This is a genomic window from Paenibacillus illinoisensis NBRC 15959, assembly GCF_004000925.1.
Lineage (GTDB): Bacteria > Bacillota > Bacilli > Paenibacillales > Paenibacillaceae > Paenibacillus > Paenibacillus illinoisensis.
In genome coordinates this window covers 1-57,671 of the sequence record NZ_BIME01000016.1, presented here as the reverse complement: position 1 = coordinate 57,671, position 57,671 = coordinate 1, and the positions used below count along the sequence as shown (strand labels likewise).

Below are 57,671 nucleotides of genomic sequence, written 5' to 3'. Positions count from 1 at the left end.
TCACATCATATTGGTCACTAGGAAGATACTGAGCTTAAGTAAATAGAGCTTTTTTATATGCCTCATACAAAGCTTTTCATCACGTTCTAATGCGGCGGTGGGAAGCTTTTTTTGTATTTAAAAGAAAAAAACATCAAAAAAAGCTCCCCATCTCGTGCAGAACGCACGTGGCGGGGAGCTTTTCTATGTTAATGCATCAGCTTAATTGTTAATGTAATTAAGCTTTTTTCATCATTTGACGCAATACAGTTTGCAGGATACCACCGTTGTGGTAGTAGTCTACGTCAACCATGCTGTCCAGACGAGCGATAACAGGGAAGTCGAACTTGGTTCCGTCTTCGCGGGTTACCGTAACGGTCAACTCTTGTCCAGGCTTCACATCATTGCTGAGGCCTGTAACGTCATACGTTTCACGTCCGTTCAGACCGAGGCTGGACCAGCCATGACCTTCCTGGAATTGCAGTGGCATTACGCCCATGCCCACCAGGTTACTGCGGTGGATACGCTCGAAGCTTTCTGCGATAACGGCTTTAACGCCGAGCAGGAATGTACCTTTAGCCGCCCAGTCACGGGAGCTGCCTGTACCATACTCTTTACCTGCAATAACGATCAGGTTCTGACCTTCATCCTGATACTTCATGGAAGCATCGTAGATGGACATCTCTTCATCGGTTGGCAGATACTTCGTAATACCACCTTCCGTACCCGGAGCCACCTGGTTACGAATACGAATGTTGGCAAACGTACCGCGCATCATGACCTCATGGTTACCACGGCGTGATCCGTAGGAGTTGAAGTCTTTGCGCTCAACGCCATGCTCTTTCAGGTACAATCCGGCTGGACTGGTTGTAGCAATGTTACCTGCTGGAGAGATATGGTCCGTTGTTACGGAGTCACCAAGCAAGGCCATAACACGTGCAGAACGGATGTCTGCAATATCAGTCAGCTTGTCGCCAAGGTTTTGGAAGAATGGCGGGTTCTGAATGTAGGTGGAGTTTGGATCCCACTCATACAGTTCGCCTTCCGGTACAGGAATGTTATTCCAGCGCTCATTGGCTGTAAATACATTTTCGTATTTGTTGCGGAACATCTGAGCATTCAGTGAGCTTGCAATGGCATCCTTGATTTCCTCGGAGCTAGGCCAGAGGTCTTTCAGGAAGACTGGCTCGTTATTCGTATCGTAACCGATTGGATCGGTAGCAAAATCAATATTGACCGTACCCGCGAGAGCGTAAGCTACCACGAGTGGAGGAGAAGCCAGATAGTTGGCTTTTACCTGAGCATGTACACGGCCTTCGAAGTTACGGTTACCGGACAATACAGCCGCTACAGTCATATCGTTTTCGGCAATCGCTTCGCTTACTTCGTCTGGCAGTGGACCGGAGTTACCGATACAAGTTGCACAGCCATAACCCGCAACGTTAAATCCGAGCTGGTCGAGGTATACGTTCAGGCCTGATTTTTCGAGATACTCGGTAACAACGAGGGAACCTGGAGTCAAGCTGCTTTTCACGTAGCCTGGTTTGGTCAGACCGCGCTCAACCGCTTTTTTCGCAAGTAGACCCGCTCCGAGCATAACGCTTGGGTTGGATGTGTTGGTGCAGCTTGTGATGGCCGCAATAACAACCGCGCCTGCTTTCAGTTCACTAGTGGAACCGTCTGGGTGCTTCACAGGCACTGTTTCTTCAATCTTCTCATCGCTCAGTCCGTATCCGCCTTTATCGACCGGAGTACGAATGATGCTGTTGAAGCTTTCTTTCATTTGCGTCAGTTCAATGCGATCCTGTGGACGCTTAGGACCTGCGAGACTTGGTACCACGGAAGCGAGATCCAGCTCAATTACATCTGTGAATTCTGGATCAACCGTGCTGGAAGTCCGGAACATGCCTTGTGCTTTGTAATAAGCTTCAACCAAATCCACTTGCTCGTCGGAACGTCCTGTACTGCGCATGTAGTTCAGTGTCTCGCTATCGACAGGGAAGAAACCAATTGTAGCGCCGTATTCCGGTGCCATGTTGGCAACGGTCGCACGGTCAGCAAGGCTGATATTGGCCAGGCCTGGACCGTAGAACTCGACGAATTTGCCGACTACGCCTTTTTTACGAAGCATTTGAGTGACAGTGAGTGCCAGATCCGTAGCTGTTGCGCCTTCGCTCAGGCTGCCTGTCAATTTGAAACCGATAACGTCAGGGGTTACAAAGTACAGTGGCTGGCCAAGCATTCCTGCTTCGGCCTCAATTCCGCCAACACCCCAACCAACAACGCCGAGTCCGTTGATCATGGTGGTGTGAGAGTCCGTACCTACGAGGGAATCCGGGAACACAACGGTTTCGCCGTCAACCGTTTTGGTTGCAGCGACGGAAGCCAGGTACTCCAGGTTAACTTGGTGAACGATCCCTGTGGATGGCGGTACAGCACGGAAGTTGTTGAATGCCGTTTGTGCCCACCGCAGGAAGCGGTAACGCTCTTCGTTACGCTCGAACTCGACCTTGATGTTGTAGTCGAGAGCGTCGTTGGTTCCGAATGCATCAACCATAACGGAGTGGTCGATAACGAGGTCAACCGGCACGAGCGGGTTGATCTGTTTTGGATCGCCGCCTGCCTTTTTCACCGTATCACGCATCGCAGCAAGATCCACGACAACCGGTACGCCAGTGAAGTCCTGCAGGACGATACGTGCAGGGATAAACGGAATTTCCTTGTTATTGTCACGGCCTTCTGCCCAGCCGGTAAGTTGTTTCACATGTTCTTCGGTAATCGCGCGTCCGTCGAACTGACGAACTGCTGCTTCGAGCAGCACTTTAATGGAGAAGGGAAGCTTGGAAAGGTCGCCGTAGCCGCCTTCCTGAAGAGCATCGAGACTGTAGTAGCGGTAAGACTTGCCTCCGACCTCAAGACTGCGGGCTGCGGAGAAATGGTTCTTGGCTGACATACATGTACCTCCTTAAAATGTGTCGGTGAGATGAAGATAAAGTTCATTTAAGTGGAAGAACAGGCCTTCATCGTTCCGTGTCCTTGTTCGTAGTTTCATCAGATGAAACGTAATTTCATAATTGCAACTTTAGTATTAAGTATACCGTTTTCACCTCCGTACGTAAAGGGCTTTTTGCCTGTCCAAACAAGCTTTACGAACAATGAAGGCGTTTTCGTGAATATTGCCTTGTTACGATACTTCCTGCTGTCCAAGTCTCCAATTTTCGGCACTCGATCCTTGAGCGGAACACATACAACCGGTATACGTCTCATATGAATTAAAGTAGTATGCACAGTTGAATTTTCCAGAGAGAACTCAAGTGCCAAAGGGGGACACAGGCTTGGAAAGGGAATGGAAGAGTGCCTTATACACCTATGTGAACCAGTACAACCGATGCGAAATCGACTATCGTCCACAGACGAGCGAGCGGATTGTCACGGATCCGGCATTTGTGCTGGAGCGGGGAGAGCGTATGGCCAGACTGGACGATTGGTATCGTAAACGGCGTGCAGTGCCTCTTCGCAGCGAGACCAGTGCCAAGCTTGTGCGAACGGTTACGGAAGGTCCGGAAGAGTCGGTGGTGGATGTTCAACTCTATAGCAGGCTTTTCTACGAGAAGAGTGGAATCACCCACCGGGAGGATCGGATTGAGCGGGAACGGTTGACCTTTATTAGGCAGGGTGGAACCTGGATGATTGGACGGGTCGAAAGAGAAGTTCCGGAACGGCGTCCGGCAGGGGAAGGGAGACCCTTTCAGCAAGCAGATTTTGTACAGGCGATTAATCGGCCGCTGCTGAACAGGGAAGTGCTTGGCCAGGGAAGAAGTTCCAGGCAGCAATTATACCGGCGGGACCTGGCTGTTGCTTATGCAGATCGGTGGTGGAATGCGGGAAACCCCGCATTTGAGGAATTCGAGGTAGACTGCACCAATTACGTCTCCCAATGTCTCTTTGCAGGGGGAGCACCCATCCACTATACTGGTAGAAGAGAAGCGGGCTGGTGGTACAAAGGCTATGTGAACAGCACTGAAATGTGGAGCTACAGCTGGGCCGTATCCAACAGTCTGGAGCGTTATCTGGGAAGCAGCAGCTGGGGGCTGACAGCAACCGAAGTGGATCGTCCGGAACAGCTGATGCTTGGTGATGTCATTCTCTACGATTGGGACGGAGACGGCAGGTTTCAGCATAGTACTGTTGTGACGGCCTTTGATGCGGGAGGCATGCCGCTTGTCAATGCACATACGGTCAGCAGTCGCCACCGCTATTGGGATTACCGGGATTCTTACGCTTGGACAGAGCGGACGGTGTACCGGCTTTTTCATATTGCAGATGAGTTCTAATGAGGAAAGATATACAGGGATTTGGTGACTTGGACATTCAGTTCCGTGTAAAATAAGCCCTAAGACAAGAATAAAATTGATGCTGATTATACAGGTATGACGGCATCATGCACAGATAATCGGAGGTTACGCATGAGCATGGATAAATTAACAGTTGGCGTCGTTTACGGCGGAAAATCAGGGGAACACGAAGTATCGCTGCAAACGGCGTTTGCTGTAACGAACGCTTTTGATTATGAAAAATATGAACTGGTTCCCTTCTATATCTCCAAGCAGGGGACATGGAAAAAGGGATCTGTGATGCACGCGCCATTCGCGCAGATTGAGGATCTGAAGCTGGAACAGGCAGCAGGTGGAACCCAGGAAGCGCTGAACGCATTGTTTGCACGTCTGTATGGCGGAGAAGATGCACTGGACGTTATGTTCCCTCTGCTGCACGGCACGTTTGGTGAGGATGGTACGATCCAGGGGATGTTCGAGATGGCGGATATGCCTTATGTGGGTGCAGGTGTACTGGCTTCAGCAGGCGGTATGGACAAAGTGGTCATGAAAAAGCTGTTTGCGCAGGCTGGAATCGACCAATGTGCCTTTACTTATTTTAATGCGACCCAGTGGAAGCAGACCGAACACGACATGATTCTGCAAGTGGAGGAACAGCTGGGCTACCCGTGCTTCATCAAACCGGCGAACCTCGGCTCCAGCGTAGGAATCTCAAAAGCACGCAACCGGGATGAACTGAAGACGGCCATCGAATTTGCGCTGCGATACGACACGAAGGTTGTTATTGAGGAGTTTGTTGAGGCACGCGAAGTGGAAGTGAGTGTACTTGGCAATGATGAGCCGATGGCCTCGGTGCCAGGAGAAATCGTATCCTCTGGAGAATATTATGACTATGCAGCCAAGTATATTGATGGCCAATCACAGATGCTGATTCCCGCTCCACTGGATTCTGAAGCCGCTGATCGTATCCGTGAGGCAGCCCTGCAGGCATTCCGTGCGATTGAAGGCAATGGTATTTCCCGGGCAGATTTCTTTATTCGTAAATCCGATGGTGCATTGCTTATTAATGAAGTAAACACAATGCCTGGCTTTACTCCGTACAGCATGTATCCCTTGTTGTGGCGTGAGACGGGCGTATCGTATGCGGAACTGCTGGATCGCATGATTGAGCTGGCATTGGAGCGTTACAACCGCAAGCAAGCGCTGAACTATGAGAACGGCGTGCAGGCTTAAATTTCTAATGTTGAAATTCTAGTCACACTTTAACGTAGGAGATTATTCAAGGAGGGGTATGGATGGGATTTCAGACTGAATTCAATTCCGTATGCAAATTCAAGAGCGAGCAGGAGCTGTTTGAACTGCTGGAATACGGCCGCGGCAAAATGGTGAAACAGGGCTTCCGGGTCTTTCCGACCGGACAGAAGGTTATTGCCTATACGCCTGATAACGTGGCTGTAGCCATCGTCAAGATCGTTGCTTCCATTGCAGAGATCAACTTCCAAGGACAGGAAGTAACGGAAGTGGAGATGCAGCTCATTCGCAAGCTGAACGAGGAAGAATCCCGTGTCCAGACTGCACTTGCGGACGAAATGTTCTTTGGTGAGCAGGCACAGGGATAAACCTTACTTCATTATATGGGACCAATGAACGGAATTGTAAGGCGAGCGATTACGGACTTTCTTTTAGGGTAAAACTTGGTTATATACAGTGACCGGAAAACCTGACGGCTGCAGATGCTGGGCAGGAATTCCGCCCTAATAGAGAGGAAGAACACCATGCTTGTACGTTTTGGTTATGTGGCGATGTCTGTGCTGGTGGAGAATGCATCTCCTTCCCGCACGATGACCATGGCCAGCTTCAAGAAAATTGATGACAGGGAGGCAGCCATTCGCAAGCTGGAACGGATTGCGGCCGAGAATTTGCATAATACATTACGGTTGCTTAGACATAACAAGGGCAGCCATATTCATGTATATCGTTTCTCTTCCAAATTAATTCCGCTGGCGACACATGAGGATCTGATGGATTGGGATCCATTCCCGGCCCTCCAGTCCGATTTTGCTGCCATTGGTGATTTTGTGAAGGAGAACGGAATGCGCGTATCCTTCCATCCGGACCATTTTACCGTTCTAAGTACGCCGCGGGAGGAAGTGCTCCGGAACTCCATGCGTGACCTTCGTCATCATGTGCGGATGCTGGATGCCATGGGACTGAATGCCACTGCCAAGAATAATATACATATTGGTGGTGCATACGGGGACAAGCCTAGTGCAGCGCTGCGCTTTGAAGAGAATTTTCTGAAGCTTGATCGGGATATCCAGGAACGGTTGACCCTCGAAAATGATGACAAAACATTCAACGTTCCCGAAACGCTGGCCGTATGTCAGCATTTGGGACTGCCGATGGTGCTGGATATTCATCATCAGTGGGTCAATAATGAAGGCGAACAGCCATGGGATTTGTGGCCTGACATATGGAAGACGTGGCAGTCGCCGCTGGCACAGGCGGATTCCCCTGCAGACCGGCCATTACCGCCGAAAATTCACGTATCAAGTCCGAAGAGCGAGAAGGATATCCGTGGGCATGCCGATGGCGTTGAAGTAGAGCCTCTGTTATCCTTTTTGCGTCATATAGCTGCAGATACGCCGGAACTTGATGTCATGATCGAGGCGAAGCGCAAGGATGAAGCGTTGGTGCAGCTCATGCAGAAGCTGGCCTTCTACCACGAAGAAGGCGTGGAATGGGTCGACGAATCTACAGTCATTATCCATCCCTAGAGTCAAAAGGGGCCTGGGCAGCAAGAAACTTTACAACCAGTGAGGCGTATACTTTTAACAAGTATTTTAACTTTTCGTAGATTGATATAGAAAGTAGAGTGAACGCTTTGAATGAGAAGGAAAAAACACCTTATGTCGTGACGAGCAAAAGCTATACTGCTGTTGCCATTAATGCAGCTTCCAAAGCGGGTGAATGGATCAAGAGCCGTCTCGGAACCATAGGCGAGCCTGGAACCAAATATTCGCCGCAGGATCTTGTGACCGAAGTGGACAAAGGAGCGGAGCAGATGATCCGACGCCTGATTCTTACCCACTTTCCCGACCATGCCATTCTCGGTGAAGAGGGTGTTGAACCGGGACCGGAAGCTTCGGCCAAAGCACTGAAAGAGGCTCAGGAAGAAGAATTCCTCTGGATCGTGGATCCAGTGGACGGAACAACGAATTTTGTCCATGGATTTCCGTTTTATTCAGTGTCTATCGCCTTGGCTCATCATGGTGAGGTCATTGTAGGGGTCATTTACGATCCTTCCAGAGATGAACTGTTTGTAGCTGAAAAAGGAAAAGGTGCATACGTCCATGGCAACCGAATGGCTGTATCCAATGAACAGGGCTTGGGCCAGAGCCTGGTCGCAGTGGGCTTCCCGGCAGATACTACCTATGCCCTGCCAGTCAACATGGCAGCTGTACAGGCTCTTGCACCGCAAGTACGAAGCCTGCGTGCAGGTGGATCAGCAGCGCTGCATTTGGCATACGTTGCTGCAGGTCGCCTCAGTGCATACACCGAAGTCGGACTGAAACCGTGGGATATCGCAGCAGGTGCCCTGCTCGTTGAAGAATCCGGGGGCAAGGTCACCGATACAATGGGTACACCTTATCAGTTATCTGTCAGTCATGTGGTTGCCACGAACGGCAAGATTCATGATGCACTGACAGATGTACTCAAGGAAGCCAAAGCAACCGGCCTGGAGTGAACTTAATTGAAGGAGCGATGAACGATGGATGAATCCAAGGAACTGGAACGACGTTTGAGTGAAATGCTGACTGAAGGGGAGATGGAAGAGTCCGGCGACGCGGACAAGCGTGAACGCCAGCTGATTCCTCCCAAATATGAGGTGCGCATTCAGACGGAAACGGACCCGATTGTACAGGAAACGTTGATGTACCGGAATATGGCTCGTGAGGTGGACGATCGCTATGATCGCTATCTGGAACGTTCTGCCGAGAAAAATAACTCCGCAGATACGGAAAAGAAAGACCACTAAACCACCGTTGTAACGAGCGATCACAAAGCTAGGATCATAGGTTAACAGACTTCCCGCAGAGGGGAGTCTGTTGTTTTGTGAGCAGGCTGATGTTCATACGACATCTCTACTTTTTAATGCTAGAATAGAAATAGGGTGAACTTCTGCCACCAGAGAAGAATCTGTGTAATAAAGTTCAAGTTATTATCTTATAGATGTGAGAAAAAGGAGTGTTACCACGAATGAAGCGTACACGTACATGGAATAACACGTCGGCTGCATTGACAGCATGCATGCTGGCTGGAATGATGCTGTTTGCATCAACGGCATTACCGGCACATGCAGCGGACACAAGCACCAGCACATTACCTGCCGGTACAACAACGGCAGCCGCCAATGTGAAGAAGGATGCTGCAGCTGTAACGAAGGAGTTCAGAATCGTTACTTTGGGAGATTCGATTACGGTAGGATATGAGCCGAATGCAAAGGGCCTGCCTTATGGTTATGTAGAGCGCTTGCAGGAGCAAGGGCTGCTCCAGGGTCGTATTCAGGTGGATAACTATGGTATAGCCGGCTTGAAGAGCATTGGATTGAAGAACTTTATCTCTGCAATAAATGAAGGCAAAACATTGACCTCTGAAGCCATTCAGCCGAGTTTGCCAGATCCAAGAGCGGGGCAGATGGGAGCCAACATAGCTGCAATCCGCGAAAGCGTAGCAGGAGCCAATCTCATCGCGATTACCATTGGAGGCAATGATGTATCCGAACTGCTGGGTACAGCCAATACCCTTAGTGACTCGGAATTGGAAGCTAAGGTGAAGGCGCTGCTGGCAGCGTATACCGCGAATGTCAGCGAGGTAATCAATACAATTCATGTCATTAATCCCGACGCTAAAATTGTCATTGCCGACCAGTACCAGCCTATGCCTGAAGTAGCGGGTAAAGCATTATATGCCAAGCTCATGGAAGCATCCAAAGGTTTTACGGCAACCATTGACGGCATTGCATCCCAATTCACCGCACAGGGGATGGATGTAAAAGTGGCACATGTAGCCAAGGAGTTTGTTGGCGGTGAGGGAACCATGACACATATGATCAAGGATCGTGATTTTCACCCGAATCAGTTTGGATACGAAGCGATCGCCAAGGTCTTTGCAGAAACGATCTGGGGCGATTATACAAAACTGACCGCGCCTGCAGCAGGTGAACCGATGAACATCATCGTTAGCGGCAAAACGTTGAACACGCCGTATAAACCCATCATTCGCAATGGGAAAAATTTTGTGGCAATTCAGGATATCGTGAACGCTGTAGGGGCTACCACGGTTTGGGACAATAAAACCTCCACGGCAACCATTACATACGGAGACCGTAAGGTAGCTGTGAAGATTGGTGCAAGTGCGGTTCAGGTGAATGGCGCATCTGTTGCCGTAGATACACCTGCGTTCCTGAACAAGGTGGGCAAGGAGTCCAAAACGTATGTGCCACTGGCCATGGTAGCTGAAGGTCTTGGCTTTGATGTGCAATATGTTGCGAAGTTGAAGACGGTATTTGTTAATCCGTAAACCAATGTGAAGTTATTTTATTCGAGAAGCCGGTTTGATCTGACGATCAATCCGGCTTCTTTTCTCAGTGCCTTTGAATAGGACGCTATATGTTGCATAAATATGACTTGTCATCTGCCCATGGATGTGTAAATATGAAAATAACTTACAGTAGAACGAGACTCTCACACCTGCCTGCACCCTTCGCGGGGCCAAAGGAGCGCTTTGGATGAGAAAAATTAAAAACGCTTTCACATCGCTGCCGATCCATCACAAAACCATTCTTCTCATCGGATTTTTGATGCTGATCAGTTTCACGTTTTATGTTTCTGTCCTAGGATACGTATTCAGAATCTATGATCGCCAAATCTATGAGAAGTCGTCCCAGGTACTGAATATGTCTTCCGTGGGCATCGAGAATCAGCTGCGCGAAATCGCCAATCTTTCCTTCAAGGTCATGTCGGACGAGGCGCTCCAGCAGTATCTTCTGCAGTTGGATAAGGCAGAATCCGGATACGAGAAAAACGGGCTGCTCAAAAAGATAACCAACCGACTTGTCGCATATGCGGGATCAGAGAAATACATCTATTCCATGATATTTATCGATAATGATCATAACGTTATGGCTGCGGGAAACCGTGAGGGAATATCGGAGTCCATGCAGACGGAACTGATTGCACTCGGACAGCAATATTCAGGATCCAATGCATGGTATACAAGCGGAGACCAGCAAGCGAGGCTCATATCCGTGCGGCAGGTCAAGTCCTTCACTGGTGGAGCCTTTACATTGGAGAAGCTGGGAACACTGATTATCCGTGTACGGCTGGATCGTATTGTTCAGGACCAGATGCAGCATCCCGCAGAGGACTCACAGCTGCTGATTACCGATGGGCGTGAAGTCATCTATCCCACCCAATCGTCAGTGACCGATTCCGAGTTGGAATCCGAATTGAAGCGTACCCAGCCTTACGGGATTGCGATGTTTGAACAGGGAAGGAACTTCGTCGCCCGTGCGCATTCATCCTATACGGATTGGGTGTACCTTTATATGACACCGTTTGACCAGATGTTTAAGCAGATACAGTTTGTGAAACAATTGGTTACTGTCATTTTCTTTATGATTTTGCTGGTGGCACTTGTATTTGGAGCTAAGCTGTCTCGAAGCATTACACAGCCGATCGCCCAGTTGATCAAGAAGATGCGCAACATTGAAAAGGGTGATCTGGATAAGCTGGAGGAGGCTGCTCTGGGCAATGTTCCGGTATCTTCCCAAAATGAAGTTGGGCTGCTCCATCGTACATTCAAAATGATGCTACAGCGCATCAGGGAACTGATTGACGAGAATTATGCGAAGCAGCTGGTCATTCGGGAGACAGAGTTGAAAGCGCTTCAAGCACAAATCAATCCGCATTTTCTCTATAACACGCTGGAGTCCATTAACTGGCTGGCCAAAGTGCAGAAGCAGCGGCAAATTTCCGAAATGGTCGAGGCCCTCGGCTTCCTGCTGCGCAGTTCAGTGAATATGTCCGAGAAGTGGATCACGCTGGAAAGGGAGCTGGATATCGTCCGCAGTTATGTGACCATTCAGCGCACACGATTTGAGGAAAGGCTTGATTTTGATATGGATATTGCTCCTGAGGTGGGGAGTGCACGTCTTCCGAAGCTAACGTTACAGCCTTTGGTGGAGAATGCCATTCACTATGCGCTTGAACCAAGTATACACCCGTGCAAAATTCGGATTCGAGCTAGAGCAGAAGATGACAAGATTATCATCGAAGTAGAGGATGACGGACCGGGCATGACCCCGGAGTTTTTGGAGCAATTGCAGGAAGGGCGCATTCAGACAAGAGGGCAAGGCATAGGTTTATCCAACATCCAGGAACGGATCAGACTGACCTTCGGTGAGGAGGGCAGTATGGTCATGAGCAGCAATCCCGGTGCCGGGACCGTAGTATCGATCAGAATACCTTGGATCAGAGAGGACGATGACGATGTACAAAGTGATGCTCGTAGATGACGAACGTGTGATTTTGGAGGGGATCTCCCAAGTGGTGGATTGGGCGGCAGCCGGTACTGAATTGGTGGACACCGCCAGGAATGGGATTGAGGCATTGGACAAAATCGGGCATTCCAGACCTGATATTATTATCACCGATATATCCATGCCGGGTTTGGATGGACTAGGACTTATAGAAAAGGCTTCTGAAGCCTACCCTGGGCTTCGGTTTATCATGCTGTCGGGGTACAAAGAGTTTGAATATGCCCGCCGGGCCATGCAATATGGCGTGAAGCATTACTTGCTGAAGCCCTGCAATGAAAATCAGATTCATGATGCCCTGTCGGAACTGCTTCAAGAGCATCAGGATGCACAGGTAAAAGAGCATGTGGCTGGGGAGATGAAGCAGCGGCTGCAGAGGGTACTTCCCCATGTAAAAGAACAATTTTTGCTCGAATTCATGACCAATCGGACATATGGTCCGGTCGATCTGGAGTATTATCAGGAGCTGTTCAATCTGAAACTTGAAGCAAGTCAAGTTCGCTTGTTATTGTTCCATATCTCGGACGAACATGACTACAGTCATTTGTTTGCCATCAAGAACATTGCCAGCGATCTGCTGCCGTATGTCTTATTAAGCACAACCATTGAAGGCAAGCTGCTGATTCTGCTTGAAGATTCGGCTGATTACGCTGACTTAAGGGAGAGAATTGAGGAAGTGAGAGCGGCTTTTACCAGGCTCTATAAGTTACAAGTGACGGCTGCACTTAGCGAAGCGGACCACATGGTCCAGTCACGGCGTCTGTATCGTGAGGCGCTGCAATGTCTGAACCATCGCTTTTTCATCGGAGAAGGTAAGTTGATCACGAAGAACGATGTAGCTATTGCCGGAGAATGTGAAGGCGTTCATGCCGAGCAGGATGCCGAACAATTGTGCCAACTGATTAAGTCGGGTAATAGCGAGGAAGCCAGTGCCGAAGTTGATCGCCTGTTTGAGCGCTTAGCCGGGCAGCAGCTTGATATTGAGGTCACCCGATCTTATGTTGTTCAGCTCTATTCGGCCATGATTCATGTCTGTCCGCCTGAAGAGGCCACGGAGTTTACGCAGCGGATGGCAGAGCTTCCTCACATGGATACTTTGTCCGGACTGAAGTCTTTTATCGCCAACAGCACAGCCAATCTGACATCAGGCTACTATAAAAATCATATAAGCCGTCAGTCTTCGGCTGTGGAGAAGATGATGGATATTGTAGATAAACACTACGGTGAGGCTGATCTTTCCCTGAATGGTGTCGCTCATCAGATGCTGTATATGAATCCGGATTACCTGGGGAAAATTTTCAAAAAAGTAACAGGAGAAAACTTCTCCAACTATGTGAATCGCCTGCGCATTGAGCGTGCATGTGAGCACATTCGCCGAGGCGGGGATGTAAAGGTATTCGAGCTTGCGGAACTGTTCGGCTTCGGAGGCAATTCACAATATTTCAGTCAGGTGTTCAAAAAGTGGACCGGCATGACACCAACCGAATACAGAAGATCCGGCATATAACAATGAATTGAAGCTCCTTGGACGTTGTATGAGGGGGACAAACAACACCGTGAAGGGTGAATGTTGTCCTCCTCTGTTTTTTGAACCAACAAGACGGTTTTGTGTATTCAACTATGGTCGTACATTTGCGAAAATGACAATATCAAGTTTGTGAAAGCGTTATCAGAAAGGCAAGGATAACCCGTTCACATAACCATATCCACACAAAAAGGGGAGATTGGCATGGTGAAAAAGGCAATATTCCTGATGATGGCTATGCTGCTGGTATTTACGGCGGCGTGCAGCTCAGATGGAGGATCGGGAGGAACATCCGCGGATGGCTCGGTGACGCTGCGTATCGCGTGGTGGGGCTCGGATACACGTCACGAATACACGCAGAAGGTCATTGACTTGTACAAAGAGAAAAACCCGAACGTCAAAATTGACGTCGAGTATGCCTCGTTTGATGACTACTGGAAAAAGCTCGCTCCACAAGCTGCAGCGAACCAGCTGCCAGACATTGTTCAGATGGATATTTCCTACATCAGCCAATATGCACAAAATGGTCAGCTGGAAGATCTGGCTCCTTACCTTGGCAATCAGATCAAGGTGGATGATGTTTCCGAAAACGTCATCAGTACTGGCGTAATCAACGGCAAGCAGTACGGTGTACCTGCCGGGGTTAACGTACTGGGCTTTCATTATGACCCGGCACTGCTCAAAAAAGCAGGAGTGGATACATTCCCGGAAAATCTGACTTGGGAGTCTTACGAAGCGCTGGGTAAACAAGCCGCAGAAAAAGGATTGTACTTGGATGGCGGGGTAGCTCCGGATATTTTCTTCCACTACTTCCTGCGGACCAAAGGCCTGTCACTTTACAATGCTGAAGGTACGGGACTTGGATATGACGATGATAAATTGTTTGTCGAGTTCTTCGGTTTGATGCGTCGCATGATCGAACAAGGAGCGGCACCTTCGCCGGATATCGCTAACCAGACGAAGGGGATTATTGAGGAATCCGATCTGGTCAAAGGCAAAGGAATCGGAATCTGGCAGTGGTCCAACCAGTTCGTAGCTGTACAGCAAGTTGCTAACCGTCCACTGGAATTTGCTCCTATGCCTGGACCTGATATGGAGAAGGGTCTCTACATGCAGCCAAGTATGTACTGGGCAGTCACTTCGAACTCGAAAGTGAAGGAAGAAGCCGCCAAATTCATTGATTTCTGGGTGAATGACGTGGAAGCCAACAAGCTGATCAAGGGTGAGCGCGGTGTGCCGATCTCCGGCGCAATCAAGGATGCCATTGCACCTGAACTGAGTGAGCCAACGAAACAGGTATTTGACTTTGTAGCAGCCATGGAGCCAAAAGCATCACCAATGAGCCCGCCACCACCAGTGGGTTCACCTGAAGTCATTGCGTCTCTGGCAGATGCTGTTGAGGAATTGAATTTTGGCAGAATTACACCGGAACAGGCTGCGGAGACATTCCGTAAAAACGCCGAAGCGGTTCTGGCCAACAATAAATAACAGTTGAATGATTGCTTGCTCATCCCACCCGGGATGACGGGACTGGGGCTGCTCGCTAACCGCGAGGGCCTTTCCCCGTCCAATTGTGCATCCCCGTTTGTCGGAAGCAGGCAGATCAATAAAGGAGGTTGATTCCGTTGAGGCAGTATTCGTCGTTACGCAGAAACCTGACCGGGTATGCATTTATTAGTCCTTTTATTATCGGCTTTCTGGGCTTTACGCTGATCCCGATGTTTGTGTCCTTATACATGTCGTTCACGAGTTATAACCTGTTCACTTCTCCCCGATGGATTGGGATGGACAACTACACCAAAATGTTTTTTGAAGACCCCAAGTATTGGAACTCGGTTAAGGTAACATTCCTGTATGTATTCATTGGTGTTCCACTGAGACTGGTTTTTGCACTTTTCGTTGCCATGATCCTGAACACCGGTTCCCGTATGGTTGGAACGTACCGTACCTTGTATTATCTCCCATCCATTATTGGTGGTAGTGTGGCGGTGTCGATCATGTGGCGTAACCTTTTCAGTAATGAAGGGGTTATCAACAGTGCACTAACCGCAATCGGAATCGGGCCAATCAGCTGGTTCGGTGATCCCGATGCGTCCCTGGTCATGCTGATCTCGCTGTCCGTTTGGCAGTTCGGTTCCTCCATGTTGATCTTTCTGGCAGGCCTCAAAAATATCTCCCCCGAGATGTATGAGGCAGCAGGGGTGGATGGCGCCAACCCGATACGCAAGTTCTTTAGCATCACCTTGCCGCTGCTTAGTCCAATCATCCTGTTCAACCTGATCATGCAAACCATCGGTGCCTTCATGACCTTTGTGCCTGCATACATCATCTCCAAAGGAGAGGGTGGTCCAATGGACGGTACAATGCTCTACTCGCTGTATCTGTTCCGTCAGGCCTTCATGTTTAACAATATGGGTTATGCTTCGGCAATGGCCTGGATCATGCTTATCATGATCGGTATCCTCACTGTAGCCGTGTTCCTGACATCCAAGTTCTGGGTGTTCTATGAATCTGAAGGAGGGAAGTAACGATGGTTTGGAAAAATGTAAAGTGGCCGATTTATCACCTGTTCGTTGCGGCTTTAGCCCTCCTGATGCTGTATCCGGTACTTTGGATGTTATTCAGTTCATTCAAGGAGAGCCGTACCATCTTCGTTACTGCGGAGTCCCTTTTCCCTACCGAATGGATCTGGAGCAACTATGTCGATGGCTGGAAAGGCGCGGGCGGAAGACCGTTTATGGACTACATCACCAATTCACTTGTTATCGTGGTCATTTCCACCATCGGTGCAGTATTATCCTCGTCGCTTATCGCCTTCGGTTTTGCCAGATTGAACTTCAGGGGCCGCAGCTTCTGGTTCTCCCTGATGATGTTGACTCTGATGCTGCCACATGACGTGGTGTTGGTTCCGCAATACATTATCTTTACGAAGCTGGGCTGGTTGAATACGATTCTACCGATTGTGGTACCTACATTCTTCGGAATGCCGTTCTTCATTTTCCTGATGGTACAGTTCATTCGTACGATTCCAAAAGAGCTGGATGAAGCAGCAACCATTGATGGATGTAACAAATTCAGATTGTACATTCAGATTATCATGCCGCTGATTAAGTCCTCGCTCGCGACTGCCGCAATCTTCTCCTTCTACTGGAGATGGGAGGATCTTCTGGGGCCGGTACTGTATCTGAACTCACCGGATAAATATACGGTATCAATGGCGCTCAAAATGTTCCTGGATAGCGAGTCTGCCTCCAACTGGGGAGCCATGTTCGCCATGTCCATCGTCAGTCTCATTCCGGTTGTAGCTGTATTCTTCATTTTCCAGAAACAAATTGTACAGGGCATGAGCACAAGCGGACTGAAAGGATAATAACTTCTTTCACTGGATTAACACTTCATCCAAAATGCTGAACAGGGAGGTTGTTCCTATTGGATAAGGCTCTGGGTAGTCAAGCCGTTGCCACGGAGGCAGCGGTCCACAAGAAAGAGATTATTACGCATTGGAAATTCGACTTCGGCCCGGGTGAGGGGGTTGAAGGGTACCGGAAAGTGTCAGCCGGCAGCATCTACGGGAATATGATCGGTTACGGTTTTGAGCCGGATTCCCTTGTTTATGAGAAACAGCGCTATGGTGAGACAGAAGATCGGGATCGTGTACAGCAAAATCAGGAGTACTCGGGGCAGGCCAATGTGTCTGCCCGATTGCGTTCAAGCTTCTGTATTCCACTCAAGGCATCGTTTATCGTTGATGTGCCGGACGGCACTTATCAGGTACTTCTTATAGCTGGAGATGACCTGGCTGAAACGGTCACCAGAGTCAAGGCGGGTGAAGGCAGATTGATGGTGCCAACGATTCGTACTCTACCGGGACAATGTGCCGAGGTCAGATTCTCGGTTGTGGTCAGAGGCGGAAGGCTTCGTCTTTCCTTCTCCGGTCCGGCCCCGCGGATCAACGCCTTGGAGATTACGCTTGCCAATCAGACGATGACCGTATTTTTGGCGGGAGATTCCACGGTAACGGATCAGCCAGAGAGCGGGTACCCATACTGTGGCTGGGGACAGCTGCTGCCAGCCCAATTCAAGCACGATGTTGCCGTTGATAATCACGCACAGTCGGGACGAAGCTCGCGCAGCTTCATCCATGAAGGCCGATTGGATGCGATAATGAAGCATATCAAGCCGGAGGACTTCTTGTTCATTCAATTCGGACATAATGATGAGAAGCCGGACCCGGAGAGGGGGACGGATCCATTCACAACCTATAAGGAATATTTGAAAAAGTATATCGATGCAGCCCGCGGAGCCGGTGCCCGCCCGGTGCTGGTGACGCCCGTACATCGGCGCTTTTTTGCGGACGACGGCACGCTGAACGACACGCATGGTGATTATATTATTGCCGTGCGGGAGCTGGCACAAGAGGAAGATGTTCCGCTGATCGACCTTGCTGAACGGAGCCGTATTTTGTTTGAGCAGGCGGGAATTGAAGGCACCAAGGAATATTTCATGTGGGTGCTTCCGGGTGAATATTTGAGCTTCCCGGCTGGTGTGGAGGATAACACACACTTTCAGGAACGCGGCGGACAGCGCCTTGCCGCACAGGTAGCGGAAGCTATCCGTGAGCTAAGGCTGCAGCCGCTGCAAATGTATTTGAGGTAGCCTGAGAGTAAGAGACTCTGCACCGAAGCGTCTGCGTTTAAACAGTTATCTCTGCCTGGAAGAGAAGATGGGAAGGATGCCGGAGCATTCAGCGTTTGAGCGACGATATATCTGTTAAGTGTCAGCTGCGCAGCTCTAGGCAGTTAAACATCATAATTCATAGAGGAGGATCACGTATGACAAGAGAGCATACTGAAGCAGCCCGTTTGGCAAAGCGTGAGGCAGCAGTGCCGACAGGCCACACCTATTGGGTTATTCCAGACGGTTACATACCACCAGATAGTCGGGGCTCCCTGGAGAGTCATGAGAGCATCTGTGTTCTGAATACCGGTCTGGAGGATGCGGAACTCGATATAACGATCTTCTTCGAAGACAGAGAGCCGCTCGAGAATATTGAAGCGAGCGTGCCGGGAAGAAGAACCAGTCATATCCGGACGGCAGCACTTCATGCTGGAGATCAGTCTATTCCTGCGGGTGTCCCGTATGCCATCACCGTCGCCAGCAATGTTCCCGTCATCATCCAGTATAGTCGGCTGGATACCACCCAGCCTGAACTGGCACTGATGAGTGTCATGGCTTTTCCGCTTACCTAAAGCTCAAGGCACAAAACGACCAGCCAACTTGCATCTGCAGGTGGCTGGTCGTTTTGTGCATTACTCTGTGTATTTGTACGTGCTGGCATTGAGGATTTTTACATGAACTTTCACTGTTCCAAGTTTGAGTCGTTTGATTGGATCTGCCCGATTCTGAACGTGTTCTTTCCACAGAGTGTGGTCATGACGATACAGATGCTCCGCAAGACCATAGGAATCAATCTTGCGTGATTTGTTTTTTTCGAACGTTTTGCGGATTTCAGACTCGATCTGTTTCTCAGCTGCTTTCTCCATCGTTTGTGGAGGTCGATGAGAGCCCTGCTCCTCGATGATGACGCCTTTAACCGAAGTAACCAGGTCAAACGCTACCTCGCTCCCGTCCTTCCTTGCTGAGATTCTGGTATGCGGGTCATGGAGCCTGAGCGTCAGATCAGGCATCTTGCCCCCATTTTTGTAAACGTACAATGGATACTGGTAGACATGGTCATAATTCACGAATCGGGTTCCATTGGCGTCCTCGCCTGCCACCTTGCCTTGATTGGCACCGTTCGAAATGACAAAGAATCCGTCCGTTTGGATCAAGGGAGGAGCTTCTTTCCCATTAAACCAGGTTTGATTCCTGTTCGTTATAGATGGCAATAAAACAACCGAAGCAGGCTCACGCAAACCATCAAGAAGCTGATGAAGACGAATCGGCTCAAAGGCAGAATGCTGTTTGTACAGCTTGATCGGTTCGAATAGCTCGATGGTTTGTGTAGATTGGTTTAACAAGGCAGAGGGGGCAAGCACATCGGGTATGTCTTGTTCCGTACCGTAGATCCAGGGTGTATATCTTAGCTCGCCCGAATGGAGGAGTGTATTAAAAATGTCCTCGAGCCTCCCGTTCAGGGCGTTTTTGGATAAGACAATTGCTTTTACATGGGTCCATAGTGTCTGCTGCTGCGAAGTTTGATAGAGATCGCTAATAGCCATGCTTAGTGTTGTACCTTCGCCTCGGCCGATCCAGATATCACTTGCTTGCCGTGAAGTGGGTCCTTCCTGTTTGGCAATACTGGAGAAATCGATCAGTTGCGCGTAAGCAATATATTTATTATCCTCGTAATCTATCCCGATTCCCGTAATAAAGTTGATGCTCTGGACCTCTTTGGAATCCCAGCAACCCGTCAGCAGGACCATGCAGCTTATAAGCAAGCCCCCCATGGAGATCCATCTGTTCACGAACCTTTCCTCCGCCGGGTAGAGTCCTGAGTATGGAGTACAGCCGGACGTTTGGTCCTCTTCATGGAAGGTTTCATGGATACGGATTGGGTGAAATCACCGGGAATATAGGGAGAGACGGGGGACAAGTAGGATACGCCATAACACTCCAGGGAAACGAGATGAACCAGTAGAGCAAATAGTCCAATCATGAAACCGAACAATCCCAGGAGGGACGACAGAACAAGCATCCCGATTCGAACTTGGGCTGTAGCTCCACTGAGTACCGTATTCACCAAAATATAGCTGGAGATGACCGAGATGGCCACGGATACAATGATGGTGGGGGAAGTTATACCCGCACGAATAGCTGCATCTCCAATAATGAGCCCGCCTACCACGCTGACAGTCTGGCCCAGTGCACGCGGCAGTCTGCGGCCTGCTTCATTGAATAATTCAAACATAAAGATCATCAGAAATGCTTCCAGTGTCACTGGCAAGGGCAAGCCCATACGTGTTCCGGCAATTGTGGCCAGAAGAGGTAAAGGGATCTGCTCCACATTAAAACTGGTCAAACCGATATAGAAGGCTGGAAAAAAGCAGGCAATCAGCAAACCGGAAATGCGCAGAATTCGTTCAAAAGTCACAATGAAAAAAGGCGTACTCTCATCTTCCGGTGATTTCAACTGATTGAACAGCGTGGTAGGGGCAATGATAGCTACAGGAGAACCTTCGACCAGAACAGCAAAACGCCCATTCAATAAGGAATCCACGACATAATCGGGTCGCTCTGTATTATCGGTGAGCGGGAAAATACTGCGAATGCCTCCCATAACAGCACGCTCCATAATGGAAGTGCCGAGAATACCATCGATTTCAATCTCGTCCAGATTTTTGCGAGCTTCTTTCAGGATCTCCGGATTAATTATGTCCTTTACATACAGCAGTCCGATGGAACTCTGGGTACGGCCACCTTTTACATATTTCTCATAACACATGGAGGAGGTTTTCATTCGTTTACGAATGAGTGCAATATTTACGTTTAATTCTTCGGTGAATCCATCACGAGGACCTTTTACGGATGACTCAATCGCTGATTCCTCAGGATTTCTACCTGGGATGCTTGCAATATCCAAGCTGCAGGACTGATCGCCATTACCGAAAATGAGCAGCAATTGTCCGCTGAAAATCAACAGGTTTAAATTCTCCGTATCTGTAAGGTCTTTCACCGGATTTAAAGATAAGCCCAATTCCTTGGGGTGTTCTTCTTCGATCATCAGAGAATGCTGTTCTAGGCGGGGGATAATAAACTGATTAAGTTGTTTGCCATCGACCAATCCGTCGCAATAGAGCATGATGACCGGCAATTCGGTTTCATCTTTGGCAAAAAAGGTTTGGATCACAACATCCGCGCATGGATTGAACTGCTCTTGGAGAGAAGCAAGCAGTGTTTCATGGGACGTGGTGTCAATCGCTTGGTGCTCCATGATGTTTCCTCCTCTTATGGCGTGAACTGATGAATGCAACGCTCGTCGCTATAATTGCAAGTCCGCTTAGATATAGGAGATTGAACGGAAATATGTAATCGACAAGCAGCTTTTCGAATGTCATATCATCCAGACGGTACAGCATGGAGAGAATAAATATAACAGCGATCGAGATCATGCTAATCATCCTTCTGGAGGCGCTCTTAATATTCCAAATTTCTACCACAATATACATGGCGAGACTGATTCGGGTGAACGCGCCGGCAAGCCACTGATAGATGGAAAAGAAATCCGTCTGTGCAATGTATTTGCCTAAGGAGGCAATCCGCCACTCCTCAAAAGCGGGATAACGCATTTTGGCAGCTTCAAAAGGATTGAATTCCACAATAGCCCCAATGAGCGGGCCAAGTGTCAGGCCGAGAATAATAAAGGCGAGCATGACGTACTGCCATACACGTATCCGTTTGGCCAAGTGGGGCTGAATATACCACATAAACAGCAGCTCAAACATGCCTGAAAGGCTGTAAATCATGCCGTGAAGAACGGGATGCCACCCTTGTTCAAGCACGGGGAGCAGTCGGCTGTAATCCTTGTACTGGGTATTTACAATTGCGACATAGAAGCCGAGAAGCACAACGAGAGGCAGAACAAGCCCAGCTGTAAATGCGAGCGAACGAATCCCTTTATAGGCTGCATAAGCACTTAGGGACATCAGGGCAATGCTAGTAACTAGTATCGGTGTCTCTGTCAGGTAATTGGTCTTGGCCCACGTGGTGGTATCATGCAGGGTAAAGTAAATAACAGACAGGAAAAAGAGGCTGTTTCCCACCCGAAATAACAAGCCGAGGGGCTTGCCCAGATGGGAAGTCAGCCATTCATGCAGCGTTTGATGCTGAAGAAAACGAGAGACGTAGGCAAGCATGAGCGCAAAAACAACATAGGGTCCTGCGGATAGCAGGACGGAAATCCAGGAATCCCTTTTCGCTGCACTCAATAAGGCTGGAATGATCAGGACGTGGCTGATTAGGCCGACAGATAACATAATTAACATCATGGCTTGCAAAAAAGAAGGCTGTCTAGGTTTCATGCTGAGGGGTCCCCTTTTCGCGATAGACTGTCCTCAGCAGTGTTAACGTGATTGGTTCTCTTCATACAGGCGGGTCTGTAGTTCATGATGTTTCATCTCATCCTGATGTCTAACTTCATCGCTATGCTTACAAATCAAAGTAACGGATACCCATGGCCTCCCGTACTTCGAGCATCGTTTCCCGCGCGATTTTGCGGGCATGGCGGGTGCCCTCAACCAGAATTTCTTTGACCTCGTCCCCTCGTTGCTCATAATGGTTCCGCCGTTCTCGAAAAGGGGCAAGCAGTTCATTAATTGCAGTACCTGCAAACTGTTTACAATCTCTGCATCCAATAGAGCCCTGGCTGCAGCTGGCATGAATTTCTTCAGCGTGCTCCTTCCGAAACAACTGATGGTATGCAAATACCGGGCAGATATCGGGATGGCCTGGGTCGGTACGATGGATACGCGCAGGATCAGTCTTAGCCTTGGTCAGTTTGGCATTGACATCATCGGGACTCGCATTTAATGAGATGGCGTTGCCCATGCTTTTGCTCATTTTGCCGATGCCATCCAGTCCGCCGAGCCGCTCCCCGGTCAGGATTCGTGGTTCCGGCAGAACCGGAGCATAGAGTTCATTGAAACGCCGGACCAGTCTGCGTGCTGTCTCAATATGCGGAATCTGGTCTTCGCCTGCGGGAACGAGGGTCGCTTTGCAGAATGCAATATCAGCAGCCTGACTGACCGGATAGCCCAAGAAACCGTAGTATAGATCCGTATAGCCGCGATCACGCGCTTCCGTTTTGATGGTGGGATTGTGCCGAAGGCTGTTCACAGTGACAAACATGGAGAAGATCACCGTTAATTCTGCAATCTCCGGAATCATGGATTGGATAAACAGCGTGGCCTTGTTTGGGTCAATGCCTACAGCGAGATAATCAAGAGTCACTTGATGAACGCTGCCCGCAATCAATCCTGGCTGATCATAATGAGTGGTCAGTGCCTGCACATCTGCCAGTAAAATATAGGTTTTGTATTCATTTTGCAATTGCACCCGGCTGCGCAGGCTGCCCACGTAATGGCCGAGATGAAGCTGCCCTGTGGTCCGGTCTCCAGTTAAAATAACATCCTTGTTCATATTCATGGTTCATTCTCCTTTGATTTTGTAATTGTTCGAGCATTCTAATCTGTTGACGCCACCAGCCATCTTCCACGACCATCACCCCCTTTCAGCCTGTTACAGTATGCAGGTATCAAAAAAAGCCTCGTCCTTCATCCTAATTCCCGTGAGGGAACAGAATAGAAGGACGAAGCTTATGCTTCGCGGTGCCACCTTAATTGGCCGCTGGTTGCGGCCCACTTAGAGATACGGATCAAGATTTATGGTCAGGCTGATTGAAAAAAACAGACCGGAACCAGTAGATATCTTGATCGATATCCTGTCCGTGGATAACGGCTGAACATGCCGCCTTGCCTACTTACCGTCCTGCACCCCGATTACAGGATACATGCGTGTTCAGCTCGGAACTCCGAAGCCCATTTCCATACGACCAGTGCACCGGCTTCCACCATCCGCCGGCTCTCTGGAGCACGCTGTCGTATGTACTTCTCTTCATCATCGTTGATAACGTCCGTTTACAATTTTTCACATTGTATCATGCTTTGACTTCACTGACCAGCCTGTGTTTTCTACCACTCATATTGGTTCCGAGCACACCTGCGATAATCAGGATGGCTCCGACAAAATGGTATCCGCTGACGGGTTCATGCAAAATCCAGGCTCCACCCGCTATGGAAATCAAGGTAGAGAAATTGCTGAATACACTCATCTTCGAAGCTTCCAGATGGGTTAACGCATAGCTGGACAGCAGAGTCGAAATCATGGTGGAGAGGATAGCCAGATAGGCCAGCGTCCCTAGATAAGATGCATCCCCGAGAGGTTTTACATAATCGCTAATGGTACCGCTGGATAAATGACGGATGACGGCGGAGACGTTAAAAACAAGACAACCGACGAGCAGGGTAACCCATGTTAATTCCATCGGCTTATACTTCTGGGTGAGCGGTCTGGCAAGCACGCCATACCCTGCAAAACAAATTGTAGAGAGCAGCAGCAGGGCAATTCCCTTGAAATTACCTGAAGTCATTCCGCTGCCTTTCATCAGGAAAATGAAGACCACTCCGGCAACAGAAAGAAGCAGGAATAGCTTTTGCAGCATAGATGTCCGTTCTTTCAAGAATACTGAAGCCAGAATAAGGGTAAAGACAGGGGCCATGGCCTGAATGATTCCGGCCTCCGATGAATTGGAGGATACCAGCCCAAATGCCTGAAAGGCAAAAAATAAAACCGGAGAAAGCAGGCCTAGCGGTATGATCCGCCACAGATCCCGCAGTGTGAGCCCGATTTTGATCCATCCCAGAATAACCGGAATGCTGACTACGAGAAGGGATAGGGCGAATCGATGGGCAAGCACATCCATCGGGTGTGCCACATTGACGGTCATTTTGACAAATAGAAAAGATAAACCAATGATAGCCGCATACATTACGGCTGCGGTATAGGCATAAGCCCGGGTACGCGTCGTATTCATATTGTTCCTCCATATAGCTTGATTATCTCGGTTGGACTAGGCAAACCCCTTGATTGTTATCACATGCTGTAAGGTCTTTGCTTCATTCAATATACTGTCAGTTCAGACGTGGTACAATGATGAAAAGTATAGATTGTACCGGTACAGTTAGGTGGAAAGGAAAATTCTCTATATGAAAAAATATGAAATAATCGCGGAGTCGCTGCAGCGTTGGATACAGAAGCAGCGGGGGCGTCAGCAATCGATTGACAAGGGAATTAAACTTCCCGCAGTGCGTGTGCTGGCTGAACAATATCAATGCAGTGTAAGCACGGCTATTCGTGCCTATCAGTGGCTTGAGCAGCGACATCTGGTATATGCAGTTCCTCAATCGGGTTATTACGCTGTACAGAATGGAGTAGGAGTAGAAGATGTCGATTGGAAAGGGCCACTGGATTTTGCCTCTGCTGCTCCGGACCCCCGGGTATTTCCGTATTCCGATTTTCGTCATTGTGTAGATCAGGCCATGGAGAACAACCAGGCGGAGCTATTTCTGTACGGTACGGAGCGGGGGCTGCCTTCATTGATCAACCTGCTGCAAAAGCAATTTGCCGACTATCAGGTGTTTGCCCCTCCGGAACAGTTCTTTATTACATCCGGCGTGCAGCAGGCGCTTGCAGTGCTGGCCTTGATGGCTTTTCCGAATGGCAAGAGACGGGTTCTGGTTGAGCTACCAAGCTATCATCTTATGCCATCCCTGCTGGAAGGCCTGAATGTACCTATTACCGGAGTAAGACGCACGCTGGAAGGTCTTGATTGGGAGTCGCTGGAACGGCAATTTGGTGAAGGCGATATTAAATTCTTTTACGTCATGCCACGCTTTCACAATCCGCTGGGGACATCCATGACATTAGCCGAGAAGAAGAGATTAATTAAGCTGGCAGAACGATATGACGTGTACTTGGTGGAGGACGATTATTTAGCCGATCTGGAGGAAAATACAAAACAGGACCCGCTATTTTCTTACGATACAGTAGGCAGGGTCATCTATTTGAAAAGCTACTCCAAAATTCTGTTTCCCGGCCTGCGCATTGGTGTAGCGGTCCTTCCCGCAGCTCTTGCTCCTTCGTTCGGGGGACACAAAAAAATGCTGGATATCGACACCTCGGTGCTGTCTCAGGCTGCGCTGGAGGTCTATATTCGCAATGGCATGTTTGCACATCACGGGAAAGTCATTCGCAGTCGTTATGCAGCCCGGATGCAGAAGGTTCATGAGCAGCTTGCTGCCGATCCGGAGTTTAGTCCCTTTGCCCATGCTCCGCGAACAGGTGGGGAGCATACCGTGCTGCCATTGGCCGGCAATATGCCGCTTGGCGTGTTGTTATCAAGGCTGGAAGAACGCGGAGTAATAGCAGGTACAACCGAGCGTTACTACCTTGAGGGAACGCAGCAGGATAAAATGCTGAGGCTGAATATATCCAATGTGCCGAAGCAGCGGCTTGAGGAAGGCATGCGGATCATTCGTGAAGAGATCGTGAAGCTGCAAAGCGGAAACGTGAAATGACTTTTAAGCGGCCCAAAAACACAAAAGGCGTGCAGCCAAGCTGAATATTCAGCCTGATTGCACGCCTTTATCTGGTTCACTGAAATCTTAGGTCTTAGGGACTACTCCTGAGCCATCGCCTTGAAGGAGGCTTCAGCTGCCTCAAGTGTTGCCTGCACGTCCTCATCTGTATGAGCTGTAGTCAGGAACCAGGCTTCATACTTCGATGGAGCCAGGTTGATACCGCGGTTCAGCATATGCCGGAAGAAGGAGGCGAACCGTTCACCGTCTGTATCTTGAGCTTGATCATAATTTGTTACCGGGTGATCACAGAAGTGTGTGGAGAAAGCGCCACGAATCCGGTTGATCGTCAGTGCGATGCCATGACGATCGGCAGACGCCTGCAGACCCGATGTCAGATCAATGGCCAGTCGTTCCATTTCTTCATATACGCCTTCGCCCTGCAGTACTTCCAGACAAGCGATACCCGCAGAGATGGAGGCAGGATTGCCGGCCATTGTTCCGGCCTGGTAGGCAGGTCCGAGCGGAGCAACCTGCTCCATGACATGCTTGCGTCCGCCATAAGCTCCGATTGGCAATCCGCCACCGATGATTTTGCCGAGTGCAGTCAGATCGGGTTCAATCTCGGCATGATTGGCAAGCCCGGCATACGTTTGCGTAGAACCATAGTGGAAACGGAAAGCCGTAATGACTTCGTCATAAATCACAAGCGATCCGTTGGCACGTGTCATGGCACACAGACCTTCCAGGAAGCCTGGCTCTGGCATAACCATGCCGAAGTTGCCGACAATGGGCTCCACCATTACTGCTGCAACATCATCACCCCAGCGCTCCAGGGCATCTTTCAGGCCATCCAGATCATTATAAGGAACCGTGATCACTTCATGTGCGATGCTGGTTGGAATTCCTGCACTATCCGGAATCCCGAGGGTGGAAGGGCCGGAGCCTGCAGCAACCAGCACCAGGTCGGAGTGACCATGGTAACATCCGGCAAATTTTACGATTTTATTGCGTTTGGTGTAAGCGCGGGCCACGCGGATGGTAGTCATCACTGCCTCGGTACCGGAGTTGACAAAACGTACCTTATCCATGGAAGGAATGGCTTCCTTCAGCATTTTGGCAAGCTTGATTTCAAGCTCGGTTGGCGTACCGTACAACACACCATTTGCTGCTGCTTCACTAATGGCTTGGGTAATATGAGGATGAGCATGTCCAGTTACAATGGGGCCATACGCTGCCAGATAATCGATGTAGCGGTTGTCGTCAACATCCCAGAAGTGTGCGCCTTGCGCCTTTTTCATAAAAACGGGTGCGCCTCCGCCAACCGCTTTGAATGAGCGGGAAGGACTGTTTACGCCGCCTACAATATGTTCAAGTGCCTCTTTATATAAGATTTCGGATTGGGGACGAGATGAGTTCATGGGTTTATTCCTTTCGGCTATGAATTTTGTTGCAAATTTTCGTAACACAACACAGCGAGAGGGCAGCATAATGGCTGCCCTCTGCGTGTTTACATTACTGAGCCGGTTGCTCCGACTGTTGGTCTTCACCGCTTGCTGTTTTATCTTCGGTTCCAGTCGTACTGTCTTCCGGTTCAGCAGGCGGATGAATAATATCCTGAATATGCTGCTTCAATTTCTCTTCATTGGTTACCGTCAGGACTTGTGCTCCACCTGCGGTCCGCTCTTCCTTCAGCATGTTCATCGGCGGAATTTGTTCGCTGCCGTTCATGCTGCTCTGATATCCAAGTCCACCGAGCTTCCACATATCCGAGAGTGTCAGGTTTGTATCCACATAAGGGCTCACCTGTTCCAGAATGGTAGGAAGCTTGGCAATGGTTGTCGTGGATTGCATTTTGGCCGCTACGGCTTTCAGGAATTCACGTTGACGCTCGGAACGAGCGAAGTCGGACATCGCATCATGACGGAAACGCACGTACATAAGCGCTGTTTCACCATCGAGATGCTGATAGCCTTTCTTCAGATCAATGTCGTACTCGTTATTGTCTGCTTTGCTTGTATAATGCATGTCCTTCTCTACGTCAAAGTCCACACCGCCCACGGCATCCACCAATTTGATGAATCCTTGGAAATCGGTATACACATAATATTGGACAGGGATCCCCAGCAGGTCGCCAGCCGCTTGCATTGCTGCATTTGGTCCGTGGGTGATAGCGGTGTTAATCCGCTCCTTGCCAAATCCGTCTATATCGACGTAAGTGTCTCGTAGAATGGAGAACAAGTTGATTTTTTTGGTGAGTGGATCGAGCGATACAACCATCATGCTGTCCGAACGGGGAATTTCCCCTTCTTTGAGGCCACGGGCATCAACACCCATAACCAATATATTTACTGTTTCAGTGCCTTCCCATTTTGGAGGGTCCGGTGTATTCACTTTTTCGACATTTTCAATACTGGCGAACGGAGATTCGTCGCCTTCCTTCTGCAAGCCATTCAACTGATTGAGAATAGAACCGAAATAAAATGCCGCTGCGCCTCCAACGATCAGAACAAAGGCGGCAAGAGAAATCCATATGGTTCTCTTCGTCTTTCTGGTCATGCTAGCTCTCCTTTGTATTTGAGATGAAATAAAAAAACGAGTTCAGTTTCCGTAGTAACATAGCCTGAAGCCTTCCGTGCACGTCTCTTTCCAAACAGCAGTCAGAGGACGCAGCTTCAGCTATTTTAAAAGCTTGCTGAATTTTGACTGATACCATTATAATTTCTTTTTGGGCTACAAGCAATTTCAACAAAATCCAAGTGAGGTATAATCATGCTGGCGATTGATGTCAAAGATTTGCGCAAGTCGTTTAGCGTCCAGAAAAGTCGGGGTGGACTGAAGGGCGCATTTCAAGATCTGTTTAAACGCGAATACCAGGAAGTATTGGCGGTGAACGATATTTCGTTTCAGATTCCGCAGGGTGAAATCTGCGGATATATTGGAGAGAACGGTGCCGGTAAATCAACAACGATCAACATGTTGACCGGCATTTTGGTGCCTACTTCAGGGCATATATCGGTTGGTGGATATGTTCCGTATCAGGAACGGGAGAAATTTGTACAGAATATTGGTGTCGTATTTGGTCAGCGGAGCCAGCTGTGGTGGGACATTGGTGTCATTGAATCCTTCCATCTGCTGCGCAAGGTATACCGTGTGGACGAATCCGATTTCCGCAAACGGCTGGATGAGCTGGTTGAGCGGCTGCAGCTGCAGGATCTGCTGAATCGTCCGGTGCGCAAGCTCAGTCTCGGGCAGCGGATGCGCTGCGAACTGGTGGCCGCATTGCTTCACAATCCCGATATTGTTTTTCTGGATGAGCCAACCATTGGTCTGGACATTGTCGTCAAGTCGGAGATCCGTGAATTCCTGAAAGACATGAATAAGGAACATGGAACAACCATTTTGCTGACGACACACGATCTGCAGGATATCGAAGCACTGTGTTCAAGAGTGATCATGCTTGACGCCGGCAATATCATCTATGATGGCGGTCTGGATCACCTGAAATCCCAATGGGGCAAGGAGCGGGAAATCCGCTTCAAGTTTGGGACGGGCCACACGATTGCACAGATGCAGGAATGGACTGCCGCCATGCCCGTACGCTGGACGGTAGAGAACGAGCTGTCCGCATCGGTCTGGATTCCGCTGGAACTCAATGTGTCCGATGTCCTTGGCCGTGTGGTGGGACAGGCTGATATTACGGATATTCAGATTATTGAGATTAATACCGATGAGATTGTACGGAGTATCTACCAATCCGGTTCTGCCGAGCGTCCCGAGATTGTGGGAGCAGGGAAAGAAGCGGCGGGTGTATCCTAGATGAATAGTGCATTTTTTGATTTTATGCGAATCCGGTTTCTGACGATGCTGGCGTACCGGGTGAATTATTATTCCGGCATTTTGATATATACGCTGAATATTGGCGTGTATTACTTTACATGGCAAGCCATTTATGGCGGAAGTGGAGAACTGGGTGGATTTACGGCAGCCCAGATGACCACGTATGTGGCAGTATCCTGGATGGCGCGTGCATTTTATTTTAACAACCTGGACCGTGAAATTGCCGCAGATATTCGGGATGGATCCATTGCGATTCAATTTATAAGGCCGATCAACTACGTTATGGTCAAAATGATGCAGGGTCTCGGTGAGGGCGTTTTCCGTTTCCTGCTGCTGATGATCCCAGGCATGCTCATTGCAATCCTGCTGTTCCCGGTTGAACTGCCTACTGCGCCTTCAGCGTGGATCGGATTTCTTGTCATGCTGTTCTTCAGTTTCCTCATTAACTCCCAGATTAATGTCATTACGGGACTGGCAGCGTTCTTTGTGGAAAACAACGAAGGTATGATGCGCATGAAACGGGTCGTGGTCGACTTGTTCTCCGGTCTCATCATTCCGATCAGCCTCTATCCGGGCTGGATGTCCGCGATCATGAAGGTATTGCCGTTTCAGGCTATCACGTATCTGCCGGGTTCCGTATTCACGGGAAGAGTGGAAGGCACCGGCATTTGGAGTGTACTCGGCATTCAGGTGCTCTGGTTTGTCATCCTGCTCGTTCCAATGATGCTGATCTGGCGTCAGGCGCGCAAGCGTCTGTTCGTGCAAGGGGGTTAACAGCATGTACTACTTAGGTCTAATTGGGGAATATTTAAAAAACTACATGAAAACACGACTGACGTATCGTGCCGATTTCTGGGTCGAGATCATTTCCGATCTGCTGTTCCAGGCAACGAATCTGATCTTTATCTTTGTTGTTTTCCGCCACACGGATAACCTCGGGGGCTGGAGTGAAAGTGAAGTCCTGTTTGTATACGGTTATTTCATGGTGCCGTATGGCATCTTCAGCTGTTTTATCAATCTCTGGGGGTTCAGCGAGCGGTATATCGTTAAGGGTGAGATGGATCGCATTCTGACGCGTCCGGCACATAACCTGTTTCAGATATTGCTCGAAAATGTGGACCCGCCTGCACTTGTGGGTTCGTTTATTGGACTGATCATCATGATCTTCAGTGGGGCGGAGATGGGAATTGTCCTGGAATGGTGGCATATTCCGGCGCTAATCATTCTGGCGCTAAGCTCTGTGTTAATCTACGCGGGAATTTATACTACACTGACATCGCTATCCTTTTATTCGGATGCTCCGACAGGTATTCTTCCATTAATGTACAACATTCAGGGTTATGGACGTTATCCGGTAACGATCTACAATCGAGCCATTCAGGTATTGTTAACCTGGGTCATTCCGTTTGCCTTTGTCGGGATCTATCCGGCAGCATTGTTCCTGGATCGATCAGAGATGCATCGCATGGCATTGCTGACCCCTGTAATGGGACTGGTTTTCGCAGCGATTGGACTTACGCTCTGGAACTACGGCGTGAAACGCTACCGTGGTGCAGGCTCGTAGAGAGAAGCCCGATAATAGAGGGTAAGACGAGAAGGAGGAATAGAGATGACATTAACTGAAGGCAGCCTTGCTCCGGATTTTGAACTTCCATCAAGCACCGGGGAGACAGTGAAGCTCTCCGATTACCGCGGACAGCGGGTGCTGATCTACTTTTATCCCAAGGATATGACTTCGTCCTGTACGCAGCAGGCATGCGATTTTCGGGATCGCCATGAGGAATTTAAGGGGTTGAACACGGTTATATTGGGCATTAGCACGGACCCGATGAGCAGGCATGACAAATTTATCGCCAAATACGGATTGCCGTTCACCCTGTTATCGGATGAAGAACATCAGGTTGCCGAGCAATATGGGGTGTGGCAGCTTAAGAAGTTGTACGGCAAGGAATATATGGGCATTGTCCGTTCCACATTCCTCATCGATGAAGAGGGGAAGCTAATCAAGGAATGGTCGAAAGTCAGAGTGAAAGGGCATATTGAAGCAGCTTTGGAGGCTGTGAAGTCCCTGTAAAAAGCGGAAATTCAACGAAGGCAGTGTTCTCGGGTATCACCGTGGACACTGCCTTTTTTATGAGGTTAAGCGTTTGGCCGACTGTTTTCTTCTCTGGAAGCGGAGCCGATGAACGAGCAGCAGGAAGAGCGGGATGATCAGGCTGACCGTCACATCCCAGTCGAGCCATGCGGGCATGACAGTGTTGGTATAGAAGATGATATTGGGACCGATCAGAACGGCTGCAGCAAACATCAGCATTGCTGAGGGCAAGATCATAGGCTTATAGCCGTTTAATTGGAATAACTGGGATAATCCCAAAACAAAACCGAACAAATACAGCATGCTCTTGAAATAGGTCGAGATCAGCCAGGCAATGGCCATCAATGCTTCGATTCGTTCGAAGAAATTACCGATATTGATTTTTTGAGCCAGCGTATAGGAAATATAGAAACCATGCTGAGTGAAAAGGGGGCCGAAAACCATGAGAGAGACGAGAACAAGCATGCTTAGCAAAATTCCTCCTCCGAGAGCTGCAAGGAGCATGTCCCGTTTTAAATGATGTGCGCTTGCGACGTACGGAAGGAACATGGATAGCACGATTAGCTCGCCGAAGGAAGAGAAAGCTCCCCTAATGATGCTATTCATTAAACTCATCCAGGAAGTATCTAGAATGGGGCGCAGTCTAGCCAATTCTGTTTGCGGCAGTACTCCCAACAGAAGGAGGATCATAAAAACGACTACGATGGGAGCAAGAAGTTCACTGCTTGCCCCCATGGTCTTTAAGCCATTCATAACTCCCCACACCATAGGGCATATGAACAGACTCAAAATGACACGGATGGGGGTTTGAAGATAGATCTGTGTCGTCATAAAATCGCCCACTTCGCGGAGGCATATGGCGGCACCAATGATGAAATAGAACAGATATCCGGCAGCGAGAATTGAACCAAGCCATGGACCGAGCAATTTTTTACAGATTTCAACCAGGGACAATTCAGGTTGGGTACGATGCAGTTTGAACAGAATCCATAGTACCAGTAGACCTATTGGTTGGCTGAGCAAGGAGCATATCCAAGCGTCCTGTTTCCCATATGCAGTGACGAGCGATGGATAGATGAGAATCATGTCACCGACCATGGTCAGGAAGGTCAACAAGGTGAACTGTCGCACGGTAAGGCGATCTTTAATCAGCATAGTACTTGTGCTCCTTCAACATGTGATCAGTTGGATAGCGATTTTTTCCTTTTCGTAAACAACATCATAAGCAGCAGCATCCCCGGCAGCAGAATTCCTAAAGTTGTATCCCAATCCACCCAATATGGAACGATGGTAATGACAATATAGGTCAGGTTAGGAGCCACTACATTGGCCATTCCAAACACCAGCATGCATGCTGGCAAAAGGAGAATCCGATACTGTTTAAGATTGAAGAGCTCTGCAATTCCCACGATGAACGCATAAAAATAAATCATTGCTTTGAAATAGGTTGAGATCAGCCAGGAGGTAGCCATAATGGCCTCGATTCGTTCAAAGAAACCTCCGATACTGATCTTTTGAGATAAAATAAACGATGCATAGATATTGTGCTGAGTCAGAAATGCACCGAGCACAAGCAGGGAGATGGTAACTAGCATCGCCAGCATCAAGTTCCCCAGACCAGCCGCAGCGATCACGTCTCGGGTTCGGTGAGCTTGTCTCGCGGTATAGGGTAAGATCATGAGGATCGGGATGGCCTCGCCCACTGGGTAGGTAACACTTACGAGTACACCTTGTGCCAGAGAGACCACATCGGTATCTATGAAGGGCTTCAGATGACTGATTTCTACCTTGGGCAGAAGGCAGAAAGAAAGAACGAGGATGAAAATGATCACAATTGGCAGCAGCAGTTCACTTGTCCGCCCGATGGCTTCCAAGCCGTTGTATATCCCCCAGCCAAGAGTAATGACAAACATCAGGATAATGATTCGAATAGGTGTGAATTGAAAAATCTGGCTGGTCATAAAATCGCCTATTTCTCGGGAATGTGTGGATGTACCCACGAGAAAATAAAATAGGTATATAATAGAAAAAACGGTTCCTGGCCAGAAACCCAAATACTTACGTGCAATCTGAACCAGGTTCTTGCCCGGATGCATATTGCCCAGTTTAAGAAACATGGCCATAAGCACCATACCGAGGGGGATTCCGATGAGGGCACAGATCCAGGCGTTTTGCTTAGCATAGGACGTGATGACAGAGGGGTAGATAAGCATCATATCTCCTATAACCATCATGAAAGTCAGGGTTGCCAACTGCCGTGTTCCAAGCCGTCCTTGCTCCAGCATCCTTTTCCCCCCTTTCTTAAGTTCCGGTGATATTGGCCAAAAATTGATTCACAGGTTCATAAATCCACATAATGATATAGAGGGGGCTTGGGAACTCCCATAAGTTTGCTGCAATTACGCTAAAGAAGGTGGCAACAAGCAGCATGCCGCTGTATACTGCGGTTTCTTTCCATTCCTTGCGACGGATTAGACCAGGAAGATCGATCAACCCTACGATAACTCCCACAACAATGACCGTGATCGTGATCATGTCTGGTCTCACTCCTTGATATCATTTTTGAATGAATTGTCCAGTGTTCCCGTACGTTTAATCTGTACGTTGGCTTCGTACTTCACGTCCAGATTGTCAAAGTACTTGTTCCAGTCATTCTCCATCTTTTTAAAAAGCTTGGGATCCGCATGGTAAACTTCCTGCCCGAATCCAAAAATATCGGCATGATATTTTCGCCTCACGGAGTTCACCGAAGTCTGCATAAGCTCGATTAGTTTTTCCTCACTCTCCTCTTCCAGTTTTCTGAGTGTTTTCATTGAACCGATCTTGACGCCGCATTCCACAGCAGCGATGGAGGAAACATTTTCAAGCTTGATATGAATAACAGGCTTTCCATCCACGATTTTTGCTTTTCGTTTCGTCGAGGTCCGCAGTGCTTTGAAGGTTACGGCTCCACCTTTGCCGCAGGGAAGATGACTTACCGTGGATACCACATTATCCCGAATGTAGTTATATCCTTTTGATTCCTCCTCGGTTAGCCAGCCGATCAGCTTATCCTTTCTAAATACACTTAATCCGGTCGTGTGAAGGCTCGCTGGAGATCGGATAGAAGAGATATTGTCCTTACTTCCGCTTATCTCCTGTTTTCCGATAATCTCAACACCAGTAATTACAGGCTGTATGCCGGGTGTCAACATATTATCGACCAGTTGGTCTCCCGTCACGGTGGTTGTCGGAGACCAGGTTTTAGCGGATACATCCAGGGAATTAAACAGCTTCTCAGCAGGAATGTTCTCCAGTGGGGTAAGCAGATCCAGCACTTTGGAGGCCGTTGTCTTGCGAGCAACCATGACGTAATAATCTGGCCGTACAGAAGGTTCCCGCATCATGGCTTCCATGACATCATATATTCCATCTTTACGTGCGTATTCTTCACCAAAGACAAGAATACGCACATGAGCCATGAATATGCGACGTGGGCTGGTCTCAGTCAGCTTCTGAATGGCTTCAAATAGTGTGTCTGCAGTAGCCTGATATTGGGTTACAGGAGTGCCTTTCCCGCCTCCGGATTTGGAGGATACCTCATTGGGAACGACCACCTGGGCACTAACCTTGATTTTATCTCCGTCCTTATCTACCCCGAGACCTAGCATAATTCCAAGTTCATTGAGTTCTTTACGATCCCAGCAGCCGGTTAGGAGAGGGAGCAGAACCACAAGGGATAAAACCAATCGGAAGCACTTGTTCATACGGTGTTCTCCTTGCCGCGATCAGCGTTTCATTTTTTTGTTGGATTGCCTTGTTTTGTTCGGTGTACCCGTACTCAGAGGGCGGGTTTTCATATGAGACCAGGGTACGCGGAAGATTGTATCCTTAAGATCCTTCTGAACCAGCGGTGCAAATGGTGACATGTAAGGTACTCCGAACGAGCGAAGGCTGCACAGATGAGTCACTGTAATGAGCAGAACGACCAGAATGCCATAGAAACCAAAGGCAGCCGCCAGAATCATCAATACGAAACGCAATATCCGTACCGAGATGGATAATCCGTTCTCTGGAATGACGTAACTGGATATCGCGGTAATCGACACGATGATAACCATTGCTGCAGACACAACCCCCGCATCAACTGCCGCTTGACCAATGACAAGTGTTCCCACGATGGATACAGCCTGACCGACCGTTTTCGGAATCCGAATTCCGGCCTCCCGCAAGATCTCGTAGGTAAGCTCCATCAAAATAGCTTCAATGAAGGCTGGAAAAGGAACACCTTCACGCTGAGCTGCCAGACTAATCAGCAGGTTTGTCGGCAGCATTTCCTGGTGGAAGGTCGAGATGGCGATGTAGAAGGACGGAGCAAGCAAAGCGATAAAAAAGGCCAGGTAACGAATCATCCGAATTAATGTACTGATATCAGCACGCTGATAATAGTCTTCTGCAGATTGAAAAAAATGTACAAACAGGGCTGGTACCAATAAGGCGAATGGGGTACCATCCACAATAATGGCAACACGGCCTTCCAGGAGTGCAGCAGATACAGTGTCGGGCCGCTCCGTGTTATATACCGTCGGAAAGATTGTCCCGGTCTTATCCTGAACCAATTCCTCGATATATCCGCTTTCCAGTACGCTGTCGATGTCAATCTCATCGAGTCTGCGCCGGAGCTCCTCTACCACCTCGGTATCCACGATATGCTCCAGATATAATACGGCTATCTTGGTCTTGGTCACTTGTCCGATCTCTCTCTCTTCTATCCACAGATGAGGGTCACGAATCCGTTTACGGATCAAAGAGGTATTTGTACGCAAATTTTCATTAAAGCCTTCCATGGGTCCGCGTACGACGGTTTGGGATACAGGCTCAGAAACAGCGCGATCTTCCCAGCCGGCTGCTCCGATCTTCAGGCCTTTGGTTGAGCCTTCGATTAGCAGTACTGCAGAACCAGACAATAAGGCATTAAGTACATCCTGCATATTGTCTACCAGCAGCACATCACTGGCAGCAAGAATGTCATTTTGAAGATAGCTTAGGCGTTCGTCTTCAGCCGAGAACTCTGGAAGATCATGTGTCTGAAGCAGGGATACCAGAATGGCCTGATTCAGTATTTGAACATCGACTAACCCATCAATGTACAGCAGAATCGATGGCCACTTATGTAAACATTGGAGCGGGCGGATCATCAGGTCGTTGCTCTGGCCCATCACTTGTTTGCAATATTCCGTATTGTCAATCAGATTCGGAGAGATCAGTTTCTGTTCATGATCGCTCTGCGCTGCAGAACTCATACTTTCACCCCCATACCTCCCTATATTTGCAAGTTAGTATGACCTGGATGAAATCAACTTATGACAAAAAAAGAAGTGACATCAGAACGGTGCACATACAAAAGTAGATTGCCAACTTCAAGTTATTAGAATATTATCTAATTAGATTATTATCTAACTAATAAGTGAGGTATCGTAATGACATTCAGTTTTGGTTTTAAACGCTTGCTGCACGCAGAACCCGATTACAGGAAGCTTTTCATGGCAGGATTGGTAAACGGAATTGGTGATCGATTCAGTCAGGTTGCCATGCTGGCCTTGATTCTTGGTACAACCGGTTCAGGTCTTGCCGTAGGTTTGGCGCTCGGGTTGAGGGTGTTTCCTTTTCTTCTTCTGGCACCGCTAGGGGGTGTATTGACGCTGCATTTCAGCCGGCGAACGATTATGATTGTGACCAATCTTCTAAGGGTACCTGTGGCTTTAAGCTTTTTGTTCGTACATCAAGCAGATGATCTATGGATTCTCTATACAGCGAGTACGCTGCTTGCATGCGCAGAAGCGCTATATGCGCCTGTCCGCAAATCGGGAATCCCCTTGCTGGTACGTTCGGAAAACTTGCACCGGATTAATGGGCTCGAACAAGTCATGAACGGATCCGTTCTCATTGTGGGCGCTTTTGTAGGGGGTATCGTCTCGGCTACATTGGGTCCTCAGGCTGCTTTTGTCACCAATGCACTTGCTTTCCTGTTTGCTGCTGCTCTGATTCGCAAGATTTCGTTTCCACCACTTAGAACTGAGCAAGTAGATGAGATGGTGGGGAGACAGCCTGCGCATGCTCGAAAGAGTAAAGGTAAAGGGGTTGTCCTTATGCTGTGGCAGTTCATCTGCTCATCGGTCCCTTTGCAGATTCTTATTGCATTTGAGTTGTGGGTTCCCGTTATTAATGGGATTGATAATGTTCTGATCAGTGTATATGCGATTGAAGTGTTCAAACTCGGAGATTGGGGTGTGGGTCTGTTTTATGCAGCACTGGGGATTGGCCTTGTGCTCAGCAGCTGGGGTTCTCGTTATTTGCAGCTGTGGCTGCTCCCTGGGGTTGTGGCATGTCTGTTGATCGAAGGATGCTTATTAATGCTGTTAAGTGAGACCAGGTTCGCATCGATTGCTGTACTGATGTATATTTTGCTGGCCTTTACGTCAGGTATGGGGAACACGTGTCTCGATACGCTCCTGATGCGGGAAACACCAGAGAAATACCGCGGAGTTGTCTATGGTTTAGTGACGGCATGCAGCAGTACAATGCTTGGGTTATCCATGTTTGGCGCAGGCATACTGCTGGAGGTGATAGAACCGCGCAGACTTGGTTTTGCAGGGGGAATGGGGTTCGCATGTATTGCGTTCTTGCTCGCGGCTTATGCATGGATTCGAAGGGATGCTTTTAAAAGGAGTTAATTAAAAAAGAGTCGCACTGGTGGCGACTCCGGGGATATGCTTCATTCTGCATTTTGTTTCTGCCTGATTGGAGAAGACTTGCGGACTGAGCGTTGTCCCCAAGCTTTCCGATAACGGTACAGCACGGCAGCGATCAGTAACAATCCAATGCCTGCAACGATATATGCTGCATATTGATGCGCAAGATGGAACACCGCGTTCCACTGTGGACCAAATACTTTTCCAATGCCCAGAAATAACACGACCCAGAACAGTGCACCCGAGTATGCATATAGAGCGAATTTGCGAAAAGGAACAGCTGCTATACCTGCGAAGTACCCAGTAAAATGCCGGACACCAGGTATGAAATATCCGATGAAAATCAGAGCATTACCGTATTTGGCGAACCACTTTTGCGTTTTATCCAGCTTGTCCTGTTTGAATAGAAACCATTTTCCGTAACGGACAATGAAGGGCAGACCGGCTTTGGCACCAATAAAGTAAGTGATCGTCATGCCGATGGTCGTTCCGAGAAAGGCAAGGATGGCAAGAATCCCGAAGTCCAGTTGACCCTTGTATGATAGGTATCCTGCGTAAGCCATGGTTGTTTCTCCCGGGAAGGGAAGAGCGATAAATTCCAGCAACAAGCCAAAAAACAAAACGCTGTATCCATAGGATCCGAACAGATGTTGGATCTTTTCAAGCAATTCCAATAGATTCACTCTCCTGAAGACAGGGGAATCGGATGACTCTCCATGCTGTCTTGTATACGATCATTGCAGCCCGCCGTCATATGAAACAATCTGCAGTGCTTATCCCCGTAATAGCAGTGATTTCGGTAATAAGTGCCTGTTCATTATGCTACCCAATCCCAAGCCAAGAATCAATCATGAGCTAACCCAAATTGTGAAAAATATAAAACAGAAACGCGTCTTTTTTCTGGTAAGCCTCCATATAATTCTAACAAATCTGCTAAAGTCTATCAGCAGAATCACTAGAGACGTTGGAGGATGATTCGTAAATGATGCAGAGACCGGATTTCACAATGGTGGAAAAAGCAGAGCAATCCGTAAAAGCCAAATCCATACATGAGCATGGTTTTCCCGCATGGCCATCGTGTCTGCTTCGTCTTGCGGTAATAATATGCGTATTTGCTTCTTATGCCTGGACAGCATTTCCTTCTTACGCTGCTGGCGCAGAAGCTGTTGCACCTAACAAAGAGAGCAATAAGGAAAAGGTAGTCTATTTGAGTTTTGACGACGGACCAGGCAAGCATACCCGTGAAGTATTGGATATTTTGCGCGAGGAACAGGTAAAGGCTACATTTTTTGTCCTGGGAGAGCAGGCAGAACGTTATCCCGAGTTGATTCAGGCTGCTGTGGAAGAGGGACATGCACTTGGCAATCATACCTATAACCATCATTATGATGAGCTGTATAGTGATTTTAAATCGTTCTGGAAACAGGTGAAGCAGACAGAAGACATCGTGAACCGGATCACCGGCTTCCGTCCCAACCTGGTACGTGCACCTGGCGGAACATATGGACATTTTGATCAAAACTATTTCGATTTGCTCAAGTTGGGCGGGTACACCGTGATGGATTGGAATGTAGACAGCGGTGATTCAAAGCGCAAGGGTGTGCCAGCCAAAGAAATTTTGCGCAATTCCACCAAGGTGCCTGCCGGTACCGGTTCAGTAATCTTGTTAATGCACGATGGTGGAGCTCATGGGGAGACGGTCAAGGCGCTACCCGGAATAATCAAATACTACCGGGATCACGGATATCGTTTTGACACCATGAGAGCGGAGGATCCACCTGTGCAATTCCGTGTTCATCCCGAAGGGAAATACAAATCTCGCAAGGCACCTGGCGCCGAGTGGGTGGCGGAGCATGTGAAATTCAATCGTAACCTGTGGTTATCCGGCAAGGAACTCAAGGTAGAGATTGGTCTTGCTGCGGGGACACTGAAGCCAGGGGAATTCCGCGTGGAAGATCAGCGAATTATGGTGCCATTAAGACCGTTTATGAAAAAGTTTGGCGGCAGCATTCGCTGGGACGTGGAATCCAGAACAGCGACTGCGCTATGGAAGGATAAAGTGATCCAGGCGAACAGCGTCAGCGGTGAACTGAAATCCACATCAGCGAATCTATCGAATGATAGAACGATAGAGGGAGCAGTGCAGAGTCAAGGGGGGACGATATGGGTTCCACTGCGAGAACTGCTGGAATTAATGGGGCTGGATGTATCTTCGCTTCAGTCCAATGAATCCGAGTGGATCGTGAAGGCCAATATGCCTCTTGCGGCAGCGTTAAACTTCTACCTGTACAGAACGATATGAATTAACGCATCCAGACAGGACTAATCTCTCTACTTCCGGGCAACAATGAATCATAGATTACTATGGCTCTGAATGCCCAGAATGGAAGGAGAATGAGGATGTCGTATATTCGAATGGAACATGAACATGCGGTCGAGCTGCTGAACAGGGTGATCAAGCGGGTCGAGAGTATAATTATAGGCAAAAAACAAGAGATTCAATATGTCCTTACTGCAATGCTAGGTGGGGGTCATGTGCTTCTGGAAGATGTACCCGGGACAGGAAAAACAATGCTGGTTCGGGCTGTCGCTTCTTCATTGAGCTGTTCCATGGGCCGGATTCAATTCACCTCCGATGTCATGCCAGCTGATGTTACTGGGACATCCATGTATCACCCCCACACGAGTGAATTCACATTCCGGCCAGGTCCTGTCATGTCCAACATTGTACTGGCTGACGAGATTAATCGGGCATCGCCCCGGACCCAGTCAGCGCTGCTGGAAGCAATGGAAGAACGACGTATTACAGTGGATGGTACGACACATGTCTTGCCAAGGCCGTTCTTTTTGCTGGCAACGCAGAATCCGCTGCAGTTCGAGGGCACGTATCGGTTACCCGAAGCGCAGCTGGATCGTTTCCTAATGCGAATAGGACTAGGTTACCCGGAACCGGAACAGGAAGTCGAGTTGCTAACCAGAGGGCAGAGCAGAGAGTTGCTGGATGAACTTCGTCCAGTGGTGCTCGCTGAAGAAGTGAGTGCGATGCAGCGCGAAGTTAGACATGTGCACGTTGATTCCGTAGTCAAGCAGTACCTGGTTGCAGTGGCTGTAGCTACGCGTAATCATCCGGCCGTGAGGCTCGGCATCAGTCCACGCGGAACACTGGCCTGGATGGTTGCAACGCAAGCATATGCCTACCTGCAAGGGCGAAGCTATGTCATTCCGGATGATGTCAAAGAGGTGGCTCAGCCTGTGCTTGCCCACCGAATCGGGTTAAAAGGGCAGAACAGGACGGAGACATTCCGGGGTCAGGAACAAGTCATTCAGGATGCACTAGCATCGGTTCCCGTACCGGTACAAATGACAGTTCAGGGAAGGGGCCGGCGATCATGACCGCGCCTGTTCAATGGCTGTTCCATGCAGTCTTGGCAGCAACTTTTGCTTGTCTTTACCTATGGCATGGAGGCAAGGCGGCACTGTTTTTGTCCATTACGGTCTCTCTCATCCTGATTAGCGGTCTGGTCATTCATCTATTGGGGCCGCGCCGAATTCGCATTCGCCGGCAAATGAATTCGGAACGAATTATGGTTGGGGAGATGGTGCGTGTTCAGGTGGAAGTGGAGTTCGAATGCCGAATTCCACTGCTTTGGATCATGCTCTGTGAGGATACGCCCGCTGGAGTGCATCGAAAATTACTTTTTCCGGGAATGAGACGCAAGTTTGCTTACCAATATCAAATGTCCGGCTTGCGAAGAGGGTTGTATCAATGGGGTTCAGGCCAACTGTACTGGGGAGATGTATTCGGATGGAACACCGTCTCTGTGGAAACGGTGGGTGGGACATCTCTTGCTGTCGTTCCGTCTGGATCAACATTCGGGGATCGTGAGTCTACAGCATTTGCGGCTATAGATGAGGGGAATTCGGCAAATTCAAAAACCAGTCAAGGTAACCGAAGTCCCGAGTACCGCGAGTATCAACCAGGAGATCCATTGGGACGCATACATTGGAAAAGTACGGCCAAGACGGGCAAGCTTCAAACCTTTTTGCCTGAAATATCGGAATCAACGTCTTTGGGTATTCTGCTGTATGAAGGTAAGACTGGCTACGAACGACGAATTCAGGGGGCAAAGGAGCATCAGGCGTTTGAACGTGCCATTAACATGGCTGCCCGCTGGGTGTTTACAGCTGTACGTGATGATGTTCCCTATCAACTCTGGAGGACAGGGGTAGAGGCTGGTCCGGATAAGCAATCCGGGTGGTTAAGTGATCTGATCCATGCCGAGCATGTAAATCTGTCACTGGACAGCCTGGCCCAGGCAAGTATATCAAGTGCTGACTTATCCGTCTCATCCTTGGCGGATGCAACCATGCTGGATCAGTGGCCCGCGGGGACACGCATTGTTGTCCTTACTGGCAGACTGGATGCCGTACTGACGGGATGGGTGATGGGTGCGGCTGAGTTGGGACATGAGATAGAAGTGCAGTTAACCGAAACACTGATGGGTGAGGAACAAGCCAAATTGAATACAGTTCAGGGAGGGCTTGGGAACCCGGCTGACCAGTGGACGGAACAGCTTCGGCTTAGCGGCGTAAGAATCAGCTCAGTCGCAGACCAATCCATGCCTTTCGTTGGAAAGGCGGGTGTCTCGGATGTGGGAGCGTAATCGTGGTGATATGACAGTTGTCCAATCTGCCGAAGAAGTTTCGGTACTTGGTCAGGGATCCAAATCCCAGCGTTCTAAGAGAGAGCCCGCCGTGTATAAGATAAGTATTTCTGTTCTGCTGCTGCTTCTCTCCTTGGAATGGATCTACCCGATTACTTCCTCGGGACAGCAGGGCAGTGGGCGTTTTCTGACGGTGATGGCCGGACTTACGGGTGCGCTCCTGATGGCAGGATTATTGCGTACAGGCTGGATGTTGGGGATAGCGCTTCGACTGCTTGTGGCTCTTACTGCTCTATGTCTGATGTATGGAGGCAGTGATCCTGCCGGTTGGGCTCTCGGTTACCCGGAAACATGGATGGAGGATATACGCTCATTCATGGAAAGTGGGCACTTTTATTCCATCAGTACGGAGACAAGAGGTTTATTGATGATGTGTGGTTGGAGCATGCTCATGGCTTCCGTGCAGTCCCTTGTGTTGATGCGTCGGAGTGTGATGCTGTTCGGCAGTGCTACCCTGCTTTATTTGCTGCTCCTGGAAACATTGGCCGGGCTGGATGTCTACGCCTCCGTAGTGCGATCCGTTCTATGGATACTGCTGATCCAGACCATTCTCCAACTGCTCCGTCTGTTGGAAGGGGGCACAACACCAGCCTTTCACCGATATCCCTATGTTCGTTGGTGTACGGTGGCTGCTGCTGCAGCAGCGGGGATGGTATTGCTTGCTGCTCTGCCCGGTCGTGTTGTCCCGGTGCCTGAACCGGAACGGATATCGCTTGATCAGATTGGAGAACGCCTTGCCCGCTGGGCAGGCTATACACCACGCGGCAGCATCCCTGCTTCGGCATCTGTCACGGGATACAGCACATCTGATGCGCCGATGGGATCTCCATTGGTACAAGGAAATGCCGTCTTTTTTACAGCGAAGAGTCCTCAAGTCACGTATTGGCGCGGGGAGACTCGTTCATATTATAACGGCAGTACATGGAGTGATCCTGCACAAAACTTTCAAAAGGCCAGCCCGGCAGGGCTGTTTCGTGCCGATGGCTGGGAGAACCAAGCCTACTGGACACGCATTCGCCAAACGGTCACGATGGAGCGTCCGTGGAGGGGACCTAATCCGCTCTTTACGGGAGGAGTACCTTTGAACCTGTCCTTTCAGGACAAGAATGAACAGAACGAAGAAAATAGAATGGCCCTGCTCTCCGATGCAGACTCGGCTACGCTCTGGCTTGCCGGATCCAGCAGTCGTGAACCGGTCAAAACGTATACAACCGACGTCATGATTCCCGCGGCATCGCCAGAACAGCTTCGTCTATTGGGCGAGGCGCGTAGTTCGAGTCAGGATCCGGCAGCCATCCGCAGAACCTACCTGCAGCTGCCCGAATCTCTCCCTGAGCGGGTACGATCACTTGCAAGCGACATTATCCAGAAGAGCGAAACGCGTTATGATGCAGTCCAGGCAGTACGGACCTACCTGGCAGAGCATGCCGAATATACACTGGACACGCGCATGCCGCCTCGCGGAACGGATTTCGTCGATGACTTTCTGTTTGTCACAGGGGAAGGCTACTGCAATCACTTCTCCACGGCGATGGTTGTATTGCTTCGCGCAGAGGGAATTCCCGCTCGTTGGGTAAAGGGATTCAGTGCAGGTTCACCGGACCCTGAGGTATCGGGGCAGTATGTCGTTACCCAGGGGGATGCACATTCCTGGGTGGAGGTGTATTTCCCTGGCGCAGGCTGGATGCCGTTTGAGGCTACGCCGGGCTTCGCATTGCCGCAAGGCGATGGCACGGACGCCGCAGCAGTCACCGGGGCAGAGCCCGGCGAGGAGATCCCGCCGCAATCTGGGGGCGGGATCGATAGTGCGGGCGCCTGGCTGCTGGCGCGCGCACGTGCTCTTGCCGCGGAGCCATGGCTCGCGGCAGCCCTTGCGGCAGCGGTGCTGCTGGCCGCTGCCGTGGCCTTGCGCATGCGGCGGCTTCGCCCCGCACTGCGGCTCAGGCTGCTGCTGGCATGGCCGCGCAGCAGCTTCCCGGACCGTGAGCGGCTGCTCAGCGCCGCAGCTCCGGTCTGGGCCGCGCTCGCGCGGCGGTACGGCCCGCGGCCGCCGGGGATGACGCTGCGGGAGTATGCAGCGTCACCTGCCTTGGCCGCAGGCACGGACGCCGCGGACATCGCGCGGTTTGCAGCCGACTGGGAACGGCTGCTGTACGGGCCGGACCGTCCGCTGCGCGCGGACAGTCTTGAATTCCTGCGCCGGGCACTTCGCCTCGCCCGGCGCCTGCAAGTACCATAACATCGCTCTGGGACGTCTTGCTCGCCGAAGTGCGGACAAGGCGTCTTTGGGCGATTTCTTTCTATTTTGGCTTGTCATCGTAGTGTCTGTATTACATACAGCTTGGCATGAAACACTCGTTTGAACATGAAGCGAATGGAAGTGGGGAATTTGTAGAAAACTCACATTGAAGGTGTCTTCATATCAAATGTTGTAAACTGCCCACAAAAAGGAGTTTCGTCTTTCCTTGACGGTATGTTTTGTCGTTGCGTATAATTAGTTTCATTAATTGAGGGAGGCACGGTAATGAATAAGCAAAATGAAATTGTGGTTGTCCTTGACTTTGGGGGCCAATACAACCAGTTAATCGCCAGAAGAATCCGGGATCTTGGCGTATACAGCGAGCTTTTGCCGTATAACACACCGGCAGAGAAGATCGCAGAATTGTCACCAAAAGGTATTGTATTCTCCGGAGGTCCTTCCAGCGTGTACGCTGAGAACGCTCCGCATGTAGATCCGGGTGTGTATGATCTGGGACTTCCAATCTTCGGGATTTGCTACGGTATGCAGCTTATGGCACAGCAGCTTGAAGGTAAAGTAGAACGTTCCGAGAAACGTGAGTACGGAAAAGCAGACCTTGAGTTTGCCGCAGGTGCTGCACTGGCACAGGGCATTGAAGGTGAACATACGGTATGGATGAGTCATGGTGACCATGTAGTTACATTGCCTCCGGGCTTCAAACTGGATGCAGGCACGGAAAGTGCGCCTATCGCTGCGATGAGTAACGATGAGCGCAAATTGTATGCTGTTCAGTTCCACCCGGAAGTACGTCACTCTGTTCGTGGTAACGATATGATTAGCAACTTCCTGTTTAACATCTGTGGTTGCGAAGGCAACTGGACGATGGAAACATTTATTGACGACACGATCAAGGATATTCGTGAAAAAGTGGGCGACGGTAAAGTACTGTGTGCACTTAGCGGTGGTGTGGATTCTTCTGTTGTGGCTGCATTGCTTCACAAAGCGATCGGTGACCAACTGACATGTATGTTTATCGACCACGGTCTGCTGCGCAAAGGCGAAGCCGAAAGCGTAATGGAGACATTTGTTGGCAAATTCGACATGAAAGTTGTCAAAATCGATGCACAGGAGCGCTTCATGTCCAAGCTGGCTGGTGTGGATGATCCGGAACAAAAACGTAAAATTATCGGTAACGAGTTTATTTACGTATTTGATGAAGAGTCCAAGCAGTTTGATGATTTCCAATTCCTGGCGCAAGGTACACTGTACACGGACATCGTGGAAAGTGGAACAGCGACAGCGCAAACGATCAAATCTCACCACAACGTGGGTGGATTGCCTGAAGATATGAACTTTAAGCTGATTGAACCGCTGAGCACCCTGTTCAAGGATGAAGTGCGCAAAGTGGGTACAGAGTGCGGCTTGCCGGACGAAATTGTACACCGTCAGCCTTTCCCAGGTCCGGGTCTTGCGATCCGTGTTCTTGGTGAAGTTACCGAAGAGAAGCTTAAAATCGTTCGTGATTCCGACTATATCCTGCGTGAGGAGATTGGCAAAGCGGGTCTGGACCGCGAAATTTGGCAATACTTTACGGCTCTGCCGAATATGAAGAGCGTAGGCGTTATGGGTGATGCTCGTACGTATTCCTACACTGTAGGTATTCGTGCCGTAACATCCATCGACGGTATGACGGCCGACTGGGCACGTATCCCTTGGGATGTACTGGAGAAAATCTCCGTGCGTATCGTTAATGAAGTAGATAACGTTAACCGTATCGTGTATGACGTAACTTCCAAACCACCAGCAACCATCGAGTGGGAATAGATTGAAAAAAACTCGTGGATTTCATACACTTAGAAACTCTATATGTTTGGAATCCTTGAATGTCTAATAATGAGAAAGCTCATTCTTGATAACAAATTATCAAGAATGAGCTTTTTGTTTTATTCAATTTCTGGTTACATAAAGTAATAATTCTAGTTTCTGAGTAACTCCAGTAATCGTTGTGGTTGACTGTTAGCTTGAGCAAGTATGGCTTCAGAAGCTTCGGTTAGAATACTTAGTTTAGATATTTTTATCATTTCTCTGGCCATGTCAGAGTCTCTGATTCGCGACTCAGAAGCTGTAAGGTTCTCAGAATAGTTGGATGTGTTTTTATAGACGTACTCTAGTCGATTTTGGTAGGCGCCTAATCTCGCACGCTCTCCCGTGACTTTATCTAAAGCCGTTTTTATATCCGATACTGTGAGGTGAGGAATGACTTCGTAATCATCAAAACTTGCTTCTGAAAAAGCGGTGAACAATCCGGTGTATCCTTCCAGCATGGTTGTATTGGCGGAATAACCCTCGATATCTCCTACACCAGAGACAGAAAAAGTATAATAATTGCCTACAACAGTTCCAGTAAGTTCATAGTTCTGATCCAATTGTGCAGGATCCACCACTATGGAGGTAATTAATCGATATGACCCATTTACGCGTTCTCCAATATATAATCCACCGTATTGGCTATACCACCCAAAGACTTGGTTGTTAAAGTCGTTTCCCTTAATGATGATACCTATATTTCCATCTGGATGTGCAGTAATGAATTTTCCATTTACCGTAATAGTCATATTATCGCCTTGAATAACTTCTGATAAAATTGTCTTGTCACCAACGCCTTGAGTCGACTGTGTCAACTCACCGTTTTGGACTGTCCAGGAGCCCTGAGCAGGTTGCCATTGCGAGAATCTATTCTGATCGTTAAAATCTTCCCGATAATATAGGTCCAGATGCATGTCATTAATGCTTATCGGAATCGTTTCGGTTCCTGTATGGACAGCAACATTGGTAAATGATCCGTTCAAAAGATGGATTCCATTAAACTGTGTGTTGTTTGTTATAGATTCTATATTTCGGAGGTTGTGTGTAATTTCTTGGTTAATTGTCTCTTTATCGCTATAGGTGTATGTATCGTTTTCCCTTTGAACAATTAGTTCTCTGATCCTTTGAAGCACGTTTGTTATGCTATCAAGTGCACCTTCTGCAGTTTGAATTGAGGAAATTCCATCTTGGATGTTTCTTGCTCCTTGCTCTAAAGCCCGAATCTGAGCACGCATGCTCTCACTAATAGCTAGACCAGCAGCGTCGTCCGCAGCATGATTAATACGTATACCGGATGAAAGTTTTTCAAAAGAAGTTTTTGTATTCTTATTAGTAATATTCAGTCTGTTTTTGGCCATTAAGGCAGGTAAATTGTTGTTAATTCTCATATTTCTCCTCCAATCCTAATTTAAGTATACAACTTCTATTGAAAAAATTAACCTAAAAAGTGGAAGGTCGAATGGCAATTCGTAAACCTCGGGTCGATAACGTTAACCGGATCGTCTATGACGTAACTTCCAAACCACCAGCAACGATTGAGTGGGAATAGGTTACAAATAAACGGTATTGAACGAAAAGAAACTCCCTTTGATCATGTATAACACATGTCAAAGGGAGTTTTTTTGTCCCAGTAATGTTTAACTCAGAATTGCTAAGCTCACAAACTCATATTTTACTCAGGCTTTTCAGTTTTGTCGGTGTAATACAGACGGAAAATAATGTCCTGATTATGGTTACCGAATCCTTCTCCGAATAACGTAACGCCACCAATGTGCTCTGCATCCTCCTTGACGGCAATGCGAAGGGACCAGTAGCTGTTACGGATGCCGATATCATCGATGGTAACATCAGACAGTTTCACGCCATCCATAAACGTGCCTTCCTTTTTGATAATGAGATGTTTCAAGAGGCCGTACTGATTTACACTCTCAAACCACCAAGGCGGATTCAGTTTGCCTTTTCCTCCAAAGTCACCTGGGCTCGTCCACATCCCTACCTCAACGCCATTAACGATAAACGAAATATCTGAAGGCCAGTTATTGTTGGTCAGTGGTGCCTCCGAGGAGATTTCCATTGAAATCTCCAATTCCTCCGGATTCTCATCACCCATTAGATAGTTCGGTACCTTGTATTCAATAAACCCTTGTCCAAACCACAAAATTTTGGCCTTTAATCGATCAGGGTCAAGAAAATACCGGGGATCATCAAAAATACCGATGATGGAATCCCTTGTACAAATGCCACAAGTCGGTTTGATCTGCAGATCAGTGAAATGTCCTACCGAGATTTCAGTTTTGTGAATCTCACGTTGGATGACATCCTTGGTCGGGAATGCGATTTCAAGAGTATCCATGCGAAGAGAGCAGACCTTTTGGGCCGCTCCGCCTTTGCCCGGGGCCATGTTGGATTCGATAACACCGGCTTTTTCAAGTTTTTTGACATGCATGGTCATAATGGCACTGCTGAGTCCAAGCGCTTCGGCCAGTTCTTTTATATTCATAGAGTTCTTGGATAGCAGATGAACGATCTGAATGCGTACACTGCTAGAAAGGGCTTCGAAGATATGCAGGTTTTTTTCGTTCAGGTCGATTTTCAATGTAATTCCTCCGAAGAAATGAAATATTAACATTTATGTGAATAGTAAACGTAGAATATTATAATATCGGAATTCGAAAATAATCACAACGTTTTTATATAAATAATACCAGATATACAACTTAAAAACAGAAGAATTCGGAAAAATGTAAAAACAAACCATGAAATAACCAAAAAAACCCTGCTAACTCATTGACACGTGCTGCTCGATAACTTAATATTTAGGTGAATTAATAACATATTTACGAATATATGAACAAAAACGTTAATCAATCAGTGCAGAACAGGAGATGACAGCGTGAGTACAGTTTCGAAGAAGGAATCATTTGTTAATCCGATTATACCGCAACGAGCCGATCCATGGGTATACAAACATACCGACGGCTATTATTATTTTACAGGTTCCGTGCCTGAGTATGATCGAATTGAGGTTAGAAGAGCTCGCACTGTTCAAGAGCTGGATAGCGCTGAGCCCGTCGTTGTATGGCGCAAATATGATGAAGGACCGATGAGTGCCAACATTTGGGCACCGGAAATTCATTTTGTCCACGGTAAATGGTATATCTATTTTGCTGCAGCACGAACAACGGCTACGGTGGAAGGGCTTTTTGACCATCGCATGTTCGTGCTGGAAAATGCCTCGGAGAACCCACTTGAAGGAGTGTGGGAAGAAAAGGGGCAAATCAAGACAAAATGGGAGAGCTTCGCACTCGATGCGACCTCATTCCTGCATAAAGACGTTCAATATCTAGTTTGGGCACAGAAAGATCCGGACATCGTAGGCAATTCCAACTTGTATATTGCATCCATGGAAAATCCGTGGACACTCGCTTCCGAACAGGTGATGATCGCTGAGCCGACACATGATTGGGAGAAAATCGGTTTTTTGGTCAACGAAGGCGCAGCGGTGTTGAATAGAAACGGCAAAATATTTATATCCTTTTCCGCGAGTGCTACTGATCATAATTATTGCATGGGATTGCTGTATGCAGAGGAAGGGAGCGACCTGTTGTCGCCAAAGAGTTGGACAAAGCTTCCGGCCCCTGTATTCCAAACCGATGTAGAGGCGGGACAATACGGCCCTGGGCATAACAGTTTCACCGTGTCGGAGGACGGAAGCCAGGATATCTTGGTCTATCATGCTCGCAATTATAAAGAAATTGAGGGAGACCCACTTTATGATCCGAATCGCCACATGCGGGCACAGGTCTTTGGTTGGGATGAGTTTGGATTCCCGTATTTTGGCAAACCCGTTCCAGATGGTCGTCCGGTGAACGTATAGAGCTATAGCATAAATAAAAAATAAAAATGGAACAAAGTGGTTGACAAATGTAAGCGCTATGAATTACGATAAATTCACACAAACGTTAATGATTAATTCATTTATTAACGTTTGTGTGATAGAGCGAAGGGAGTGCTCCTAGGCAAGCTTCCTTCAGCAAGTATACACGGTATACACGGTATACAGGGACAGTTTCCAAAGAAAAACTGCAGATCCCTGTGATTTTCTCGATAATATGAATGCGTTTACAAATGTGCTTAGGATTGATCATTCTAGGGGGGTTCTTGTGTGAAACGTACAAAAAAAGGTTTTATTCTCATGGTATCGACGCTGTTTCTGCTGGTGATTGTGTTGTCGGGATGCAGCGCAGACGACAAAAATACGATTACGTTCTGGACGCCTCTGACTGGAGAGGATGGGGCCTACATGGACCAGTTAGTTAAAGAATATAACGCTACCGAACCAGAAATCAAAGTAAAACATGTGATTACATCTGATATGTACACTAAGCTGTCTACGGTAATTAACTCCGGTAAAGGTATACCGGATCTGGCTATTATCCATGCTGACCGAGTTCCTGGCTTTGTGAAGCAAAACGTGCTTGAGCCAATGACTTCAATGCTGGCTGCGCAGCCGGAAATCAAGGAAGAGAACTATTTGCCGCAAGCGTGGTCGACGGGAACAATTGATGGGACACAGTACACTGTTCCTCTCGATATTCACAGTAATGCCATGTACTACAACAAGGATTTGCTGAAAAAGTATAACGTGGAATCCTTCCTGGATGATGATATTGTCACGATTGATGAGATGCTTTCCTTGCAAGGCAAACTGGACGAGGGAGACTTCGTCGTCAATGATGCTTTGCTTGGATGGGTTATCCTCGGACAACTGCAAAATGTAGGCGGGGATGTACAGAAGGATGGAAAACCAGCGCTCAATACCCCTGAGATGAAGGCTGCTTTTGAAAATGTCAAAAAGATCTCCGATGCTGGTCTTATGACTCCGTTCGGTGAAGATGGTTACCTGATGTTCCAATCCGGCAATGTTTTGTTTTCCACAGATGGTACATGGAGCTCAACTGCTCACGCCACTGTTGAAGGTCTTAATTTTGGTGTAACCAATGTATATTCACCTACGGCTGATAAGTTTACAAACCGTTCTTCATCTCACTTGTTTGCCATGCTGAACAATGAAGCGAGAACGGACGAGAAGGAACAAGGGATCGGTAAATTCCTGGAGTTTATCCGTCAGAATTCAATGGAATGGGCCAAAGCGGGACAAACCGTTGCAAGTAAACAGGTAATTGAGAGTCCGGAGTATAAAGATTACATGCAGTCGTTCTTCACTTCCGACGAGAAGGAGATTGAGTCACTCTACATTTACACTTACGAGTATTACCCGTATGTAGCTGAAGCAGTTGACAAATACGCGGCTGATATCGTTCGTGGCAATGTGGAGCTGGATGCGACACTGCAAACGATGCAAAAAGAGGTTGAGGACAAAATTGCTCAAGGAAGCAGTGGGGCCCAGTAAAACTTGAATTGCATTTCGGATGTATCTTACATCTTGCCAGTCTACTGTAATAGAAGCAATGTGTCGCGAGGGTGGCACATTGCTTTTCCCAAAGGAGAAATGAAAGGATATGAATAAACGATCATTTGCACCGTTCTTATTTGTTGGTCCTCATCTAATCCTGTTTTTGGTGTTTATACTGCTGCCAACGATCTACGGGATTTATGCCTCTTTCACCAGATGGAACCTAATTAACGATCCGGTTTGGGTCGGTTTTGAAAATTATAGGACGATCCTGTTCGACCAGGATTCCTCATTTCATTTTCAATTCTTTAATGGTTTGAAGAATACGTTGATTTTCGTGGCACTGAGCGTTCCGCCTTTAATCATTATTCCGCTGCTTGTTGCGGTAGCCCTTGAACATAAAAAGGTGAAATTCAAAGGCTTCATGCAGGCGATTATCTACATTCCAGGTATGATCTCCATATCTGCCGCAGCGCTCATCTGGTCACTTATTTTCAATAAACAGCTCGGCATCACTGGTAACGTATTTGGATCAGAGATATCCTGGGCAGCCAATCAACCGTATGCTTGGATCATTATTATTGTGATATCTGTGTGGGGAGCGGTCGGAGGTAACATGATTATCTATCGCGCTTCCATTAATGGTGTACCTAGCGATCTGTATGAAGCAGCCGAGATGGATGGTGCCGGTCCGGTACGCCGATTCTTCAGCATTACGCTGCCTTCCATCCGTTTCCCGTTGATTTTTACATTTGTCATGACAACAGCTGGTTCGTTTAACGTATTTGGTCAGCCGCTGATGATGACCGATGGTGGACCACAGCAGACTACGCATGTTCTCATGATGTATATTCGCCAGCTTGCGTTTGGCTCCGGTGAGTCAGTGGCAGGTATGGCTTCCGCCATGGCTGTGCTGTTAGGACTGGTTATTCTGGTCATCTCCGCATTGCAATATTACGTAATGAACCGGAACGCCAATTAGAGGAGCAGGATCGAACGTGGATCGGGAAGGAGCAGGTATATCAACATGGTCAAAAAAATAAGTATCTCCAAATATATATCCTATCTATTTTTGGTAACCATTTGTGTCATATGGGTGGTGCCCGTTATTTTCGGGATTACGACTTCGTTTCGCTCGCAGGCAGAAGTGGTGTCGGCCGGGTTCCGGTTATTTCCCAAAGAGTGGGACTTTAATAACTACGTTGCCATACTGGACAATACATCAACCGCTCCGATTCTGAGATGGTTGAGCAACTCACTGCTCATTGCAGTATCTCACACGGTGCTTGTCGTTTTTATCATTTCCCTTACAGGCTATGGATACACAAGGTTGAAGTTCAAAGGGAGAGATGCTTTATTTTTCACGCTTCTCGGGATTTCATTTTTCCCGGGTGTCGTTAACCTGATCCCTTCCTACAAAATCATTGAGGCGCTTGGATGGGTCAATACAGCTTGGGCCATGATTATTCCAGGGCTGGCTGGTATGGGGAATATCTTCCTCGTTCGTCAGTTCATGAAAGGAATACCTGGCGAACTCGACGAGTCTGCTAAGGTTGATGGTGCAAGTGATTTCCGGATTTATTACTCCATTATCTTACCCCTGGTGAAACCGGTATTGATTGTGTGCGGTCTATTCTCGTTCATTGGGTCCTGGAATGACTTCCTATGGCCGGTTATCGTATACACAGATGTCGAGAAAATGCCGATTACCGCGGGACTATTATTGTTGCAGGATATTTACGGCAATTATCGCATGATTGGACAACTGATGGGTTCGGCGATTCTGGCCATTATTCCAACACTCGTGCTGTTTATTTTTGCACAAAAGTATTTCCTGCAATCGATTAACCTGAATTCGGGAATTAAAGGATAATGTTGAGTTGCTGCATTGTTTGTTAAACTGTTGTTTTACAGTAGGAACAATGTATAGGTTGGATTATGAGCTGCCGTATATACGGCGGCTTTTTTTGCGATAAAATGTATAGCGCTTTCAGAACACGAACGTTTCCGTAGAAACATATAATTAACATTCGTTTTTATCATTGACAGAAAAGGTCGGCGCTTCTAAAATAGGGATGGGAAAACAAACAAATAGCGCATACTACTTCGTATAATCCTGGGGATATGGCCCGGGAGTTTCTACAAGATCACCCTAATGATCTGGCTACGAGCAGGAGAAGCTAAGCACAGCAAAATTCTATATGACTGCGTGGTTAACTATAATGGACGCACATTAGAATTTTTTTTGTTCTTGGCAGTAGGCTACGCCTCTCCTTATAGCTAACCCTGGGTGAAGTAAGTCCGTCCAGGGTCTTTGTCGTTTTTCAAAATGGCTTCAACATCTCTAAGGGGGAGTTAGTGGATTATGGATCGTTTCTTTAAACTAAAAGAAAACGGAACGAATGTTAGAACGGAGATTGTTGCGGGTCTTACTACCTTTATGACCATGGCGTACATCCTTTTTGTTAACACATTGTTCCTCGGATCAACCGGGGCTGGGATGTCGGATAACGCAGTGTTTTTTGCAACAGCCGTAGGTGCTGGGCTTATGACAATCATTATGGGATTGTTCGTTAACATCCCGATCGCCCTTGCGCCGGGTATGGGATTGAACGCATACTTCATGACGGTGGTATTGAGCTCTAATGGGGCAATTACCTGGCAGGCTGCTCTCGGAGCGGTATTCCTCTCGGGTATCGTATTCATTATCTTGACCGTGACGAGAATTCGTCAGATGCTGCTTGTTGCTGTACCTCAAACATTGAAAATGGCCATTACGGTCGGTATCGGTCTCTTTATTACTATTGTAGGTTTCAAATTGGCCAACCTCGTTGCAGTTACGGTTAATGTTGCGCCAGATGCAGACCTTAGCCAGCCGATTCCCGGGAGCAGTTTCAACTTGTCGCTCGGTAATTTTGTAACGCATCATGATGCGCTGCTGGCATTGATTGGATTGATCCTTATTGCTGTACTGATGGTTATGCGTGTAAAAGGTGCGCTGCTCATTGGTATCGTTGCTACAACTCTAATTGGTATTCCAATGGGTGTTACGAATCTTAGCGGACTATCCGGTGCAAGTTGGCTGCCTAATTTCAGTGATCTGGCTGTTGGACAGTTGGACCTGAAGGGCGCAATCAGCCTTGGATTGTTTGAAATTATCTTCATCTTTACCTTCGTTGAATTGTTTGACACGTTCGGTACAATGGTTGGGACTGCGACCCGGATGGGGATTATGAAAGACAAGCAAAAAGGCGAGAAAACAATTGGTAAAGCAATGCTCGTCGATGCCGTAGGTGTAAGTGCAGGTGCGGCATTGGGTACGAGTACTATTACGGCATTCGTCGAGAGTGCTTCTGGCGTTGAAGCGGGTGGACGTACAGGTCTGACTTCGGTAACGACCGGGATCTTGTTCATTTTGGCGCTGTTCATTGCTCCGCTTGCGTTGGTTGTTCCATCTGCTGCTACAGCTCCTGCCCTGATTATCGTAGGTGTATTGATGATGAGCCAGGTGCGCAGCATTGAGTGGGATGATTTCCTTCAAGCGTTCCCTGCATTCCTTACAATTGTATTGATGCCTTTCACAGGCGGAATTGCAAACGGGATCTCAGCAGGTATTCTGTCTTATGTCATTCTGGCCGTATTCAGCAACCTGGTTACGGATCGCAAAGTGAAGATTCACTGGTTGATGTGGATTCTCGCAATTATTGTTCTTGCCCGCTATATCTTTATGGGTGGAGAATAATTCAGTTCTACTATATAGAAGGACGAAAGCTCCTGGGCTTAATCAGGGCTTTCGTCTTTTTTTATTTAATATAGAATTAGAATTAAACCTCGCTTGAGAAATATAATACTGTTCCTTTCATTATATAGTGGATAAGTTTCGTTCTATTATAGAAGGAAGGGAAAGTTGGTGAGAGATATGGTGAGATGATTTATAGCTTGGCTTCGAAAAGCACGTCAATAAAGATACGCAGCATGAGTTTGATCAATAAAAGGGCTCTTGTAGAACTTTATGTTTATGTGACGTTGAAGAGATCTTGGATAAGCTGCAACGTTTATGGTCAGGACTTTATTCGGTTTGACCTTTTGATGGTTGAGATCATATAACTGCTCTGCTGTAAACTTCGTATCTTTATATAGAAGAAACTATTTGAATAAAAGTCTGTATGCTTTTGATTAATTTCTTTTG

47 protein-coding genes, 1 pseudogene, 1 riboswitch and 1 other annotated feature (1 of these 50 running past the window's edge) are annotated in these 57,671 nt (G+C 48.2%); of the genes and pseudogenes, 32 read left to right on the top strand and 16 right to left on the bottom strand.

Annotated features, from left to right (window positions below):
* Positions 1 to 21 carry the 3' portion of a hypothetical protein gene (locus tag PIL01S_RS26920; RefSeq protein ID WP_127540731.1) on the top strand. 189 nt of this gene lie to the left of the window's left edge, so 21 of the gene's 210 nt are visible here — the last part of the coding sequence; its start codon lies beyond the left edge, outside the window; it ends in the stop codon at positions 19 to 21.
* Between the two features lie 196 nt (positions 22 to 217).
* Here the strand turns inward: PIL01S_RS26920 and acnA are convergent, their stop codons facing one another.
* A complete protein-coding gene (gene acnA, locus PIL01S_RS26915; protein WP_127540729.1) occupies positions 218 to 2,932 on the bottom strand; it encodes an aconitate hydratase AcnA in 2,715 nt (904 codons plus the stop codon).
* A 382-nt stretch (positions 2,933 to 3,314) separates the two neighbouring features.
* Here acnA and PIL01S_RS26910 point away from each other — a divergent pair, with 382 nt between their 5' ends.
* From PIL01S_RS26910 to PIL01S_RS26845, 14 genes are all read left to right on the top strand, one after another.
* Positions 3,315 to 4,313: an amidase domain-containing protein gene (locus PIL01S_RS26910; RefSeq protein WP_127540727.1), complete on the top strand. Its 999-nt coding sequence runs from the start codon at positions 3,315 to 3,317 to the stop codon at positions 4,311 to 4,313.
* A gap of 132 nt (positions 4,314 to 4,445) precedes the next feature.
* Positions 4,446 to 5,546 (top strand): D-alanine--D-alanine ligase, encoded by a 1,101-nt coding sequence (locus tag PIL01S_RS26905; protein WP_127540725.1) that lies wholly within the window; start codon positions 4,446 to 4,448, stop codon positions 5,544 to 5,546.
* Between the two features lie 62 nt (positions 5,547 to 5,608).
* On the top strand, positions 5,609 to 5,932 hold the full coding sequence (locus tag PIL01S_RS26900) for a hypothetical protein (protein WP_095362127.1): 324 nt from the start codon (positions 5,609 to 5,611) through the stop codon (positions 5,930 to 5,932).
* 156 nt (positions 5,933 to 6,088) lie between these two features.
* Positions 6,089 to 7,090 carry a UV DNA damage repair endonuclease UvsE gene (gene uvsE, locus PIL01S_RS26895; RefSeq protein WP_127540723.1) on the top strand — a complete coding sequence of 334 codons (1,002 nt, stop codon included), beginning with the start codon at positions 6,089 to 6,091 and terminating at the stop codon, positions 7,088 to 7,090.
* 107 nt (positions 7,091 to 7,197) lie between these two features.
* Entirely contained in the window at positions 7,198 to 8,061 is an 864-nt protein-coding gene (locus tag PIL01S_RS26890; protein ID WP_371860018.1) for an inositol monophosphatase family protein, read from the top strand.
* Positions 8,062 to 8,085: 24 nt separating this feature from the next.
* Positions 8,086 to 8,352 (top strand): hypothetical protein, encoded by a 267-nt coding sequence (locus PIL01S_RS26885; protein WP_110755431.1) that lies wholly within the window; start codon positions 8,086 to 8,088, stop codon positions 8,350 to 8,352.
* Between the two features lie 221 nt (positions 8,353 to 8,573).
* A complete protein-coding gene (locus PIL01S_RS26880) occupies positions 8,574 to 9,896 on the top strand; it encodes a stalk domain-containing protein (RefSeq protein WP_127540719.1) in 1,323 nt (440 codons plus the stop codon).
* Positions 9,897 to 10,104: 208 nt separating this feature from the next.
* Positions 10,105 to 11,892, top strand: a complete 1,788-nt coding sequence (locus tag PIL01S_RS26875) for a sensor histidine kinase (protein ID WP_127540716.1) — start codon at positions 10,105 to 10,107, stop codon at positions 11,890 to 11,892.
* The gene (locus PIL01S_RS26870) at positions 11,867 to 13,420 is read left to right on the top strand and encodes a response regulator transcription factor (RefSeq protein ID WP_095362132.1); all 1,554 of its coding nucleotides are present in this window, start codon (positions 11,867 to 11,869) and stop codon (positions 13,418 to 13,420) included. Before PIL01S_RS26875 ends, PIL01S_RS26870 begins: the two co-directional genes overlap by 26 nt.
* A 222-nt stretch (positions 13,421 to 13,642) precedes the next feature.
* Complete coding sequence (locus PIL01S_RS26865) at positions 13,643 to 14,926, top strand: ABC transporter substrate-binding protein (RefSeq protein ID WP_127540714.1); 1,284 nt, start codon at positions 13,643 to 13,645, stop codon at positions 14,924 to 14,926.
* Between the two features lie 137 nt (positions 14,927 to 15,063).
* Positions 15,064 to 15,966 (top strand): carbohydrate ABC transporter permease, encoded by a 903-nt coding sequence (locus PIL01S_RS26860; protein ID WP_260503776.1) that lies wholly within the window; start codon positions 15,064 to 15,066, stop codon positions 15,964 to 15,966.
* Between the two features lie 2 nt (positions 15,967 to 15,968).
* Positions 15,969 to 16,808, top strand: a complete 840-nt coding sequence (locus PIL01S_RS26855; protein WP_127540712.1) for a carbohydrate ABC transporter permease — start codon at positions 15,969 to 15,971, stop codon at positions 16,806 to 16,808.
* A gap of 119 nt (positions 16,809 to 16,927) precedes the next feature.
* Entirely contained in the window at positions 16,928 to 18,094 is a 1,167-nt protein-coding gene (locus tag PIL01S_RS26850; protein ID WP_127540831.1) for a rhamnogalacturonan acetylesterase, read from the top strand.
* A 176-nt stretch (positions 18,095 to 18,270) separates the two neighbouring features.
* Complete coding sequence (locus PIL01S_RS26845; protein ID WP_127540710.1) at positions 18,271 to 18,687, top strand: sensory rhodopsin transducer; 417 nt, start codon at positions 18,271 to 18,273, stop codon at positions 18,685 to 18,687.
* Between the two features lie 60 nt (positions 18,688 to 18,747).
* Here the strand turns inward: PIL01S_RS26845 and PIL01S_RS26840 are convergent, their stop codons facing one another.
* The 5 genes from PIL01S_RS26840 to PIL01S_RS26820 form a co-directional block, all read right to left on the bottom strand.
* Complete coding sequence (locus tag PIL01S_RS26840) at positions 18,748 to 19,905, bottom strand: Ger(x)C family spore germination protein (protein ID WP_127540707.1); 1,158 nt, start codon at positions 19,903 to 19,905, stop codon at positions 18,748 to 18,750.
* On the bottom strand, positions 19,902 to 21,371 hold the full coding sequence (locus tag PIL01S_RS26835) for a spore germination protein (RefSeq protein ID WP_127540705.1): 1,470 nt from the start codon (positions 21,369 to 21,371) through the stop codon (positions 19,902 to 19,904). The genes PIL01S_RS26840 and PIL01S_RS26835 overlap by 4 nt, the downstream gene beginning before the upstream one ends.
* The gene (locus PIL01S_RS26830) at positions 21,352 to 22,458 is read right to left on the bottom strand and encodes a GerAB/ArcD/ProY family transporter (protein WP_127540703.1); all 1,107 of its coding nucleotides are present in this window, start codon (positions 22,456 to 22,458) and stop codon (positions 21,352 to 21,354) included. The genes PIL01S_RS26835 and PIL01S_RS26830 overlap by 20 nt, the downstream gene beginning before the upstream one ends.
* A 127-nt stretch (positions 22,459 to 22,585) precedes the next feature.
* Positions 22,586 to 23,581: a tryptophan--tRNA ligase gene (trpS, locus tag PIL01S_RS26825; RefSeq protein WP_127540701.1), complete on the bottom strand. Its 996-nt coding sequence runs from the start codon at positions 23,579 to 23,581 to the stop codon at positions 22,586 to 22,588.
* 156 nt (positions 23,582 to 23,737) lie between these two features.
* Positions 23,738 to 24,065 (bottom strand) — a binding site (T-box leader).
* A gap of 27 nt (positions 24,066 to 24,092) precedes the next feature.
* Positions 24,093 to 25,028 (bottom strand): DMT family transporter, encoded by a 936-nt coding sequence (locus tag PIL01S_RS26820; protein ID WP_127540699.1) that lies wholly within the window; start codon positions 25,026 to 25,028, stop codon positions 24,093 to 24,095.
* Between the two features lie 172 nt (positions 25,029 to 25,200).
* On the opposite strand from PIL01S_RS26820, the gene PIL01S_RS26815 reads away from it, so the two are divergent.
* Positions 25,201 to 26,571, top strand: coding sequence for an aminotransferase-like domain-containing protein (locus PIL01S_RS26815; RefSeq protein WP_127540697.1), 1,371 nt, complete (start codon positions 25,201 to 25,203; stop codon positions 26,569 to 26,571).
* A 101-nt stretch (positions 26,572 to 26,672) separates the two neighbouring features.
* On the opposite strand, the gene PIL01S_RS26810 is transcribed toward PIL01S_RS26815, so the two are convergent.
* Positions 26,673 to 27,992: a glutamate-1-semialdehyde 2,1-aminomutase gene (locus tag PIL01S_RS26810; RefSeq protein ID WP_127540695.1), complete on the bottom strand. Its 1,320-nt coding sequence runs from the start codon at positions 27,990 to 27,992 to the stop codon at positions 26,673 to 26,675.
* A gap of 94 nt (positions 27,993 to 28,086) precedes the next feature.
* The gene (locus tag PIL01S_RS26805) at positions 28,087 to 29,130 is read right to left on the bottom strand and encodes an LCP family protein (RefSeq protein ID WP_127540692.1); all 1,044 of its coding nucleotides are present in this window, start codon (positions 29,128 to 29,130) and stop codon (positions 28,087 to 28,089) included.
* A 213-nt stretch (positions 29,131 to 29,343) separates the two neighbouring features.
* Here PIL01S_RS26805 and PIL01S_RS26800 point away from each other — a divergent pair, with 213 nt between their 5' ends.
* From PIL01S_RS26800 to bcp, 4 genes are read left to right on the top strand one after another with little or no spacing between them, the layout of a single operon-like run.
* Positions 29,344 to 30,390 (top strand): ABC transporter ATP-binding protein, encoded by a 1,047-nt coding sequence (locus PIL01S_RS26800; RefSeq protein ID WP_127540690.1) that lies wholly within the window; start codon positions 29,344 to 29,346, stop codon positions 30,388 to 30,390.
* Positions 30,391 to 31,185, top strand: a complete 795-nt coding sequence (locus tag PIL01S_RS26795; protein ID WP_095362146.1) for an ABC transporter permease — start codon at positions 30,391 to 30,393, stop codon at positions 31,183 to 31,185. It begins immediately after the preceding gene.
* 4 nt (positions 31,186 to 31,189) lie between these two features.
* Complete coding sequence (locus PIL01S_RS26790) at positions 31,190 to 31,975, top strand: ABC transporter permease (protein WP_127540688.1); 786 nt, start codon at positions 31,190 to 31,192, stop codon at positions 31,973 to 31,975.
* A gap of 45 nt (positions 31,976 to 32,020) precedes the next feature.
* Positions 32,021 to 32,485, top strand: a complete 465-nt coding sequence (bcp, locus tag PIL01S_RS26785; protein WP_127540686.1) for a thioredoxin-dependent thiol peroxidase — start codon at positions 32,021 to 32,023, stop codon at positions 32,483 to 32,485.
* A 57-nt stretch (positions 32,486 to 32,542) separates the two neighbouring features.
* On the opposite strand, the gene PIL01S_RS26780 is transcribed toward bcp, so the two are convergent.
* The 5 genes from PIL01S_RS26780 to PIL01S_RS26760 are packed head-to-tail and all read right to left on the bottom strand — an operon-like array spanning position 32,543 to position 37,788.
* On the bottom strand, positions 32,543 to 33,661 hold the full coding sequence (locus tag PIL01S_RS26780; protein ID WP_127540684.1) for a GerAB/ArcD/ProY family transporter: 1,119 nt from the start codon (positions 33,659 to 33,661) through the stop codon (positions 32,543 to 32,545).
* Between the two features lie 26 nt (positions 33,662 to 33,687).
* Positions 33,688 to 34,791: a GerAB/ArcD/ProY family transporter gene (locus tag PIL01S_RS26775; protein ID WP_127540682.1), complete on the bottom strand. Its 1,104-nt coding sequence runs from the start codon at positions 34,789 to 34,791 to the stop codon at positions 33,688 to 33,690.
* A gap of 16 nt (positions 34,792 to 34,807) precedes the next feature.
* Complete coding sequence (locus PIL01S_RS26770; RefSeq protein ID WP_127540680.1) at positions 34,808 to 35,041, bottom strand: hypothetical protein; 234 nt, start codon at positions 35,039 to 35,041, stop codon at positions 34,808 to 34,810.
* Between the two features lie 8 nt (positions 35,042 to 35,049).
* Positions 35,050 to 36,252 (bottom strand): Ger(x)C family spore germination protein, encoded by a 1,203-nt coding sequence (locus tag PIL01S_RS26765; RefSeq protein WP_127540678.1) that lies wholly within the window; start codon positions 36,250 to 36,252, stop codon positions 35,050 to 35,052.
* Between the two features lie 21 nt (positions 36,253 to 36,273).
* Positions 36,274 to 37,788, bottom strand: a complete 1,515-nt coding sequence (locus tag PIL01S_RS26760) for a spore germination protein (protein WP_127540676.1) — start codon at positions 37,786 to 37,788, stop codon at positions 36,274 to 36,276.
* A 177-nt stretch (positions 37,789 to 37,965) separates the two neighbouring features.
* Here PIL01S_RS26760 and PIL01S_RS26755 point away from each other — a divergent pair, with 177 nt between their 5' ends.
* Positions 37,966 to 39,219: an MFS transporter gene (locus tag PIL01S_RS26755; RefSeq protein ID WP_127540674.1), complete on the top strand. Its 1,254-nt coding sequence runs from the start codon at positions 37,966 to 37,968 to the stop codon at positions 39,217 to 39,219.
* A gap of 41 nt (positions 39,220 to 39,260) precedes the next feature.
* Here PIL01S_RS26755 and PIL01S_RS26750 read toward each other — a convergent pair whose 3' ends face one another.
* A complete protein-coding gene (locus PIL01S_RS26750; protein WP_127540672.1) occupies positions 39,261 to 39,911 on the bottom strand; it encodes a DedA family protein in 651 nt (216 codons plus the stop codon).
* A 308-nt stretch (positions 39,912 to 40,219) separates the two neighbouring features.
* On the opposite strand from PIL01S_RS26750, the gene PIL01S_RS26745 reads away from it, so the two are divergent.
* The 5 genes from PIL01S_RS26745 to guaA all read left to right on the top strand — a co-directional run bounded on the left by PIL01S_RS26745 (position 40,220) and on the right by guaA (position 48,024).
* Positions 40,220 to 41,539, top strand: coding sequence for a polysaccharide deacetylase (locus tag PIL01S_RS26745; RefSeq protein ID WP_246058574.1), 1,320 nt, complete (start codon positions 40,220 to 40,222; stop codon positions 41,537 to 41,539).
* Between the two features lie 98 nt (positions 41,540 to 41,637).
* Positions 41,638 to 42,630 carry an AAA family ATPase gene (locus PIL01S_RS26740; RefSeq protein ID WP_127540670.1) on the top strand — a complete coding sequence of 331 codons (993 nt, stop codon included), beginning with the start codon at positions 41,638 to 41,640 and terminating at the stop codon, positions 42,628 to 42,630.
* Positions 42,627 to 43,901, top strand: coding sequence for a DUF58 domain-containing protein (locus PIL01S_RS26735; RefSeq protein ID WP_127540668.1), 1,275 nt, complete (start codon positions 42,627 to 42,629; stop codon positions 43,899 to 43,901). The genes PIL01S_RS26740 and PIL01S_RS26735 overlap by 4 nt, the downstream gene beginning before the upstream one ends.
* A complete protein-coding gene (locus PIL01S_RS26730) occupies positions 43,888 to 46,200 on the top strand; it encodes a DUF4129 domain-containing transglutaminase family protein (RefSeq protein ID WP_127540666.1) in 2,313 nt (770 codons plus the stop codon). The genes PIL01S_RS26735 and PIL01S_RS26730 overlap by 14 nt, the downstream gene beginning before the upstream one ends.
* Positions 46,201 to 46,485: 285 nt before the next feature.
* The gene (gene guaA / locus PIL01S_RS26725; RefSeq protein WP_127540664.1) at positions 46,486 to 48,024 is read left to right on the top strand and encodes a glutamine-hydrolyzing GMP synthase; all 1,539 of its coding nucleotides are present in this window, start codon (positions 46,486 to 46,488) and stop codon (positions 48,022 to 48,024) included.
* Between the two features lie 152 nt (positions 48,025 to 48,176).
* On the opposite strand, the gene PIL01S_RS26720 is transcribed toward guaA, so the two are convergent.
* The gene (locus tag PIL01S_RS26720) at positions 48,177 to 49,454 is read right to left on the bottom strand and encodes a flagellin N-terminal helical domain-containing protein (protein ID WP_127540662.1); all 1,278 of its coding nucleotides are present in this window, start codon (positions 49,452 to 49,454) and stop codon (positions 48,177 to 48,179) included.
* A 92-nt stretch (positions 49,455 to 49,546) separates the two neighbouring features.
* Between PIL01S_RS26720 and PIL01S_RS26715 the strand changes: the two are divergent.
* A pseudogene (locus PIL01S_RS26715) lies at positions 49,547 to 49,615 on the top strand (GMP synthase (glutamine-hydrolyzing)); the annotation flags it as partial.
* A gap of 123 nt (positions 49,616 to 49,738) precedes the next feature.
* Here the strand turns inward: PIL01S_RS26715 and PIL01S_RS26710 are convergent.
* Positions 49,739 to 50,662 carry an ArsR/SmtB family transcription factor gene (locus PIL01S_RS26710; RefSeq protein WP_127540658.1) on the bottom strand — a complete coding sequence of 308 codons (924 nt, stop codon included), beginning with the start codon at positions 50,660 to 50,662 and terminating at the stop codon, positions 49,739 to 49,741.
* A gap of 297 nt (positions 50,663 to 50,959) precedes the next feature.
* On the opposite strand from PIL01S_RS26710, the gene PIL01S_RS26705 reads away from it, so the two are divergent.
* From PIL01S_RS26705 to PIL01S_RS26685, 5 genes are all read left to right on the top strand, one after another.
* A complete protein-coding gene (locus PIL01S_RS26705; RefSeq protein ID WP_127540656.1) occupies positions 50,960 to 51,943 on the top strand; it encodes a glycoside hydrolase family 43 protein in 984 nt (327 codons plus the stop codon).
* A 318-nt stretch (positions 51,944 to 52,261) separates the two neighbouring features.
* Positions 52,262 to 53,479, top strand: coding sequence for an extracellular solute-binding protein (locus tag PIL01S_RS26700; protein ID WP_127540827.1), 1,218 nt, complete (start codon positions 52,262 to 52,264; stop codon positions 53,477 to 53,479).
* Positions 53,480 to 53,588: 109 nt separating this feature from the next.
* Entirely contained in the window at positions 53,589 to 54,464 is an 876-nt protein-coding gene (locus PIL01S_RS26695) for a carbohydrate ABC transporter permease (RefSeq protein ID WP_095293154.1), read from the top strand.
* 45 nt (positions 54,465 to 54,509) lie between these two features.
* A complete protein-coding gene (locus tag PIL01S_RS26690; RefSeq protein WP_095293153.1) occupies positions 54,510 to 55,355 on the top strand; it encodes a carbohydrate ABC transporter permease in 846 nt (281 codons plus the stop codon).
* 213 nt (positions 55,356 to 55,568) lie between these two features.
* Positions 55,569 to 55,669, top strand: a riboswitch (purine riboswitch).
* A gap of 178 nt (positions 55,670 to 55,847) precedes the next feature.
* Complete coding sequence (locus PIL01S_RS26685; protein ID WP_127540654.1) at positions 55,848 to 57,224, top strand: NCS2 family permease; 1,377 nt, start codon at positions 55,848 to 55,850, stop codon at positions 57,222 to 57,224.
* Positions 57,225 to 57,671 lie beyond the last annotated feature (447 nt).

Bases quoted from the DNA above. Each gene is read 5' to 3' on its own strand.
- acnA (WP_127540729.1), bottom strand. From the start codon at position 2,932: ATGTCAGCCAAGAACCATTTCTCCGCAGCCCGCAGTCTTGAGGTCGGA.
- PIL01S_RS26905 (WP_127540725.1), top strand. From the start codon at position 4,446: ATGAGCATGGATAAATTAACAGTTGGCGTCGTTTACGGCGGAAAATCA.
- PIL01S_RS26900 (WP_095362127.1), top strand. From the start codon at position 5,609: ATGGGATTTCAGACTGAATTCAATTCCGTATGCAAATTCAAGAGCGAG.
- uvsE (WP_127540723.1), top strand. From the start codon at position 6,089: ATGCTTGTACGTTTTGGTTATGTGGCGATGTCTGTGCTGGTGGAGAAT.
- PIL01S_RS26885 (WP_110755431.1), top strand. From the start codon at position 8,086: ATGGATGAATCCAAGGAACTGGAACGACGTTTGAGTGAAATGCTGACT.
- PIL01S_RS26880 (WP_127540719.1), top strand. From the start codon at position 8,574: ATGAAGCGTACACGTACATGGAATAACACGTCGGCTGCATTGACAGCA.
- PIL01S_RS26875 (WP_127540716.1), top strand. From the start codon at position 10,105: ATGAGAAAAATTAAAAACGCTTTCACATCGCTGCCGATCCATCACAAA.
- PIL01S_RS26870 (WP_095362132.1), top strand. From the start codon at position 11,867: ATGTACAAAGTGATGCTCGTAGATGACGAACGTGTGATTTTGGAGGGG.
- PIL01S_RS26865 (WP_127540714.1), top strand. From the start codon at position 13,643: ATGGTGAAAAAGGCAATATTCCTGATGATGGCTATGCTGCTGGTATTT.
- PIL01S_RS26855 (WP_127540712.1), top strand. From the start codon at position 15,969: ATGGTTTGGAAAAATGTAAAGTGGCCGATTTATCACCTGTTCGTTGCG.
- PIL01S_RS26845 (WP_127540710.1), top strand. From the start codon at position 18,271: ATGACAAGAGAGCATACTGAAGCAGCCCGTTTGGCAAAGCGTGAGGCA.
- PIL01S_RS26835 (WP_127540705.1), bottom strand. From the start codon at position 21,371: ATGGAGCACCAAGCGATTGACACCACGTCCCATGAAACACTGCTTGCT.
- PIL01S_RS26830 (WP_127540703.1), bottom strand. From the start codon at position 22,458: ATGAAACCTAGACAGCCTTCTTTTTTGCAAGCCATGATGTTAATTATG.
- trpS (WP_127540701.1), bottom strand. From the start codon at position 23,581: ATGAATATGAACAAGGATGTTATTTTAACTGGAGACCGGACCACAGGG.
- PIL01S_RS26820 (WP_127540699.1), bottom strand. From the start codon at position 25,028: ATGAATACGACGCGTACCCGGGCTTATGCCTATACCGCAGCCGTAATG.
- PIL01S_RS26815 (WP_127540697.1), top strand. From the start codon at position 25,201: ATGAAAAAATATGAAATAATCGCGGAGTCGCTGCAGCGTTGGATACAG.
- PIL01S_RS26810 (WP_127540695.1), bottom strand. From the start codon at position 27,992: ATGAACTCATCTCGTCCCCAATCCGAAATCTTATATAAAGAGGCACTT.
- PIL01S_RS26805 (WP_127540692.1), bottom strand. From the start codon at position 29,130: ATGACCAGAAAGACGAAGAGAACCATATGGATTTCTCTTGCCGCCTTT.
- PIL01S_RS26800 (WP_127540690.1), top strand. From the start codon at position 29,344: ATGCTGGCGATTGATGTCAAAGATTTGCGCAAGTCGTTTAGCGTCCAG.
- PIL01S_RS26795 (WP_095362146.1), top strand. From the start codon at position 30,391: ATGAATAGTGCATTTTTTGATTTTATGCGAATCCGGTTTCTGACGATG.
- PIL01S_RS26790 (WP_127540688.1), top strand. From the start codon at position 31,190: ATGTACTACTTAGGTCTAATTGGGGAATATTTAAAAAACTACATGAAA.
- bcp (WP_127540686.1), top strand. From the start codon at position 32,021: ATGACATTAACTGAAGGCAGCCTTGCTCCGGATTTTGAACTTCCATCA.
- PIL01S_RS26780 (WP_127540684.1), bottom strand. From the start codon at position 33,661: ATGCTGATTAAAGATCGCCTTACCGTGCGACAGTTCACCTTGTTGACC.
- PIL01S_RS26775 (WP_127540682.1), bottom strand. From the start codon at position 34,791: ATGCTGGAGCAAGGACGGCTTGGAACACGGCAGTTGGCAACCCTGACT.
- PIL01S_RS26770 (WP_127540680.1), bottom strand. From the start codon at position 35,041: ATGATCACGATCACGGTCATTGTTGTGGGAGTTATCGTAGGGTTGATC.
- PIL01S_RS26765 (WP_127540678.1), bottom strand. From the start codon at position 36,252: ATGAACAAGTGCTTCCGATTGGTTTTATCCCTTGTGGTTCTGCTCCCT.
- PIL01S_RS26760 (WP_127540676.1), bottom strand. From the start codon at position 37,788: ATGAGTTCTGCAGCGCAGAGCGATCATGAACAGAAACTGATCTCTCCG.
- PIL01S_RS26755 (WP_127540674.1), top strand. From the start codon at position 37,966: ATGACATTCAGTTTTGGTTTTAAACGCTTGCTGCACGCAGAACCCGAT.
- PIL01S_RS26745 (WP_246058574.1), top strand. From the start codon at position 40,220: ATGATGCAGAGACCGGATTTCACAATGGTGGAAAAAGCAGAGCAATCC.
- PIL01S_RS26740 (WP_127540670.1), top strand. From the start codon at position 41,638: ATGTCGTATATTCGAATGGAACATGAACATGCGGTCGAGCTGCTGAAC.
- PIL01S_RS26735 (WP_127540668.1), top strand. From the start codon at position 42,627: ATGACCGCGCCTGTTCAATGGCTGTTCCATGCAGTCTTGGCAGCAACT.
- PIL01S_RS26730 (WP_127540666.1), top strand. From the start codon at position 43,888: ATGTGGGAGCGTAATCGTGGTGATATGACAGTTGTCCAATCTGCCGAA.
- guaA (WP_127540664.1), top strand. From the start codon at position 46,486: ATGAATAAGCAAAATGAAATTGTGGTTGTCCTTGACTTTGGGGGCCAA.
- PIL01S_RS26720 (WP_127540662.1), bottom strand. From the start codon at position 49,454: ATGAGAATTAACAACAATTTACCTGCCTTAATGGCCAAAAACAGACTG.
- PIL01S_RS26700 (WP_127540827.1), top strand. From the start codon at position 52,262: ATGGTATCGACGCTGTTTCTGCTGGTGATTGTGTTGTCGGGATGCAGC.
- PIL01S_RS26695 (WP_095293154.1), top strand. From the start codon at position 53,589: ATGAATAAACGATCATTTGCACCGTTCTTATTTGTTGGTCCTCATCTA.
- PIL01S_RS26690 (WP_095293153.1), top strand. From the start codon at position 54,510: ATGGTCAAAAAAATAAGTATCTCCAAATATATATCCTATCTATTTTTG.
- PIL01S_RS26685 (WP_127540654.1), top strand. From the start codon at position 55,848: ATGGATCGTTTCTTTAAACTAAAAGAAAACGGAACGAATGTTAGAACG.